The organism is Saccharomonospora sp. NPDC046836 (assembly GCF_040645195.1).
Classification (GTDB): domain Bacteria; phylum Actinomycetota; class Actinomycetes; order Mycobacteriales; family Pseudonocardiaceae; genus Prauserella_A.
On sequence record NZ_JBEYXW010000041.1, the window covers coordinates 1 to 51,401 of the forward strand.

The 51,401-nt window shown below is 66.8% G+C and carries 48 protein-coding genes and 7 pseudogenes; 26 read left to right on the forward strand and 29 right to left on the reverse strand.

All coding sequences use genetic code 11. From position 1 onward, the window contains the following. Positions 1–91: 91 nt before the first annotated feature. Positions 92–1,660, reverse strand: a complete 1,569-nt coding sequence (locus ABZ863_RS30315; RefSeq protein WP_358542619.1) for a tripartite tricarboxylate transporter permease — start codon at positions 1,658–1,660, stop codon at positions 92–94. 1,653 nt (positions 1,661–3,313) lie between these two features. Between ABZ863_RS30315 and ABZ863_RS30320 the strand changes: the two genes are divergently transcribed. Further along, positions 3,314–4,033, forward strand: coding sequence for a GntR family transcriptional regulator (locus ABZ863_RS30320; RefSeq protein ID WP_358542622.1), 720 nt, complete (start codon positions 3,314–3,316; stop codon positions 4,031–4,033). A 636-nt stretch (positions 4,034–4,669) separates the two neighbouring features. Here the strand turns inward: ABZ863_RS30320 and ABZ863_RS30325 are convergent. The 9 genes from ABZ863_RS30325 to ABZ863_RS30365 all read right to left on the reverse strand — a co-directional run bounded on the left by ABZ863_RS30325 (position 4,670) and on the right by ABZ863_RS30365 (position 12,671). Next, the gene (locus tag ABZ863_RS30325) at positions 4,670–5,779 is read right to left on the reverse strand and encodes an NDMA-dependent alcohol dehydrogenase (protein ID WP_358542625.1); all 1,110 of its coding nucleotides are present in this window, start codon (positions 5,777–5,779) and stop codon (positions 4,670–4,672) included. 1 nt (position 5,780) lies between these two features. Beyond that, positions 5,781–6,056: a hypothetical protein gene (locus ABZ863_RS30330; protein ID WP_358542729.1), complete on the reverse strand. Its 276-nt coding sequence runs from the start codon at positions 6,054–6,056 to the stop codon at positions 5,781–5,783. Further along, positions 5,950–6,363 (reverse strand): hypothetical protein, encoded by a 414-nt coding sequence (locus tag ABZ863_RS30335; RefSeq protein ID WP_358542725.1) that lies wholly within the window; start codon positions 6,361–6,363, stop codon positions 5,950–5,952. Before ABZ863_RS30335 ends, ABZ863_RS30330 begins: the two co-directional genes overlap by 107 nt. A 92-nt stretch (positions 6,364–6,455) precedes the next feature. Further along, positions 6,456–7,832, reverse strand: a complete 1,377-nt coding sequence (locus tag ABZ863_RS30340; RefSeq protein WP_358542628.1) for an MmgE/PrpD family protein — start codon at positions 7,830–7,832, stop codon at positions 6,456–6,458. A 3-nt stretch (positions 7,833–7,835) separates the two neighbouring features. After that, entirely contained in the window at positions 7,836–8,591 is a 756-nt protein-coding gene (locus tag ABZ863_RS30345; RefSeq protein WP_358542630.1) for an SDR family NAD(P)-dependent oxidoreductase, read from the reverse strand. A gap of 14 nt (positions 8,592–8,605) precedes the next feature. Continuing rightward, a complete protein-coding gene (locus ABZ863_RS30350; protein ID WP_358542632.1) occupies positions 8,606–10,027 on the reverse strand; it encodes an MmgE/PrpD family protein in 1,422 nt (473 codons plus the stop codon). Between the two features lie 80 nt (positions 10,028–10,107). Beyond that, entirely contained in the window at positions 10,108–10,911 is an 804-nt protein-coding gene (locus ABZ863_RS30355) for an SDR family oxidoreductase (protein ID WP_358542634.1), read from the reverse strand. A gap of 99 nt (positions 10,912–11,010) precedes the next feature. Further along, entirely contained in the window at positions 11,011–11,178 is a 168-nt protein-coding gene (locus tag ABZ863_RS30360; protein ID WP_358542636.1) for a hypothetical protein, read from the reverse strand. Next, entirely contained in the window at positions 11,175–12,671 is a 1,497-nt protein-coding gene (locus ABZ863_RS30365) for an aldehyde dehydrogenase (protein WP_358542638.1), read from the reverse strand. Before ABZ863_RS30365 ends, ABZ863_RS30360 begins: the two co-directional genes overlap by 4 nt. A 136-nt stretch (positions 12,672–12,807) precedes the next feature. Between ABZ863_RS30365 and ABZ863_RS30370 the strand changes: the two genes are divergently transcribed. Next, positions 12,808–13,431, forward strand: coding sequence for a hypothetical protein (locus ABZ863_RS30370; protein WP_358542640.1), 624 nt, complete (start codon positions 12,808–12,810; stop codon positions 13,429–13,431). Positions 13,432–13,623: 192 nt separating this feature from the next. Here the strand turns inward: ABZ863_RS30370 and ABZ863_RS30375 are convergent. Next, positions 13,624–13,890: pseudogene (locus ABZ863_RS30375) on the reverse strand (aldehyde dehydrogenase family protein); the annotation flags it as partial. Between the two features lie 134 nt (positions 13,891–14,024). Further along, positions 14,025–14,336: pseudogene (locus ABZ863_RS30380) on the reverse strand (aldehyde dehydrogenase family protein); the annotation flags it as partial. 291 nt (positions 14,337–14,627) lie between these two features. Between ABZ863_RS30380 and ABZ863_RS30385 the strand changes: the two are divergent. Together ABZ863_RS30385 and ABZ863_RS30390 are read left to right on the forward strand one after the other, a co-directional pair. Further along, positions 14,628–15,398, forward strand: a complete 771-nt coding sequence (locus ABZ863_RS30385) for an SDR family NAD(P)-dependent oxidoreductase (protein ID WP_358542643.1) — start codon at positions 14,628–14,630, stop codon at positions 15,396–15,398. After that, entirely contained in the window at positions 15,395–16,210 is an 816-nt protein-coding gene (locus ABZ863_RS30390) for an acyl-CoA thioesterase domain-containing protein (RefSeq protein WP_358542645.1), read from the forward strand. The genes ABZ863_RS30385 and ABZ863_RS30390 overlap by 4 nt, the downstream gene beginning before the upstream one ends. Positions 16,211–16,234: 24 nt before the next feature. Here ABZ863_RS30390 and ABZ863_RS30395 read toward each other — a convergent pair whose 3' ends face one another. Continuing rightward, positions 16,235–17,137, reverse strand: coding sequence for a TIGR03619 family F420-dependent LLM class oxidoreductase (locus ABZ863_RS30395; protein ID WP_358542647.1), 903 nt, complete (start codon positions 17,135–17,137; stop codon positions 16,235–16,237). A gap of 112 nt (positions 17,138–17,249) precedes the next feature. Between ABZ863_RS30395 and ABZ863_RS30400 the strand changes: the two genes are divergently transcribed. From ABZ863_RS30400 to ABZ863_RS30410, 3 genes are all read left to right on the forward strand, one after another. After that, positions 17,250–18,251, forward strand: a complete 1,002-nt coding sequence (locus tag ABZ863_RS30400) for an MFS transporter (RefSeq protein ID WP_358542649.1) — start codon at positions 17,250–17,252, stop codon at positions 18,249–18,251. A 32-nt stretch (positions 18,252–18,283) separates the two neighbouring features. Further along, positions 18,284–19,408, forward strand: a complete 1,125-nt coding sequence (locus ABZ863_RS30405; protein ID WP_358542651.1) for an NDMA-dependent alcohol dehydrogenase — start codon at positions 18,284–18,286, stop codon at positions 19,406–19,408. 98 nt (positions 19,409–19,506) lie between these two features. Then, a complete protein-coding gene (locus ABZ863_RS30410) occupies positions 19,507–19,821 on the forward strand; it encodes a hypothetical protein (protein WP_358542653.1) in 315 nt (104 codons plus the stop codon). Positions 19,822–20,370: 549 nt separating this feature from the next. Here the strand turns inward: ABZ863_RS30410 and ABZ863_RS30415 are convergent. From ABZ863_RS30415 to ABZ863_RS30450, 8 genes and pseudogenes are all read right to left on the reverse strand, one after another. Beyond that, positions 20,371–20,737, reverse strand: a pseudogene (locus ABZ863_RS30415) (transposase); the annotation flags it as partial. 292 nt (positions 20,738–21,029) lie between these two features. Next, a complete protein-coding gene (locus ABZ863_RS30420; protein ID WP_358542655.1) occupies positions 21,030–22,052 on the reverse strand; it encodes an ABC transporter substrate-binding protein in 1,023 nt (340 codons plus the stop codon). 134 nt (positions 22,053–22,186) lie between these two features. After that, positions 22,187–23,032, reverse strand: a complete 846-nt coding sequence (locus tag ABZ863_RS30425) for an ABC transporter permease (RefSeq protein ID WP_358542658.1) — start codon at positions 23,030–23,032, stop codon at positions 22,187–22,189. Then, positions 23,029–23,856: an ABC transporter ATP-binding protein gene (locus tag ABZ863_RS30430; protein ID WP_358542660.1), complete on the reverse strand. Its 828-nt coding sequence runs from the start codon at positions 23,854–23,856 to the stop codon at positions 23,029–23,031. The genes ABZ863_RS30425 and ABZ863_RS30430 overlap by 4 nt, the downstream gene beginning before the upstream one ends. 170 nt (positions 23,857–24,026) lie before the next feature. Continuing rightward, positions 24,027–24,152 (reverse strand): hypothetical protein, encoded by a 126-nt coding sequence (locus tag ABZ863_RS30435; RefSeq protein WP_358542662.1) that lies wholly within the window; start codon positions 24,150–24,152, stop codon positions 24,027–24,029. A gap of 166 nt (positions 24,153–24,318) precedes the next feature. Beyond that, positions 24,319–25,575: an MFS transporter gene (locus tag ABZ863_RS30440; RefSeq protein WP_358542664.1), complete on the reverse strand. Its 1,257-nt coding sequence runs from the start codon at positions 25,573–25,575 to the stop codon at positions 24,319–24,321. Between the two features lie 149 nt (positions 25,576–25,724). Next, positions 25,725–26,207, reverse strand: a complete 483-nt coding sequence (locus ABZ863_RS30445; RefSeq protein ID WP_358542666.1) for a hypothetical protein — start codon at positions 26,205–26,207, stop codon at positions 25,725–25,727. A gap of 5 nt (positions 26,208–26,212) precedes the next feature. Continuing rightward, positions 26,213–26,872, reverse strand: a complete 660-nt coding sequence (locus ABZ863_RS30450; RefSeq protein WP_358542669.1) for a DUF6152 family protein — start codon at positions 26,870–26,872, stop codon at positions 26,213–26,215. A gap of 246 nt (positions 26,873–27,118) precedes the next feature. Between ABZ863_RS30450 and ABZ863_RS30455 the strand changes: the two genes are divergently transcribed. The 7 genes and pseudogenes from ABZ863_RS30455 to ABZ863_RS30485 all read left to right on the forward strand — a co-directional run bounded on the left by ABZ863_RS30455 (position 27,119) and on the right by ABZ863_RS30485 (position 31,364). Beyond that, positions 27,119–28,078: a helix-turn-helix transcriptional regulator gene (locus ABZ863_RS30455; RefSeq protein ID WP_358542672.1), complete on the forward strand. Its 960-nt coding sequence runs from the start codon at positions 27,119–27,121 to the stop codon at positions 28,076–28,078. Between the two features lie 280 nt (positions 28,079–28,358). Then, complete coding sequence (locus ABZ863_RS30460; protein ID WP_358542674.1) at positions 28,359–28,718, forward strand: cyclophilin-like fold protein; 360 nt, start codon at positions 28,359–28,361, stop codon at positions 28,716–28,718. A 227-nt stretch (positions 28,719–28,945) separates the two neighbouring features. Then, positions 28,946–29,275, forward strand: coding sequence for a carboxymuconolactone decarboxylase family protein (locus ABZ863_RS30465; protein ID WP_358542677.1), 330 nt, complete (start codon positions 28,946–28,948; stop codon positions 29,273–29,275). Next, on the forward strand, positions 29,272–29,871 hold the full coding sequence (locus ABZ863_RS30470) for an aldo/keto reductase (RefSeq protein ID WP_358542679.1): 600 nt from the start codon (positions 29,272–29,274) through the stop codon (positions 29,869–29,871). Before ABZ863_RS30465 ends, ABZ863_RS30470 begins: the two co-directional genes overlap by 4 nt. After that, positions 29,868–30,386 carry an aldo/keto reductase gene (locus tag ABZ863_RS30475; protein ID WP_358542682.1) on the forward strand — a complete coding sequence of 173 codons (519 nt, stop codon included), beginning with the start codon at positions 29,868–29,870 and terminating at the stop codon, positions 30,384–30,386. Before ABZ863_RS30470 ends, ABZ863_RS30475 begins: the two co-directional genes overlap by 4 nt. Then, positions 30,277–31,204, forward strand: a pseudogene (locus ABZ863_RS30480) (zinc-dependent alcohol dehydrogenase family protein). Before ABZ863_RS30475 ends, ABZ863_RS30480 begins: the two are co-directional and overlap by 110 nt. A gap of 10 nt (positions 31,205–31,214) precedes the next feature. Further along, positions 31,215–31,364: a DUF2255 family protein gene (locus ABZ863_RS30485; protein ID WP_358542684.1), complete on the forward strand. Its 150-nt coding sequence runs from the start codon at positions 31,215–31,217 to the stop codon at positions 31,362–31,364. Here ABZ863_RS30485 and ABZ863_RS30490 read toward each other — a convergent pair. Continuing rightward, the gene (locus tag ABZ863_RS30490) at positions 31,361–31,684 is read right to left on the reverse strand and encodes a cupin domain-containing protein (RefSeq protein ID WP_358542686.1); all 324 of its coding nucleotides are present in this window, start codon (positions 31,682–31,684) and stop codon (positions 31,361–31,363) included. The two genes, ABZ863_RS30485 and ABZ863_RS30490, sit on opposite strands and share 4 nt — an antisense overlap. A 344-nt stretch (positions 31,685–32,028) precedes the next feature. Between ABZ863_RS30490 and ABZ863_RS30495 the strand changes: the two genes are divergently transcribed. The 12 genes and pseudogenes from ABZ863_RS30495 (at position 32,029) to ABZ863_RS30550 (ending at position 42,033) form a co-directional block, all read left to right on the forward strand. Then, positions 32,029–32,889, forward strand: coding sequence for a helix-turn-helix transcriptional regulator (locus ABZ863_RS30495; RefSeq protein ID WP_358542689.1), 861 nt, complete (start codon positions 32,029–32,031; stop codon positions 32,887–32,889). Positions 32,890–32,900: 11 nt separating this feature from the next. Then, positions 32,901–33,509: a (2Fe-2S)-binding protein gene (locus tag ABZ863_RS30500; RefSeq protein ID WP_358542691.1), complete on the forward strand. Its 609-nt coding sequence runs from the start codon at positions 32,901–32,903 to the stop codon at positions 33,507–33,509. Positions 33,510–33,519: 10 nt separating this feature from the next. After that, a complete protein-coding gene (locus ABZ863_RS30505; RefSeq protein WP_358542694.1) occupies positions 33,520–34,500 on the forward strand; it encodes a xanthine dehydrogenase family protein subunit M in 981 nt (326 codons plus the stop codon). After that, positions 34,497–36,701 (forward strand): xanthine dehydrogenase family protein molybdopterin-binding subunit, encoded by a 2,205-nt coding sequence (locus ABZ863_RS30510; RefSeq protein WP_358542697.1) that lies wholly within the window; start codon positions 34,497–34,499, stop codon positions 36,699–36,701. Before ABZ863_RS30505 ends, ABZ863_RS30510 begins: the two co-directional genes overlap by 4 nt. 421 nt (positions 36,702–37,122) lie before the next feature. Next, positions 37,123–37,356, forward strand: coding sequence for a transposase (locus ABZ863_RS30515; protein WP_358542701.1), 234 nt, complete (start codon positions 37,123–37,125; stop codon positions 37,354–37,356). 446 nt (positions 37,357–37,802) lie between these two features. Beyond that, positions 37,803–38,255, forward strand: coding sequence for a substrate-binding domain-containing protein (locus ABZ863_RS30520; RefSeq protein WP_358542704.1), 453 nt, complete (start codon positions 37,803–37,805; stop codon positions 38,253–38,255). Positions 38,256–38,286: 31 nt separating this feature from the next. After that, a complete protein-coding gene (locus ABZ863_RS30525) occupies positions 38,287–39,042 on the forward strand; it encodes an SDR family NAD(P)-dependent oxidoreductase (protein WP_358542707.1) in 756 nt (251 codons plus the stop codon). A gap of 1 nt (position 39,043) precedes the next feature. Then, positions 39,044–40,786 (forward strand): hypothetical protein, encoded by a 1,743-nt coding sequence (locus ABZ863_RS30530; protein ID WP_358542710.1) that lies wholly within the window; start codon positions 39,044–39,046, stop codon positions 40,784–40,786. Positions 40,787–41,151: 365 nt separating this feature from the next. After that, positions 41,152–41,244, forward strand: a pseudogene (locus ABZ863_RS30535) (hypothetical protein); the annotation flags it as partial. A gap of 35 nt (positions 41,245–41,279) precedes the next feature. After that, positions 41,280–41,654 carry a hypothetical protein gene (locus ABZ863_RS30540; RefSeq protein WP_358542731.1) on the forward strand — a complete coding sequence of 125 codons (375 nt, stop codon included), beginning with the start codon at positions 41,280–41,282 and terminating at the stop codon, positions 41,652–41,654. After that, a pseudogene (locus tag ABZ863_RS30545) lies at positions 41,558–41,773 on the forward strand (IS630 family transposase); the annotation flags it as partial. The gene ABZ863_RS30540 and the pseudogene ABZ863_RS30545, both read left to right, overlap by 97 nt. Positions 41,774–41,802: 29 nt before the next feature. Then, complete coding sequence (locus tag ABZ863_RS30550) at positions 41,803–42,033, forward strand: hypothetical protein (protein WP_358542733.1); 231 nt, start codon at positions 41,803–41,805, stop codon at positions 42,031–42,033. A gap of 68 nt (positions 42,034–42,101) precedes the next feature. Here ABZ863_RS30550 and ABZ863_RS30555 read toward each other — a convergent pair whose 3' ends face one another. From ABZ863_RS30555 to ABZ863_RS30585, 7 genes and pseudogenes are all read right to left on the reverse strand, one after another. Beyond that, positions 42,102–43,862: a DUF5605 domain-containing protein gene (locus tag ABZ863_RS30555; protein ID WP_358542713.1), complete on the reverse strand. Its 1,761-nt coding sequence runs from the start codon at positions 43,860–43,862 to the stop codon at positions 42,102–42,104. A 1-nt stretch (position 43,863) separates the two neighbouring features. Next, positions 43,864–44,721, reverse strand: a complete 858-nt coding sequence (locus tag ABZ863_RS30560; RefSeq protein ID WP_358542715.1) for a carbohydrate ABC transporter permease — start codon at positions 44,719–44,721, stop codon at positions 43,864–43,866. Further along, positions 44,718–45,491, reverse strand: coding sequence for a sugar ABC transporter permease (locus tag ABZ863_RS30565; protein ID WP_358542718.1), 774 nt, complete (start codon positions 45,489–45,491; stop codon positions 44,718–44,720). Before ABZ863_RS30565 ends, ABZ863_RS30560 begins: the two co-directional genes overlap by 4 nt. Positions 45,492–45,709: 218 nt before the next feature. Then, entirely contained in the window at positions 45,710–46,966 is a 1,257-nt protein-coding gene (locus ABZ863_RS30570; RefSeq protein WP_358542721.1) for an ABC transporter substrate-binding protein, read from the reverse strand. 214 nt (positions 46,967–47,180) lie between these two features. Beyond that, the gene (locus ABZ863_RS30575; protein ID WP_358542727.1) at positions 47,181–49,067 is read right to left on the reverse strand and encodes a family 78 glycoside hydrolase catalytic domain; all 1,887 of its coding nucleotides are present in this window, start codon (positions 49,065–49,067) and stop codon (positions 47,181–47,183) included. A gap of 6 nt (positions 49,068–49,073) precedes the next feature. Beyond that, a pseudogene (locus tag ABZ863_RS30580) lies at positions 49,074–50,000 on the reverse strand (alpha-L-rhamnosidase N-terminal domain-containing protein); the annotation flags it as partial. A gap of 174 nt (positions 50,001–50,174) precedes the next feature. After that, on the reverse strand, positions 50,175–51,197 hold the full coding sequence (locus tag ABZ863_RS30585) for a LacI family DNA-binding transcriptional regulator (RefSeq protein WP_358542723.1): 1,023 nt from the start codon (positions 51,195–51,197) through the stop codon (positions 50,175–50,177). Positions 51,198–51,401: the final 204 nt, after the last annotated feature.

Genomic DNA, 51,401 nt, shown 5'->3' on the forward strand with positions numbered 1-51,401 from the left:
TTCCGGAATCGCACACCTGCACAACATCCTCCTCACGGACTGACCCACAACACCAGTCCCATCAACCACAAGATCAGTTACGAGACAGCCCTTAGCGCGAGCCAGAGTTGTCAGGGGTGGTTGTTTCGCTGTGGCTCAGCACCGCATCCACCGCGCTCTTCCTGGAACGCCGAAACGAACCAACGACGCCCAGGACCACGACCGCTGCGGTGAGGCCAAGCACGGCCACTGCGATACCGTCGCTGAAGAACGCGCTCAACGTGCCGTCGCCGAGGAGTAGGCTGCGTCGAACGTTCTGCTCAAGAATCGCGCCGAGGACGAATCCCAGCACCAAGGGCGCGCAGTCGAGGCCACACTTCTCAAGAACGTATCCCACAACGCCGAAGGCAATGAGCAATCCGACCTCGAAAAGGCTGTAACTGATGGAGTAGGCGCTGACCAAAACGACGGCAAACGCGATCGGCGCGAGATAGCTGATCGGTACCAGCACCATCCGTACCCAAAAGCGAATCATATAGATGTTGACCAGCACCAGGACGACGTTGCCCACGAGCATGGAAGCGACGACGCCCCAGAAAAGGTCTGCGTGATTGCTCACCAAGCTCGGACCCGGCGTGATCCCGTGAACGAGGAGCGCGCCGAACACGATGGCGAGGACAGGATTGGAGGGCAGCCCCAGTGTGAGCAACGGAACGAAGCCGGACTGCGCCGCGGCATTATTCGCCGTCTCTGGACCCGCAACGCCCTCGATAGCGCCATTGCCGAACCGCTTGGGGTCCTTCGCCCGACGGCGCTCCACGGCGTATGAAGCGAGCGAACTCATGATGCCGCCCCCACCAGGTGCCAAACCGAGCAGAAATCCGATCACCGAGCCGCGAGCGATCGGCCCTGCGCACTGCTTAATCTCCGGCGAACTGGGCAGGGCCTTGCCCCCGCGGAGTGTTGCCATGTCCTCCTTCGACGCGGCTCGCCGCTGGGCTAGCTGCCCGATCAGCGCAGGCATCCCGAGCAGGCCGACCGTCAGAACCACGATGTCGACCCCCGAGCGAAGGTCGATGAGACCGAAGGTCGCCCGATTCGAGCCATCGAACTGGTCAGTACCGATTGTGGCAAGTAGCAGACCCACGCATGCCATGGCGAAGCCGGTCACCATCGACTTCGAACCGACAAATGAGACGAGTACCAGCCCCATCAGCGCAAGGGCTGCCAGGGCTGGCGGCCCGAAGCTCAGCGCAAACCTGGCCATCTGCGGCGCGAGCGAAGCGATTCCCACGACCGCGACGAGACCGCCGATTAGCGACCCGATCGCCGCGATCCCTAACGCGGCCCCCCCACGACCCTGCTGCGCCATGGGATAGCCATCCAAGGTCGTTACCACCGAGGCAGACTCCCCCGGGACGCGGAGCATCACCGACGTGATCGTTCCGCCATACATGGAGCCGTAGTAGACGCCCGCCAGCATGATGATCGCCGTGGACGGCTCGAGGTCGAGCGTGAACGGCAGCAGCAATGCCATGGTGGCGGCCGGCCCTAGACCAGGCAGGACGCCGATGATCATGCCGATCATGACGCCGATGAGGACGAAAAGGAGGTTGGTCGGCGCCAGGGCGGTTTCAAGGCCCAAACCAATGTTTGAGAGCACTTCCATTACTGGTTTCACGTCCTTGGGTTACCAATGTGGCTCTGGATCTATGGACGCAATCGGAACTCAACCGCATTCCGGCCATACGTTGCCGCGTCACATCTGGACCCGGCAACGGTCGCCGTCGCGGAGGTACTGGCGACCACGATGAGGTACGATCACATATATTTTCTATTTAGTCAACTATCGCATCGACGCTGGTCGGCGACCTTCGCCCGGCATGCGGCAGCGGGCCTGCGGCAGGTTCGACGATGCACCGGATATGTTGCGGAAGACGGCCCTCGGCCTGGTCGCCTGACGGCGCATCCCAGCACTCGGTGGCACTCGCTCGACCGGCGACGCGGCAAGCAGACCCGTGCTGCGGCTCGTGATCATCGCTGGCGCGGGAGTCGCTTGGGCGCAGGGTCATGGCCACCGGCTCCGATCAAGCTGTCGCGTGTCGCTAGAAGGAGTCAGCCGCTCGTTCGGCAGTCATAAGGGACACGACTGCTCCGGGTAGGCCCTGTCGTTACGTGGGTGTCGGCCGTCGATGCCTGACTGGCGACTACCCGAAAACGGAGGACAGACACTACGCATGGCCAGCATCGCGGCATCTCCCAGATCGAGGTGGCCGCTCACGCATTGCACCGGGTCGGTGGCCAGCCTTGAGAAACTCACACAGCTGAGCACAGCGCCTTCACCCCCCGACGGCTGCCCCTCCATCGGCGCACCGCACCCGCCAGCTTCAGCCGTAACCTCGATGTCCGCATTCAGATCGCCGACGCGCGCCGAAGAAGCCGCTGCCGCGACGACCGCGCCAGGGATCGCTCCACGCCTCGCCGGTGGCGGCAAAGCCTCGTAACGCTCCCGGACGTCGACGGTGACCTCCAGGTCGTGCGCCATCGCCGCCCGCGCGGTAGTCGGCGCGATTCCGCGGACAGTCACGTTGTTGCGATGCACCACGTCCCAGAACCGGTGCGGACGAGGGAATCCGTACGCGAAGTCAGTCTCGAACTTGATCGCGAAGCCGGCTGTGAGTGCGCAATGCCCTTGGAGATGCCGATGCTGCTGGAGGTGAAAAGAGCGTGATCGGGTCGGCGGCCTTCATCCACCGGGTCTCGACCGGCGTGGGATGAAGGTCGAGCTCGTCCCAGCCAGCAACCATGGTGTTCTCGCCGTCTGCGAGATGCCGGACCACGATTCACCCGCCGCACGCTCGGGTGCCGCGACCGCCTGGTCTGCAGTGTCGCAGCGTCGGAGTCGCAGGTGAGTGGCCAGCACCTCCGCGCCGCAGCCAGTGAACGCAAGCACCGAAACCGCGCCGATCACGGCGCATGCGAAGTCGGCGACGACAGCCTCCAGCACCACGGCCAGGTACAGCACGACCTGGTCCCCCGCTCGTTACGCCCAGCGGCGGTGAGGTTGCCGGCGCACGCACAGCGCGGCGCAACCTCACTTTGCTGTCGCCACCAGCGGATCGGTGCGCTCGAGTTCGGCCCCGTCGGCCGCCAGATCGACTCGACGGTGCGTCCGACAGTACCGGGCCGACGCATCGTCACGCGCGTTCAGAACACATTTCAAGCGCTATATATAATATGTCTTACGTCTTCTACTTTCGACATTCGGGGCCTCCAGCTCCCTGAAGGGATGCTTTTGGTATATTTTGCGTGATACATAGGGAGGAGCCACTCGATGCCCCAGGACGGGTTGGTGCGGTCGGCACGCAACTCCCGTAGGCAGCAGCTACCAGAGGAAGTGGCGGCCTACGTCCGAGAGTTAATCGTGTCCGGCGAGGTCAAACCGGGTGAGTTCCTCCGGATGGAGCCGATCGCGGAAGCCGTCGGCGTAAGCAATACACCAGTCCGCGAAGGCCTGCTGTTGTTGCGCAGCGAGGGGTTTGTCAAGCTCGTCCCCCGCCGAGGGTTTCAGGTCGCCTCCTTCACGCCGCAAGACGTGCGGGACATCTTCTGGGTACAGGCACAGCTGGCCGGTGAGCTCGCCGCACGTGCCGCCAAGAAAATCACCCGGGCCCAGATCAAAGAGCTCGAGGAGAACATAGCCCAGTACGACGAAGCGCTCCGCAAACACGACGAAGATCGCGTTGCCTACCTGGGGCACGCGTTCCACCGCGCTGTCAACCTCGCCGCTGATTCCAACCGACTCGCACTGGTTCTCGGCTCCGTGGTGACCCAACTCCCGAACAGCTTTTACACGACCATCGAGCTGTATGCAACGGACGAGGGCATGGTCGCGAGCGCAGAAAGCACGCACCCCGCGATCCTGGAGGCACTGCGCAGGCGACAGTCGCGGAAGGCGCGGTCGATCATGGAGCATCACATCCTGGAACGCGCCGAGCAGCTCGCCAGCATGCTCGACGAGCGGCAAAGCGGCGCGGCCGCCTCCGGTTCATGAATGGAAGAGGCGGGGCCGCCACTGCGGCACCGCCTCTTCTGGCCGCCATAGCCCGACCGGGTCCGGGTAGGTGGGCATCCTGGCGGCGACCAACTCTCGCGCCGGCGGCCCCGCTACCGGCGGTCCACGACACGACGGACCGGCTTCGTGATGGCCGTGTCGCCTTCCCAGAGCGCCCCGACCAGCGCTGGCCCAGCCTTGTCCAAATGCCGAGGATCACCAGGATCTCCTCGGTGTCCCCCGCGGTACCGACTGGCCCTCGCACGCCCGCTGCAGCATGGTCTGGATGTTGATCAGCGCCCACCCTCCCAATCGATCGGAAGGGGTGGAACCGAAGCGTGGCAACGTCTCCGACATCACCGCCCGATCCGTGTCCGTCGAAGGTTCCCCCACGAGAGCGGCTACCAGGCCGTTTACCGGCCTTTCCCGCGGGGCTCTCCGCGTCGCGAGCAGATGTAGACGAGCGCACCGTGCCACAGAAAGCTCTCCGCGAATACTCGCCTCGATGCGCGCCGGCCCGCCGGTGACCACCGCCGCCTTGCCTACCACGCCGAACAGGTCGTCCTCACCGGACGGTTCAGATCGTCGTCCTTCAGCCCCTTTCGTCTCGATGCAGCGAGTCACGAAGCGGATACATCAGTCGAAAACGATGACGCCGCGGATGTTTTTGCCCGCCTCGAGATCGGCGTAGCCCTGGTTGACCTCGTCGAGGTTGTAGCGGGTGGTGATCAGCTCGTCGAGCTTGAGCGCGCCGGAGTCGTACATCCGCAACAGCTTGACGATGTCGTACTGGGGGTTGCAGGAGCCGAACTGGCAGCCCTTCACGGTCTTCTCGTAGAGCGTGAGCATCCGGGAGGACAGGTGCAACGCCCGCCCCTCGGTATCCGAGATGCTGACGATCACCATCGTGCCTCCTTTGCCGATGGCGTCGAACGCCTCGCCGAGCACCTGCTCCTCGGCGAGTCCCACGGTCACCAGTGCCTGGTCGGCCATCTGCCCCCAGGTCAGCTCGCGCACCTTGTCGATCGCCTCGCCGGCCCGAGCGAAGGCGTGCGTGGCGCCGAACCGCAGCGCGGTCTCGCGCTTGAACTCGACCGGGTCGACGACCACCACGAATTTGGCGCCCGCCCGCACGGCCCCTTGCACGGCGTTCATACCGATCCCGCCGGCGCCGAAGATCACGGTGGTGTCGCCTGGTCGCACGCCCGCGGTGTTCACCGCCGCGCCCCAGCCCGTCGGGACCCCGCAGCCGACCAGCGCCGCGGTCTCCAGCGGCAGCCACTCGTCGACCTTGACCACGGAGTGCTGGGACACGGTCGCCCGCTCGGAGAACGTCCCGAGCATGCACATCCCGCCGACGTCCGCGCCGTTGTCGGAGAAGCCGAACGACCCGTCCGGCAGGCAGCCCTGCAGGATGGACTTGCCCTCGTCGCACAACTGCTGCCGGCCAGTGGAGCAGTAGCGGCAAGTGCCACAGCTCGGGATGAACGAACACACCACGTGATCGCCGGCCTTGACCTTGCCGACGCCGACGCCGACCTCCTCGACGATCCCGGCGCCCTCGTGCCCGCCCACCAACGGGTAGCGCGGTTTGGTCAGCCCGCTGAGAAGGTGCAGGTCCGAGTGGCACAGACCGGCGGCGCTGAAGCGCACCAGCACCTGCCCCTCGCCCGGTTTCCTCAGGTCCAACTCGGTGATCTCAAACGGGCGGCCGGGACCGTAAACTACGGCTGCTCTGGTCTTCACGTCACTCTCCTCGTCCGTTGTCCGAGCGAACCTTGGTGCCGGCGGCCTCATCCGGGAGTGCGAAGACCATCCAGGAGTCCCGCTCGTCCCAGCCGCCAGCGGTTGCCTCCTCGGCAAGATGCCGACCCACGGTTTCGATCGGCATCGGAACGTCGAGTTCCCCAGCCAGCTCAGCGGCCAGGCACATGGCCTTGACGCTCAACGCGTGCAACTGGACATGCCGCCCGAACGAGCCCATCGGGACGAACTCGTGGACCGGCTCGGCACTCCCGCTCACACTCAAAGTGAGGCTCCCCTCGGCCGCCCCGGTTCCCCGCGGCTGACGGGCAAATCGACCAGGTCAATCCCCTGCGCCGCAGCCCCTCCGCGGCGCGGCGGATCGTACTGCGCCCAGTACGACGGTCTCGAATTCCGCCGGACCGGGGAGGCTGAGGAACACAAGCATGCAACCCGCGAGAATCGGCCAGGCAGGTGGTGAGGCGCGCGCCGTCGGCCGCAAACGTGTCGACCGTCCCCGCGCGGACGTCGTACACGGTGAGGTCGACGCCGTTGCACAGCAGGTGTCGGGCCATGCCAGCGCCCATCGGCCCGAACCCGACGAAGGCGACGGTCGCGGTGCGCTGGGCGTCCTCCGCGGCTGGCGAGCAGGTGTCGGTCACGTCATCTCCTCGGGACGTCAGCGGACGGTGATCGGGGTGCCAGCGGCACAGGCTCCAAGGAACGGTTCGATCGAGGGGGCCTGGTCCAGCTCTCGCACCACCGGGACCAGCCGGTCCACCAGGTCCAGCAGCGCCGGGGAGTCCCGGAGGGCGGCCCGTAGCAGCGCCGCGTCGCCCGCCAGCCCGGTCTTGAGCTCGTCCCCGCTCAGCTCGTCGGCGATCACCGTGCCGTCCGTGGTGGTGATCGTGATCCGCGGCGCGTAGTACGGCCGGGTTTGGGACGGCGTAACCGCGACCGGGGCCGCGAGGGATCCGCTGCCCGCGGACAGATACTCCACCGGCCCGCCGTGGGCCAGCACCCCCTCGACGATCGCGTGCACCAGCGTGCGGCCGGTACGAGGACGAGCCGGGGTTGGGTAAAGCGCCTCGAACCAGTTCAGCTCAACATCGACGGCGGCGACATCGCCGGGGGCGACGGGCCTGCGGGCGAGCATCCGATCGAGCAGTACGGCCAGCGCATTGCCGTAGCCGGGCAGGGCGTAAGGTTTGTAGGCGACTTGCGCGGTCTCCCAGTGCCGGCCGAGCCCGGCGGTGACGGCGGCCAGGTCGGCCCGTCCACCCTCGCCATCGAACCGGTAGGTGAGTCTGCCCTCCGGGCTACCGGTGACTGCGTTGAGGAAGCCGAGCGGCCCCTCCAGCGCGGTGTCCGCGCCCCGGTCGATCACCGCCGCGGACAGCGCCGCAGTGACCCCGTTTTGCGCCGCGATGGGCTCGTGCAGCTTGAGCTCGCCACTCCCGGCCAGCGCTGGCTCGAGGGTGCCGGACGCCCACGTCGCGGACAGAGCAAGCGCGGTGTGCAGCTTGTCTGGGCCCAGACGGAGCAGCCGGCCTGCCGCCACCGCCGCACCGAGCACCCCGAACACCGGCGACGATCGGAATCCATGAGCATGGGCGGTGCCGATGAGCTCGCGCCCCACGCGGCACTGGACCTCGTAGCCGGCGACCACGGCCGCGAGCAGCTCCGAGCCGGACGCGCCGGCCGTGTCCGCTACCGCAAGCGCCGCCGGTAGCACGCACGGGCCGGGATGGAGCAGCAGTCGGTAGGAGTCGCACTGGTTGGTCAGGTTCATCAGCACAGCGTTGGTGAACGCGGCGGTGCGGCGGTCGTGCCCGCGTCCGTGCTTGCCGCCGAGCAACCGGGTCCCGCCGAGCACGACGTCCTCGCTCGCGGCCGCGACCGCGCGCTCTCCGGCCGCGGTGGCCCGACCCTGCGCCGCGGCGACCGCGTTGTGCAGCAGCGACGCCTTCGCCTTGTCGACGATCTGCTCGGGGACGTCGGCTAGGTCCAACCCGGCGGCGAACTCCGCCAACTCCCGCGAGATGCTCGGTTCCACGCGTCAGGCCTGGCGGATGCGCGTGGTGACGAGCTGGCCGGTGATGAACCGCGCTGCCGGAGAGACCAGGTACAGCACCAGTCCCGCGACGTTCTCCGGCGTGCTGAGCTTGCCCTGCGGGTCCGCTTCACGGCGCCGGCGGATGAACTCCTCGCTCGCTTCCGCCTCGAGTCGCGGGGTCATCGTGGTGCCGGGGTTCACAGCATTCACGGTGACCCCGGATGGGGCGAGTTCCAGCGCGAGGGACTTCATGAATGCGATCATCCCGCCCTTGGACGCCGCGTAGTTGCTGTTGCCGACACCGCCGTAGAGTCCCCGGTCCGACGCCATCATCAGGATGGTGCCGCTCCCTCGCGCCTGCATGTGTGCGCCTGCGGCCTTGCCCACCAGGAACGTGCCGGTGAGGTTGACGTTTAGGACCCTGTGCCAGTCCTCGAGCGGCATGTCGAGTATTTTGTGCCGGGCAAAGATCGCGGCACAATGGACGAGGATCTCGATGCCGCCGTCCGCGCTCGCGGTCTCCACGGCCGCCTCGACCGAAGCAGGGTCGGACACATCGCAGTACAGCGGCTTGGCGCGGTGGCCGGACTGAGCGATCTCGGCGGCGGTGGATTCGGCGGCGGCGCCGTCCAGGTCGCACACGTACACCGTGGCGCCGTTCTCGGCTAGCGTGAAGCAGATAGCGCGGCCGATGCCATTGCCACCGCCGGTGACCATCGCGGTCTGTCCGCCGATGGTCAATGAGGTCCTGTCGGGCACGTCGTTTCCTCTCGTCAGGCGGCCAGCAAGCGCATCAGCGGAGCGAGATCGTCGACGCGCTCGAGGTTCAGCACCTTGTCCACGATCTCCGAACGCCGTTCCACGGGAAGTGCGGCGGCGTTGACGTGGAACTTGGCCACGATCTCGTCCGTGGTCATGTAGGTGGCGGGATCCGGCGAGGGCGAGCCTTTCGGGAAATCCCGCTCGGCGGTGAACGTCGTGCCGCGCGCGGTCACCGCAACCCGGGAGGGCCGGCTCGACGGATGCCGCTCCAGCGCCGCGACGTAGTCCGGGTGCGGAGCAAAGGTCGTCCGCTCCATGAGCGCCAGCACGGCCGGGTCGAACACGACCTCGGGGTCCTGCCAGGCGCGGCTCGGCGGGATCCGCTGCGCACCGATCGCCAGCCCGTGGGCCATGCTGAACTGCGCGTCCTGCACGTGCTCGATCCGGTTGTTCAGCCAGACCGGCTGCTCGACCCAGGCTTCACCCCAGGCTGCGATGTGCTCGATCTCGTCCGGCTTGATGTCGTGGGTCTCGACGATGTCGGCCAGCCCGTCGAGCAGGCCGTGCAATACCCGGCAATGCGGATAGGGCTTGTACGAGCTTTCAGCCGGGAAGCGCCAGTCGGTGCCGAGGCCGTCTGTCAGGGCGGCGGGCTCCCAGCGGGTGGTGCCGATGAACCGGGCGTAACCGAGCTCCCGATCGTCGAGCAGGGCACGATCGCCGCGGTGGCCGAGGGCAGCCATCGCGGCCGCGGTGAACGCGGCCTGGATCAACGCCCCGGCCAGGGTGTACTTGATCGTGGTGCTGGGCGCGTGGGCCATCCATGTGCGGTGAGAGTTGACCGGCGAGATGCACCCGGCGATGCCGAGGGCATTCGCGACGACATCACCGCCCGCGCCCTGCAGCTTGCCCAGCGCGGCGGTGGCGCCGAAGATCGTTGACGCGTAGCCGACGACCGGCGACAGCCGCATCGTGCCGTCCGCGGTGTAGTCACGGACATAGTCCATGGAACGGCCGAAGCGGTAGGAGATCTCATGGCTGAGCGCGATCGCCTCGATCAGGGCGCGGCCGTCGCAATGAGCAGTCTCGGCCACCGCCAGCGCCCCGGGCAATACGTAGGGCGTCACGTGCCCGGGCGGCAGAATCGGGTCGAAGTCCAGCGCGGACATCAGCTCACCGTTGGCGAACGCGGCGCCACTCGGGGCGGCCCGGTGTTCGGTACCGACGATCGTGGCCTCGCCCGGTCCGAGCGTCCGCCCGTAATCGACGCCGATTCGCCCCTTGGGCTCGTCCGTTCCGGCCAGCATGCAGCCGAGCGAGTCGAGGACGAGGCGCTTGGACTCCTCCACCACCGCCCTCGGCAGCTGCCGGTACTCGGTCGTCGCGGTGAACTCCGCTAGCTGGTCAACGAGCGCAGTGGATCCTGGTGTCATCGGTGCGACCCTTCCCGACATCGTCGTCAGTCCATGCATCATATATTGTTTGCCCGAAAGGGCAAGCCACTTCGCGGCCTTCAGTAGTGCACCGAGCCACGGTTGCCGCCCCCAACTCCCACCGCGTCACCAGTCACGGCAGCCGCCATCGGCGAGGCAAGGAACACCACCACATTGGCCACTTCGTCCGCCGTCACCAGGCGGCCGAGGCTTGTCGCGGCGTCGATGTCGGCCCGCTCTGCCGCCTCGCTCCTCCCGTTCGCCGCAGCGCGGCTGGCGACGAGGTGGGGTATCCGCTCATTTTCGACGAGTCCGGGATGGACCACGACGACCCCAATGCCGTGCGGCCCGAGTTCGTCTGCCAGGTTCGCCGTGAGGGCGGCGACGCCCGCGTTGCGGATGGCGCCTGAGGTGACGCCGGTCCGCCGGACGTTGAGGCCCGAGATGTTGACGATCCGGCCTCCCCCCTGTGCGATCATGTACGGCGCGACGGCCCGGGCGCACCGGAGGTAACCGAGCACCTTCGTGTCGAAGTCCCGCAGTACGTCCGCGTCGTCGATCTCGGCGAGCGGAGGGACGGGCCGCGAACTCGCGGGCCGTGCGGCCCCGTTGACCAGCACGTCCACCCCATCCCACTCCTGCCCCACCCGATCCACGGAGGCACGCACCGCCGCGTCGTCGGTCGTGTCGGTGGGCAGGTCGAGCACGGCCGCTTCCGGATGCCGCCCGCGCAGCTCCGCGGCCGACTTGGCGAGGCGTTCGGGATCGCGCCCTGCGAGCGCGACTCGCGCCCCCTCGGCGAGTAGGCCCCGGGCAATGGCCAGGCCGATCCCCCCGGTCCCGCCGGTCACGATCGCCCGCTTGCCCGCGAGTCTCAGGTCCATGGTTCTCCACTCAGGAGCGGCCGTCGGTGAGACACGCTGAAAGTCCTAGGCAATCCGGCGCCGTCGGGCCGCAACGACACGGGCTTTCCGGAGGAACAGTCAGGATGCCAGGCACAGAACGCCCTCGGACACCAGATCGTCGATCTGGCTCTGGTCGCGGATCTCCGCGGCGATCTCCTCGTACGGGCCGGAGATGTAGCGATCGAGCTCGAGCACGCGAATCCCGGCGAGCGGAAGCCGCGCCCTCTGACCAGTTTGGGCTCTCACCGGTACTCCTGGGGCACGGCGTCGAGGATGACGGTCTTGACCTCGAGGTACGGCAGCAGCCCCTCCTTGCCGCCCTCGCGCCCGAGCCCGGATTGCTTGAATCCGCCGAAGGCGATCCCGAAGTCACTGCGGAAGCTGTTGTGCCCCACCGTGCCCGAGCGCAGCCTCCGGGCCACCGCGCGGGCCCGGTCGACGTTGTCGGTGAACACCGAGGCGTTCAGGCCGTAGATCGTGTCGTTGGCGATTCGGACAGCATCCTCCTCGTCCTCGGCCGGAATCACGGTGAGCACCGGCCCGAAGATCTCCTCGCGGGCGAGCGTCGAGGAGTTGCTCACGTTGCCGAACACCGTGGGCTCGACGAACCAGCCACGGTCCAGGTGTGCCGGCCGCCCACCGCCGGTCGCCAGCGTGGCGCCCTCCACCTTGCCCTTCTCGATGAAGTCCAGCACCCGGTCCCGCTGCCGCTCGGCCGCGAGCGGGCCCATCTGGCTGGCCGGGTCGAAGGGGTCGCCGACCTGGACGGTGGAGAACGCGGAGGCCAGCGCCTCCAGCAGCGCGTCATGCCGGTGCTTGCTGACGACCACTCTCGTCAGCGAGGAGCAAACCTGTCCGGTGAGGAAACACTCGGCGGCGGACAGGTTCGCCGCGACCTTGCCGAGGTCGTAGTCATCGAGGACCACCGCGGCGGACTTGCCACCCAGCTCCAGGGTCACCCGGGCGATCCGTTCGCCGCACAGAGACGCGATCCGCCGGCCGGCAGCGGTGGATCCGGTGAAGGCGATCTTGTCCACGCGCGGATCCCGCACCAGCAGTTCGGAGGCCTCGCGGTCCGCAGTCAGCACGTTCAGCACGCCCGGCGGCAAACCGATCGACTCGGCGATCTCGGCCATCAGGTATGCGTTGCCGGGCGCCTCCGGCGAGGCCTTGAGCACGACCGTGCAGCCAGCCAGCAGCGCGGGCGCGATCTTGTGCGCGATCAGGGACATCGGCGAATTCCACGGGATGATCGCCGCGACGACGCCGACCGGCTCACGCACCAGCAGTCCGAACTCGCCCCCCGCAGTGGGGGTAGCCCGTTCCTCGAAGGAATACGTGTCCGCCAGACCGGCGTAGAAGTCGTAAACACGCGGAATTCCCTCGAGGCGGGCCCGGGCAGCGCTGTGCAGGACGCCGGATTCACGCGGCCAGATCGAGCTCGCATCTTCGATCCGGGCACGGACGCCATCAGCTAGAGCGCGCAGGTACGCGGCTCGCTCGGCGTGGCTGAGCAACGGCCACGGGCCCTCGTCGAACGCATGACGGGCCGCTGCCGCGGCCCGCTCCACGTCCGGCCCACGGGCCTCGGCGACGCGGAAATACAGCTCCTCCGTCGAGGAGTCGGTGACCGCGATCGTCGCGTCCGAGGAGGGGGCGACCCACTTTCCACCAATGTAGAAGCGATCGAGGCGGGCCAGGGGTGGGGTCGACCGGAGTGCATCGTTGCTCGTCGTCATTCCCTCTCCATCTTCGATGAGTCGATCATCAGCGATCTTGCAGCGCGGCTGGAGACTTATGGAGACACTACCGAGCCGAAGGCTTCATATCAAGCATGATATATGTTCTAGTCTGTCAACCGACGGGAGAACGACGATGACCGACCAGGGGCAGCCCGCTTGCTCGGCCCTTTTCGGCTGTGGGGATATCCCCGCGGAGATCGAGGACGCCTACAACGAGTGGTACAACACCGAGCACACCCCCGACATGCTGACCGTCCCGGGCGTTCTGAACGGACGACGGTTCCGGGCGATCGCCGGGGCGCCGCGCTACGCCGCCCTCTACGACCTCCGCTCCCTCAACGTCATGACGTCCCCGGAGTGGCAGGCGATCGTGGCTCGCCGCCGGGACAATCCGAGCGAGGCGCATAAGTCGATCCGGCCGCGCTTCCAGAACTTCACCCGCTACCACATGGACAAGGCCTATCCTGACCACGACAAGCCACTCGCCCTCGCAGAGCGGCGCTTGGGAGCACTGCACGGCACCGGGTTCGACGTGACCGCCTTCGCCGCGTGGTCCGCCGAACGCCGGGACGGGCTGCTGGACACCACGCTGTTCGTGAGCGACAGGGGACAGTGGGTGGCGATGATGGATCTGCGCGCCTCGGTCACCCCACGGTGGTTCGCCACCTTGGCCGGCTCGCTGGCGGAGGCCCAGAAGGCCGCGGGCGGGGTGCCTGCCCAAACCACACTGTACGAGCAGATTTTCCCGACGGAGTGACGGAACGAGGACTCGGCGGGGCGCCGAGCCCTCGTCGCGCGACTGACCCATGGCGGTCAACACGACCGCACCGCGCCCGATGGAGCGGACATCCCGGGAAGGCGTCGATCGACTCTGGGCCCAGTTCACGACCGATCTCAGTGTCCGAAATCCAGCCCGTGTTGCCGCGAAGCCCGGGAATGCGCCGTTTACATCCACCCCACTGGAGCGCAGACGCCCGCAACCTCCAGCGCTTGCGCTGTCGGCGGAATACAGTGCGGTGGCCAGCCCGCATGGCGAGTCGTTGGCCAGCTCAACGACGTGATCCACGCTGTCGCACGAGTGCACGCACAGCACCGGGCCGAAGATCTCCTCGCGGGCGATCCAAATGTCTGCGCTCGTTGGCGGACAAGGTGGGCCGCACGTACAGGTCCCCGCCGCGGATCGAGGCCATTCGTCAACCGGCCACCGTGGGCCCACTGAACGACATCTTGTCGACACCGGGGTGCGACAGCACGTACGCGCTCACCTTCCTGTCCGCTGTCACGATGTTCAGCGCGCCTGCGGGTAGGCGGCCTTCTCAGCGATCCGGACGAGCAGGTACCCGTCGAGCGGGTCTCCGCCGCAGGTTTGGGCACCACGGTGCATCCCGCGACCAGCGCCGGGACAAGCTTCGCCATGGCCGACGACAGTCGCGCGTTCCACGGCACCACTGCGGCGACCACGCCGATCCGCTCGCGACCCAACAGCGCCGAGTCACCAGCGTGGCGGCGCAGCTCACGGAAGGGATAGGCGCGAGCGTGCTCGATCGTGGTGCCCAGAATGTTGAGGCCGGCGCGCGGCGGTGACCGACCGCACCATCTGCATCGCGCGACTGATCGGGCCATCGGGCCAGGATATCCACTCTCCGCCGACCAAGAACTCATGCTTTACCTGCACGTTCAGGCATCCATCGACCGAATAAAGAGAACATAGAGCCTGATATACTATGTTCGATCTGTTCGGACCGGGTGTGGACGGCGTGGCGGTGGTCGACGACCCGGCAGGGGCCGTCGACCAGTTTCGCCGGTACGTCGAGGTGGGCTTCGCTGAGTTCATTCGCCCAGCTCGAGGCGCCGGGCACCCGAGCACACGCGGGAGGCGCTCGAGCTCCTCGGTACCGAGGTGCTCCCCGCACTGAGCAGTTGCCCCCTGTTCCAGACAAGAGGAGAACGACCATGACCGACCGAGTCTCGATCGTCACCGGCGGGGCCGGTGTCTTCGGGAAGGCCATCGGCGAGCGACTGGCTCGACGCGGGGACACCGTGGTGCTGGTGGACCGGGACGGCACCCAGGCCGAAGCGGTGGCGAAGGAGCTCACCGCGCTGGAACTGCCGGGGACGGTGCTCGGCGCCGAGGTGGACGTCGCCTCGGACGCGGCCAACCGACAGCTGGTCGCCGACGTCCGCGAGCGCCACGGCCGGCTGGACTGCCTGATCAACAATGCCGGAGTGAGCCAGAAGGCCAGGTTCGGCTCGCTCACCTACGAGGAGTGGCGGATGGTGCTCGACGTCAACCTCTGGGGTCCGACGTCGCTCAGCCAGGCCGCCGCAGCCGTGTGGCGAGAGGAGCCGGGTGGCGCCATCGTCAACATGGCTTCCCGGACCTGGTCTGCCGGCGGACCGCTGTCCTACGCCTCGTCCAAGGCTGGGGTAGTCGGACTCACCCGAGCATTAGCAGCCGAGCTGGGCCGCTATGACGTGCGGGTCAACGCGCTGGCGCCGAGCTTCGTACCGGCGCCCCGGATCGCCTCGATGTTCACGCCTGAGGGCTACCAGGAGCACATCGCGCGGGCGGCCGACCTGCCGTTGCTCAACCGCACCGCCACCGCGGACGACGTCGCGGGCACGGTCGCCTACCTCACTTCGCCGGACTCAGCTTTCGTGAGCGGCGAGGTCATCCACGTGACGGGCGGCTCACAGCTCCCGCGGCCGGCGTTCAAAAAGTGAGGGACGCACTCTTTCGGGAGACCGCCGGTCCAGAGCTGCAACCGTTGGCCCGGTCGCGGGCGCTCTGGGGCCAGGGCCGCGACCAGATGCGTGGCATGGCCGTGAGCGCCGTACTCGCCCGCGTGGTCGAGCGCTCCGGGGCAGGTGAGGGGCTCCGGCTCGTGCGCTGGTCGCTCGACATGTTCCGCCCCGCGTCCCTGGCACCGGTGACCACCAAGACCGAAGTGGTGCGCTCCGGCAAGCGGCTGAGTCTGGTCGACGCCACGCTGCACCAGGCGGGCCATTGCGTGGCCCGGGCATCGGCGCTGTTCCTGGCCGAGGGCGCCGAGCCGCCCGGCACCGTGTGGGCGTCGGACGCCTGGCACGAGCCCCCACCCAACGATCTGAAGCCGACCGGCCCCGAGCCGCGGCTCTACTACAGCGAGGGCATCGGCTGGACCGGCGAGCCCCAGCTGCACCAGAACGCCTGTCGTAAGCAGACCTGGCTGCCCTCGATCCCGGTGATTGCGGGCGAACGGCTGACGCCGTTCCAGCACGCTGCGATGGCGACCGACCTCGTCAACGTCGTGACAAACTGGGGAGACGCCGGACTCTCCTTCATCAACGCGGACTGTGCGCTGACGCTTGGGCGGCTGCCGACAGGCGACGGGATCGGGCTGGCCGCACAACACCGCTTCGAGCATGCGGGGATCGCCGTGGGCGCCGCGCTGGTGTTCGACGCGACCGGCCCGCTGGGAATGGCCACCGCCACGGCCCTGACCAGCGGCCAGCCCCCGATCGACCCCCGGCGTATCGGGACGACGGCCCCCTGACCCGGCAGAACCCCGGTGCCGTGGTCAGGCGTCGGCGCGATCGCGGACCGCGGCTAGGGCGTGGAGGCGGTCAAGGTACTCCCCCATGTCACGGGCTGTGGTGTGCAGATCCACCAACAGCTCGTCGACGCCCGCGGCGCGGTAGGTGTCCAGCACCTCGCCGTCGACCTTCGTTCCGACGGGCAGCCGCGCGAAGACCTCCGGCATGTCGGGGCGGCCGATCCCCGCTGCCAGCTCGGCTAGCTCCGCACACCCCCGGCGGATCTCGTCCGGGCCGAGCTGAGAAGCCACCCAGCCGTCGGCCAGCTCGGCGGTGCGCCGCAACGCGCTTCGGCTGTGCCCGCCCACGAGCAACGGTACCCGCGAGCCCTGCGCCGGCTTGGGCTGCATGATCGCGTCCGCAATCTCGGTCGTCGGCCCAGAGAAGGTGATCGGATCGGAGTCCCAGCAGGCCCGTAGCAGCCGCATCCCCTCGCTGAGCCGCTTGCCGCGCGACGGGAAGTCCATACCGAGGTAGTCGAACTCCTCGCGCAGCCAGCCCGCGCCCACCCCGAGCAGCACCCGGCCGCCGCAGAGGTGGTCGAGTGAGGCGACCTGTTTGGCGGTGTGCACCACGGAACGGATTGGCAGCACGAGGACCGCGGTGCCGAGCCTCACCCGCGTCGTCCGAGCGGCGGCCCAGGTCAGCGCCACGATTGCCTCCAGCCACGACGCCTGGTGGTCCCAGTTGGGGGTGCTGTTCGCCGTGTAGGGATAGCTACTGCCGAGGTTGGCCGGGAAAACGATGTGGTCAGTTGCCCAGACCGTCGTCATGCCTGTGGCCTCGGCGGCCTCGGCGGCCTCCGCCACTGCGGGTCCCGTCGCGAGCGAGCCCCGAGCGGGCAACACGAGTCCCACCCGTAGCGGCCGTGTTTCGTCGTTGATCATGCGAGCCTCCCTATACTACCGCTCATATTTTATATATAGTGGTTCACCGTCCTGTCCAGAAACTACTCGACGACGAGCGCGGATGCCCAGCGCAGCCGGAACAGGAACGAAGATGAATACACAACGACGTGTCGGCGGCGCGGAGGCATCGCCGGCCCCCTCCCGACGCAGGGTCCTCGGGGCTGCGATCGCAGCGTCCTCCATCGAGTGGTATGACTTCCTGATCTACGGCGTGGCCGCGACACTGGTCATCCATTCACACTTCTTCCCTGAGGTCAGCTCAACGGCCGGTGTGCTCGCCGCCTTCGCGACGTTCGCGGTGGGCTTCGCCGGCCGGCCGATCGGTGCGGCACTGTTCGGTCACATCGGGGACCGGCTCGGCCGCAAGCCGGCATTGCTCACTGCGATGTTCCTGATGGCCACGTGCTCCACGCTGATCGGCCTGCTGCCCACATACGCGACGATCGGCGTGGCGGCCCCAATCATCCTGGTCATCCTGCGCATCGCGCAGGGCATGGCCGTGGGCGGGCACTGGGGCGGAGCCACGCTGCTGGCCGTGGAGTACGCGCCGCCGGAGCGCCGCGCGTTCTACGGCGCACTCCCCCAGCTCGGCCTGCCTACCGGCATGATCACCGGGACTCTGCTGTTCCTGCTACTCGAGGAGATCCTCACACCAGGGCAGCTTTCGCTGTGGGGCTGGCGAATCCCCTTCCTGCTGTCCGTGGTGATGTTCCCGGTCGCCTACTTCGTCCACCGCTTCATCGAGGACACTCCACGGTTCCGGCAGGTCGGCGCGCTACTCGTCGCGCAGGTCGGAGTCGGCGCGATGTTCGGGCCGGCACAGACCATGCTCGCCCAGATGTTTCCGCCGGAAGTGCGCTACTCCGGAGCCTCGCTCGGCTACCAGATCGCCAACATCCTTGGCGGAGGGCTGGCGCCACTGATCATGACAGCCCTACTCGCGGCGACCGGAACCACGCTCGCGGTGTCCGGCTATGTCGCCGCCGCCTGCGTGCTCGCCCTGATCCCGCTCTCGCTCGCCACGATCGTCAGGACGCGGCGAAGGTCATCCCGGCAGGACGATCATGCCGCCGTCATTGAGAACGCCCGCTGAAACTATCGCCCCTACGAGGAGGTGCCCTTTCCGTGAAGGTCCAGGCATCAGTGCTGACCGCACCACGACAGGACTGGCAAACCGTCACGCTGGAGTTGGCGGAGCCCCAGGCCGAGGAAGTCCTGATCCGCGTCGAGTACGCCGGACTGTGCCGTTCCGACGAGCACCGCCGCCATGGCGGCACCGGCCTCGGCGGACGGTTCCCGCTGATCGGCGGACACGAGGGGGCCGGCGTCATCGAGGCCGTCGGCCCCGGGGTGACCCGATTCAAGCCCGGCGATCACGTGGTCACCTCCGTCCTGCCCAGCTGCGGGACCTGCCGCTACTGCACGTCCGGACGCAGTCGGCTGTGTGACTACAGCGCGCACGTCCCGACCGGGGAGATGCCGGATGGCACCTTCCGAGCCAGGCTGGACGGCGAACCGATCGGCGGGTTCTGCATGGTTGGGAGCTTCGCCGACCACATCGTCGTCTCCCAGGCTTCATGTCTGAAGGTGGAGAAATGGCTCCCGCTCGACGTAGCCGCGCTGCTCAGCTGTGGGGTCCCAACCGGGTGGGGCTCCGCCGAGCACATCGGCAAGGTGCAGCTGGGCGAGACGGTGATCGTCATCGGCGTTGGCGGCGTCGGCATCAACGCGGTCCAGTCGGCGGCCTTCGCCGGTGCCAGCCACGTCATCGCCGTGGACCCGGTGGCGTTCAAAAGGGACTTCGCCCTGACGGTCGGCGCCACGCACACGGCCGCGACCATCGAGGAAGGCGCCGAACTCGGTAGGCAGCTGTCCCACGGCACCGGCGCGGACGTCGTAATCGTGACGGTCGGGGTGCTGACCAAGGAGATCAGTGCCGCCGCCCTGGAGGCCACTGGCAAGGGCGCCCGGCTAGTCCTCACTGCGACGGCGGACGACGCGTCGGACATCAACGTCTGTCTGCCGGGAAACCGGGTCTCGCTCTACAGCGTCAGCGTTCTTGGCTCCCTGATCGGCGGATGCAACATCCACTACGACATTCCGCGCCTGGCGCGCCTCTACGGCGAGGGAAAACTGAAGCTCGACGAGCTGATCACCCAGCGGTACACAGTGGACCAGATTAGCGCGGCTTACGCGGACGTGCGCGATGGTCGCGTGATCCGCGGACTGCTCGAACACAAGCACTCCTGATTACGCGACGCCACTACTGGCACAGGGAGCCGGCCGCGAGACGATAGACCCGAGGGCGGGAAGATCACGGTGGACCTCCCAAACCCGTCGGCGTAGGGTTGACCTCCTTTCGGAGGCTGTGGGAACCGCAGTTCTCCTGCCGTTCCGAACAGGTTCCCGAACTGACGTCTCGGCTTGCCCGGCGAACTCCGCTGCTGCAGCGGGTCCTGGCCGCGGTCGCGTTGGCGCCGGGTGGCCGCGCCGGCGCTCGGCTGACCCGGCGCCCGGCCGCGTCGGTTAGCCAGATGACGCTGCCGCGAATCCTGCGCGGCCTACCCGACCCTGACCGGTCCACGCCGAGGATTCTGGCGGTGGACGACTTCGCCCTGCGCCGCCAGACGATCTGGATGCCGGGATGGGCGCGCTGCCAGTGAGCCAGGGTCTGGGTGGTGCGATCGGTGAGCACGTCGATCAGGCGGCGGGACTCGATGGCGACCAGCAGCGGCCGCAGCGATGCCGAGCCCGCACCAGCGCCTACGGCGCACCAGCGACGGCGCACCAGACACAGTCCACGTGGCCGATCGCTGGCATATCTGAAGCAAACCTGGCCGACGCGATCGACCGCACAGTGGACCGACACCAGGATTGCCTGACCGCGGCCCTGACCGTCCCGACCGGCAGCGCCGCCAAGGACGAACCGGCTGCAGACGAGGGCAAACCCGAGCCAGACCAGCATCCGCAGCCGGCGATGCCCGCCACACAAACGGATCGGACGGACGGACCGGTGGGCAGCTCGAGCTCGAGAACGGCACGCGGTCGTGCACGCACTACTCGCCAAGGCGTTGCCACCAAGGAAATCTGCCGCCAACTCGGTCCTGCACACGGCACGATCCGCCGCTTCACTCACGCCTCGACTGGCGAGGAGTTGTTGACCCGCAACGGAACCGGACGCCAGACCAGCACCCTGGAGCCGTTCAAGCCCTATACACAGCGACTTGGGAGTTCTCGACCCGGCTGGCGGTTCCCGGTGTATTGGCGTTGCACGCCGACGGTATGAGTGCCTTTATTCAGGTCTCCGGTCTCGTCGACGACCAGGACGGCGTCCTGGCTGCCGAGGTGATCGACCACGTAGCCGCGCAGGTCGTCGCGCTCCGCCTCGGCATCCCACACCGCCCGGGCAAGCAGGTGTTGCAGGCCGTCTGGTGTCACGTCCCCGACATGCTCGGCAATGGTCCAGCAGTTCTTCCGTGGCAGCTCAGACACCAGACCCAGCAACAATTTCTCTGCCCGGCGATAGGGCTCGACCCGACTGAAACGGCCCGCGATCCGTCCCGCGAGCTCATCAAACATCGCCCGCCACCGGACAGGGTCTACGCTGGGGGCTCGCGGCCGCCACGCGATCTTGCGAAGTCCACACAACCGAACATGATCAACTGGCGGGCCGCGCCCATCTCCGGCACCCCCCTCACCAGCTCCGATCACGAAGTCCGGCTGGCGTACCGGCCGCTGGAGCACGTCGGTGCGAGCCCGCTGCCACTTCCGAGAGCGAAGGCCACCGGAAAGACCCCGCGTCGGGAATCTCTCCAGCGGCCTCCCGGCATAGAGCGACGCCAGCCGCTACTCGCCGCACGATGGCTCCCGGTCAGGGCTGGGCGTGGATGTCCACGATCGCGCTCTCGAGCGTCTCGCGATCGACATGGCCGTCGTTGAGCACGTTGGCCGCCTCGGCGGCGAGCTCGGCGGCATGTGGGTCTATCGCGACGCGCTTCGGGTACGACGGCAAGTTGCTTTGCAGACCCTGGTTGAACAGGTCCTGATCGTTACCGACGTAGTCCTGCAGCTCCTTCGCCAGGGATGGCACCCGCGCCGGGTCGTTGTGAATGATGTCCAGCGCCTCCTGAATTGCATCGGTGAAGCAGCCGAGCGCGGCCCGCTTTTCGTCGAGCCGTTGTTCCGCCGCCTGCAGGGTGATGTGCTGCATGCCCGCCAGACGCGGATACTCACCCTGCGCGAGATTGAACAGATAGGCGCCGTCGCCACGGGTGATGCCGATGTCGGCACCCGGGGATGACAGAGCGAAGACGTCGAATCGGTCGGAGATGAATCCGGAGACGGCGTTCTGTCCGCTGCCGGCCGAGGTCAGTTGCACGTCGGTGTCCGGGTTCATCCCACCCTGCTGGAGTAGATAGCGGACGACTAGATCGGACCCTGACCCGGGCCCGGTGATGGCGATGCGGAGGCCGCGCAACGCCTCCACCTTCTCCTCCGGTGTCGAGGCTTCGGTGATGCCTCGCTGTTCCATGACGCTGCGCTTCATCACGAGGTTGCTCGCCCACTCGGTCTGCAGGCTGCCGATTCCGACGACCGGCGCCCCCTCGGCCCGGGAGTTGAGCAGCTCCGGCATGGGAGTGAAAGTGAGGTCCGCGCTGCCCCCGAGCAAGGCAGCGAGGTTGCTTGCGCCGGTGGCGACCTCGACCATCTGGACGTTGAGGCCGCGCTGGGAGAACAGGCCTGCACCGTTGGCGACGTAGTACGGCAGGAAGTTGAAGCTCGGGGTGGTGGCGGTGACCGCCACGGTAGCGCCCTTGCAGGTATCTGCGCCCGGGCCGCCCGACCCTCCGCGTCCCGCGCATGCAGTGGCCAACGCGGACAGGGAGACCAGCACGGCACAGATCCGCGCCCGTCGACCGATCGTGAACACTGGATGATCCTCCGATCGCATGCCCCAATGCATGCGTATGACAACCGGGGTAGCCCGTGGCGGCTGATTACACCGGGCCGCCACGAGGCCGGGACAGGTCAGAGCTGGCGCCAGCGAGAGGTCTTCCCCTCCGTCAGGTCGACCACCGTGTTGAGCAACGCGCCGATGACCATGAGTACGAACAGAGCGGCGAAGGTCTGAGAGGTTTGGAAGGTCCCTGCGGCGCGGGCAAGCAGGTGCCCAATGCCCTCGTTCGACGCGACGATCTCGCCGACCACCGCACCGATCAACGAGTATGGAACCGCGATGCGAAGACCGGTGTAGATCCAGATGGCCGAGCTCGGCAAAACCACACGACGCAGGATGTCCGCCTGTTTGCCGCCCATCAGCCTGACGACATCGACCAGGTCTCGCTCGACGGATCGAACACCAGACAGAGTGTTGTAGAAGACGAGGAAGAAGACGATCACTGCGGTCAGCAGGGTCTTGGATGCGAGCCCGATTCCGAACCACAGGATGAACAAAGGTGCCAGCGCCACCTTCGGTAGGGCGTAAACCGCGGTGATGAAGGGGTCGAGTAGCTTGCAGACGCGCGGAAGCAGCCCCAGGACGATCCCGATAATGATGCCGGCACCGGCGCCGAGCAGCAGACCCGAAGCCATCGCCACCAGAGTAGCGAGCAGGTTGCTCCCAAGTGTGCCGTCGACGATCCAGGTCCATAACGCCCCGGCGACCGCAGACGGACTGGAGATCCAAAATTCGTCGACCAGGCTTCCGGAGACGAACTCCCAGAGACCCACGAGCACCGCGACGATGCCCAGGCGCAGGACCAGTATGCCCTGCCATGTCGAGGACCACGGGACCGACTCGAGGCTGTCCTCGGCATCACCGCTCGAAGCGCGGAGTGCGGTGGAGACCGAACGCCCGGTCATGCTGCTGCTCATACGCTCTCGCCCTCCCGAATGTCATCGCCGAGGACGTCCCAAAGCTCCTGGTAGATGTCGCCGAACGCCTTGGTGAAGCGGAGGTTGGCGACGTCGCGGGGACGCGGGAGATCTATCTTTCGGTCAATTTTCATCCGGGTCGGCCGCTTCGAGAGCACGATCACCCGGCCTGACAGTGCGACCGCTTCGGCGATGTCGTGGGTGATGAAGATGACGGTCATACCCTCTCGGGCCCAGATGTCCAGAAGCTCCTGCTGCATGATCAGCTTGAGCTGTGCGTCCAGCGCCCCGAACGGCTCGTCGGCCAAGACGACCTCCGGCTTGTAGACGAGCGTGCGGGCCAGTGTGACCCGCTTGCGCATCCCCCCGGAAAGCTCGGCCGGGTACGCGGACTCGAACCCGGCGAGCCCGACGAGCTCGACGACATCCTTGATCCGTTGCTCACGTTCAGCTTTGCCAACATGCGCGATCTCGAGTGCGAGCCCGACGTTGCCCGCCACGGTCTTCCAGGGCAGCAGGTTGTCGTTCTGGGTTATGTAGCCAACGTTGGTGTTCGGAGTGGGGACCGGAACACCCTGATAAAGCACCTGACCCCGGGTTGGAGACATCAAACCTGCGGTCATGTTGAGGATCGTCGACTTCCCACATCCACTCGGTCCGACGAAGGAGACGAACTCACCTTCGGCGATGGAGAGGTTGAGGTCGTTCATGACCGATACTTCACGACCCTTGCGATGGAACCGCTTCGCCAGGTTACAGAACTGGACTTTTGGACTGCCCTTGCCGCTGGCGCGCGGCACGGCGGCAGCAGTGTCGTTCGTCATGTGCTCTCCATTGAGACTGGGTGGGCGGCTCTCGTCCTCGGCTCCCTAGGTGGGCGCTCAGTGCGGGCAAGTCTCGCAGGGAGCCATAGCCAAGTCAATATCATACATTGTGCTTGATAATTGCGCGGGGTGCCGGTGCAGCAGGTACGGCGGTTCGCGCCTCCACGAGGTCAGCCGCCCGCGCCCAGCGCGCCGGGCGCGGTGCCGCGGCGGGCGTCGGGGCCTGACAGATCCTCGACCAGCCGCTCCAGTGAAGTGTTGAGCAGGGCCAGGCCGTGCCGGGCATAGCCCCACATGGAGGTGCTGGTCGATTGTGCGGGCTGGAGGACGGTCGAGCAGCTCTCATCCCGGGTCACTGTCTGGGCGCAGCAGCCTTCCTCAGGCCGTGGCCGGTGACTAGCTGCGCAGTGCCGCCGTCCGCGTCGGCAGCGATGGCTGCACACGAGTCGTGGCCAGCGGCTTTCAACGCGGCGAGCGGATCCCGCGCTTGGGCTCGTGATCATCGCTCGCGCGGGACTCGCTCGGGCGTGGTCCCGGTTCCCTGGTGGCAATCAGAGTGAAGACGGAACAGATCAGGGTGACAGCGCTCATCGCGAGCGCGGTCTGGAGGAGGGTCAGTGTGTGGGTGAAGGCTCCGGCGAGGAGGCCGGGAATCGCGGCGGAACTGTATGAGATGAGGTAAACGGCGGCGAGTGTGCCAGCACGGTCTTGTGGGTCGGTGCCGTGCAGAAGGGATTGAACGGAGCCGGAGAAAGCGGCACCCCAGCCCGCGCCGGCGATGAGGCTGCCGATGAGGAAGGGAACGGTCGCACCGGTGGCCAGGTTGATGACGACCGCAATGATGGCGGCGAGGAATACGGCCATGCCGAGGCGTTGCTTGCGCGCGGGGCTGAGCAGACCGGTGAGTAAGCCGCCGAGTGGGTTGAGCAACATGATCGAGGCGAAGACGGTGGCGGCGATGAGGGCGTTGGTCGTGCCGAACTGGTCGTCAGCCACGGCGGGGCCGAATGCCTGGTAAAAGCTGCCCATGACCCAGGTGCCGACGATGACAGCGGCTGCGTAGGGCAGGACGCGGCGCGAATTGCGCGGTACGGAGATGTGTGGACGGATGGTGCGGGTCGCCCCGGGAACCCGGCTTACGGTCTCGGGGCTCAATGCGACGAGAACTGCGCACATGACGAGCAGGGCAACGATGACGAGGTAGATCAGGACGCGCGGTGCCGGTCCATACTGGACGAGCGCGCCGGACAACACCGCGCCGGCGGGGAGTCCGAACATGGGGACCGTGCCGGTGACGACGGAGGCCAGCCAGGCGGGTTTGGTCGGTGCGGTGTCGACGATGTAGGCCGTAACGGCGCTGGAGGCCAGTCCGCCGCCGAGTCCTTGCAGCGCGCGTCCGACGACGAGCGGGACCGCGGTGTGTACGTCGAGCATCAGCAGGCATCCCGCAGCCGCGAATCCGAGCGCGGCGAAGGCGACGGGCCTGCGCCCGAGATGGTCGGAGATGCGGCCGAAGAACAGCAACGCGACCGCGACCGCGATGAAGTACGAGGCAGCGACAACCGCGAGCTGGCCGGTGTCGATTCCATCCTGTAGTCGGTAGGTCTCGTAGAGGGAGACCGGTGACCCGGCGGCAGCGAAGACGGTGCCGAGCGACAGCGACGACGACAGGAAGCCGATGTGGCGCCGGCTGTCGGTGCCTGAGTCGTGCGTGGTCAAGGCGAGTTTCTTTCGTCGGTGTGACTTCTGTCGGACCGTGGGATCCTTGCTCGCCCGGTTTTTGCTCGGGGCGAGCAAGGCACGGTTCCACTTCACCTCTGGCCGGACGAACCTGCCAGACCCGGTTGGTAGGGGTACTGACAGAGCCCCTATGCGTAGGCGAGCATGCGGCCAGAGACGATCACGCCGGCCCAGGAGACGGTGGAGATCGCCCCGGCGACCTTGGCGCTGACCGGAGTGCGGGGGCTATGACTCCAAGAGCCCACGCGGCGATAGATACCGGCGTGGAAGATGGCGATGTTGACACCAGCGATGGCCAGAAGCCCGAACTTGAACGGGGCCGCAGAGCTCGCAGCCGCCCAGGGGTTCGCGACGAGCAAGGCAAAGCCGGTGGTTACCGCGAGGATGAAGCCGATCCGTGACAGCGACAGCAGGTACTTGGCTGCGACATCGACGCTCAACAGACGGTGGCCGACGCCGAGCAGGCGCATATCGAATGCCAGGGCCGGGCCGACGAGCACGGCGATACCGATCAGATGTACGCATTCCAGCACCGGGTAGAGCAGTCGAGTCCCACGCATCGCCACCGACAGGTCGGTGGCCGCCAGCCAGGTCAGCAAGCCGGTCAGCACGGTCGCTACCTCGCCCTGCGCCGCAGGTAGACGGCTCCGCCCGCCACGATCGCCACCATCACGACAGCGGCCCCGGTCCAGATAGCGGACGGCGGTAGGCCGCCCGCCGAGTCGTCGGTACCACCCGGTGCCGAGGCGCTGTCCGAGTCGGTGTTCTGTCCGGGTGGCACGGGCTGGTTCGGGAGACTTCCGAGGCGCTGCCGGATGGCCTTTCCATCCTCGAGCCAGAATAACTCAGGACGGAACTCGGTGGGCACGCTCTCGTTGACGAATCCGACCATCTCCAGCCATTCGCCCTCCTGCAGATCACGATCCATGCCCCACCGCGCCAGGTAGTCCGGACCGGACAGCACGAGCTCGAGCTGCTCCTGCCCCTGATCGTAGGGACGTGTGGCGTTTAGCGTGTCGCGAGTTCCGAGTTCTCCGAGTCCTTCGGGCAGTTCCCGTTCAGAGAAACCTTGGGGGATCGGCGAGTTGTCCAGTGTGATCGTGACATGCGAATGCGGATTCCCGAGGTCGATCTTCGAGATCGTCCCCGAGATGTAGTACGCCCGCGTGGTGTCGAACTCCTCCCAGCCGTGATGTGCCCATGCGGGCGTCGCCGTCAGCATGCTGGCGGCGAGCGCACCGCCGCCGGTTGCGAGTGCGGCCAGAGCGGTTCTCATTCGTCGCCGTTTCGGCACGGTGGGGACAGCGGTGGTCGCGTGCGCGGGCGGCTCGTGGGTGATGCCATGTGGCATGGGTCGCTTACCGACTTTCGGCTGGTGGTGTCCGGTAGGACACGGATACGGTCATGGCCGTGCGGCCTCGCGATCCACTAGACCGGAGCTCGTGCCGAGCAACCAGGTTCCACTGATACAGGTAACAGCAGAACCCCCCCTCCTGACATGATGTCGACGTATTCTGAAACCGTGTCCGCACAAGACAACGCCAAAAGTCAGGAAGTCCGCAATTTCCTGGTCACGCGCCGGGCCAAGGTGACCCCGGAACAGACCGCGTTGCAGCACTTCGGTGGGAAACGGCGCGTTCCCGGACTGCGCCGGGAAGAGGTCGCCATACTCGCGGGCGTTTCGGTCGACTATTACACGCGTCTGGAGAAAGGCAACTTAGCAGGAACATCAGAAAGCATCCTGAACGCGATCTCCAACGCGCTTCAGCTTAACGAGGCGGAACGTCTGTATCTGTTCGACCTCGCCCGCGCCGCCAACGCCGCAAGTCCTGACGCTCGGCGGGCCCGGGTCGCGCAACGCCCAACCCGCCTCAAGGTGCGTGACACCGTCCAGCAGATTCTTGCTGGGATGACGCACACGCCAGCATTTGTCCGGAACGGGCGACTCGACATCCTGGCGGCCAACCTACTCGGCCGTGCGCTGTACGCACCGGTGTTCGACAGCCCGACGCGTACCAGCGTCCAGACTCCACCCAACCTCGCGCGGTTCCGCTTCCTCGATCCCGCCGCCCGCGACTTCTATCCGGACTTTGACGCTTCCGCAGGCAACAACGTCCACTTGATGAGGGCAGAGGCCGGGCGCAACCCGCACGACAAGGGATTCACCGACCTCATCGGCGAACTGTGCACCCGCAGCGAGGACTTCCGCGTCCGCTGGGCCTCCCACGACGTGCGCCTCCACCACGGCGGGAGCAAGCAGTTCCACCACCCCGTCGTCGGCGACCTCACGCTCAACTTCGACGCCTTCGAACTCTCCGCCGAACCCGGCCTCGCCCTCACCGTCTTCACCGCCCCTGCGGACTCCCCCTCGGCCGAAAGGCTGACCCTCCTCGCCAGCTGGGCCGTCAGCCAGGCGGCCGAGCGCACCGTCGACGACGCGACAACGGACATCGCCTCCCGCTCCGCGCCCCGTAAAGACTGACCTCGAGCCTGCACGACGTGCTGGTTCACGAATCCGACATCTGAAACTACGACCGTCCACCTCAGACAGGATCATGCGCCTTTGCGTCAGCACCAACGCCCGCTCTCGTCCCGTTCTTTGGGTGACTCTGACCACCGCCGCATTGACGACAACCGCGTGCACCAGCGGTGTCTCAAGCGACACCGGTGAGACCGCCGCCACCACGCCGTCCGCGACGGCGTCCGGACCGCACACTGGCCACTCCATCCCTTCGTCCACCACGTCAACAGAGCCGAGAGATATGTCAACAAAGATCCAGATCGTCATCGGCGACCAGCAGCTCACGGCCACCCTGTATGACAACTCGACCGCCGACGCCTTCATCGACATGCTTCCCATGACCCTGCCCATGCTGGACCGCTACGACCGCGAACTCGTGCACCGCTTCGAGACCCCGCTACCCGCGAACGAAACCGTCACGAGCGGATACGAGGTCGGCGATATCGCCTACTGGACACCGCGCCACAGCTTCGTCATCTTCTATGCCCAGAACGGCGAGGTCATCAGCAACCTGCAACCGGTCGGTCACATCGACGCCGGGGTCGACAGGATCGACGCGGCGGGAGACACCGATGTCGCCTTCCACATCATCGAGGAATAGCCAGGCAGACAACAGGGCCACAGTTCGCATCGGCGTCCTCGACGGACGGCGACATTCACCACGCAGCGCGCGTCAGCCAGCTGATCTGCCGTCCGGGTCAGGCCGAGTTCCTCCAGCGTGGCGCGGGGCTCACGGTCGTGACGCTGCTCGTCGCTCGTTCGAGCATTTCGGGTGCGGCCGGTCTGGCTGGCATTCACTGAATACCTGCGAGAAGGGGATGAGAACACATGACCGAAAGCAGCGAGCCGACGGGCGCGGAGAGGATGTTCGGCGATTTCGCGCCCGCTCTGGTTGCATTCACCGACGACGTCCTGTTCGGCCAGGTATGGCCGCGGCGAGAGTTGTCGCCGCGGGACCGCAGCCTGGTCACGGTCGCGAGCCTGGTTACCAGCGGTAGTGCCGAGCAGCTGGGCCATCACCTTGGTCGCGCCAGGCAGAACGGCGTCACCGAAGAGGAGTTGGTCGAGGCCATCACGCATCTGGCGTTCTACGCGGGCTGGCCCAGGGCCATGTCGGCGATGGCGGTGGCGAAGCGGTTGTTCCGGGAGGACGCGTGAACCACGTGACCGTCGGGTCGACCGGGGTGCGGGTGTCGCCGTTGTGCTTCGGGACCATGTCGTTCGGGGTCGAGGCCGACGAGGGTGAGTCTGCGCTGATGTACCGGCGGGCGCGCGAGGCCGGGATCAATTTCTTCGACACCGCCGACGTCTACGGACGGGGCGTGTCGGAGGAAATCCTTGGCCGGCTCGCCGCCGACCACCGCGACGATGTGGTCCTCACCTCGAAGGTCTTCTATCCGACCGGTTCGAACTTCAACGCCCAAGACCTGTCCCGCCGGCACATCGTGCGTGCGGCGGAGGCGAGCCTGCGCCGGCTGGGCACGGAATGGATCGACTTCTACTTCGTCCACGCCTTCGACGATCACACGTCGATCGAGCAGACCATCACCGCGCTGGACGACCTGTGCCGTCAGGGGAAGATCCTTTATCCGGCGGTGTCCAACTGGGCTGCCTGGCAGGTCGCCACCGCGCTCGGCGTGTCCGCACGGGAGGGACTGGCCCGGTTCGAGTTGGTCCAGCCCATGTACAACCTCGTCAACGCCAAGCGGAGGTTGAGGTCCTGCCGCTCGCGCAGGCGGAGAACCTGGGTGTGATCACCTACAGTCCACTCGACGGCGGGCTGCTCACCGGCAAGTACGGCACCGGCCGCCCCGACAGCGGCCGACTGGTGGACAACCCCCGCGACGCCGGCCGCTACGGCCTGGACAGCGACCATGCCACCGCCGCACCTTTTACGGCCTTCGCCGAGAAGGCCGGCGTGAGGCCTGCGACTCTGGCGGTGGCGTGGGCGATGACACATCCGGCGGTGACCGCACCGACTGTCGGCGCTCTCGCCTGCGCCCGCGCCGGCCACCGACACCCTCAAACCCCACTGGACCTGACCGTCCACAGTAGAAGGAGGACTAGTCACCATGCGTGGAGCCGTCATCCACACACCCGGGGACGTGCGCCTCGAGCCACGCCCGGAGCCGACGATGCTGCTCACGTCCGAGGCGATCATCCGCACCGTCGCTACGTGCGTGTGCGGGTCGGACTTGTGGGACTACCGCGGCATCAACCCCGTCGCCGAGCCCAAACCGATGGGCCACGAGTACGTCGGCATCGTTGAGGAGGTCGGCAAGGACGTCACGACGATCAAGCCGGGCCAGTTCGTCATCGGCTCGTTCTTCGCCTCCGACAACACCTGCGCGAACTGCCTGGCCGGCTACCACTCCTCTTGCCAGAACCGGGTCTTCGTCGGCGGCGCCCAGGCCGAGTACGTCCGCATCCCGCTCGCGGATGGCACCCTGGTGTCCACTCCGGACATACCCGGTGATGACCTCGTGCCAAGCCTGCTCGCGCTGTCCGATGTCATGGGCACCGGGTGGTACGCCGCCAAGGCCGCCGAGGTCAAGCCCGGTTCGACGGTCGCGGTCGTCGGTGACGGTGCGGTCGGCCTGCGGGGTCATCGCAGCACGTGAGCTGGGAGCTGAGCGGATCATCGCCATGAGCCGCCACGAAGCCCGCCAGAAACTGGCCACCGGGTTCGGCGCCACCGATATCGTCACCGAGCGCGGCGACGAGGGCGTGGCAAGGATCAAGGAGCTGACCGGCGGAGTGGGCGCGGACGCCGTGCTGGAGTGCGTCGGCACGCCCGAGGCTATGAGTCAGGCGATGAGGTCCACCCGCCCGGGCGGCAACGTCGGCTTCGTCGGCGTGCCCCACGACGTGACGATCCCAGGAGAGGAGTTGTTCTACTCCCATGTCGCGCTGCGCGGCGGCCCGGCACCGGTGCGCGCGTTCCTTCCCGACCTCATCGACCGCGTCTGGCGTGGCCGCATCAACCCAGGCAAGGTCTTCGACCTCACCCTGCCGCTGGACCAGGTCGGCGATGCGTACCGCGCCATGGACGAACGCCGCGCCATCAAGACACTCCTGCGCCCGTAAAGGACATCGCGTGACCAGCTGGGCCGACGACGAACTGACCAGGATCACCGGCGCCGACGAACTGACCATCCAACCCCGCCGCGGTGACGGCACCCCGCACCGCCCGGTGCCTATCTGGGTCGTGCGCGACGGCGAGGACCTCTACGTCCTGCCGCGCTAGCGGCGGCCGTAGTACTCGTCGTCGGTGACGTGCTCACCCCACTCGGTCTCGTCTCCCTCCCACATCGCGAGATGGGTCATGAAGTGCTCGGGCGCGGCGCCGTGCCAGTGCCATTCACCGGGCGGTGTGTGGATTGTGTCGCCAGGTCGCATGGTGATGATCCGGCCACCGCGGGCCTGGACCAGCCCGATGCCCTCGGTGACGTGCAGGGTCTGGCCGACCGCGTGCCGGTGCCAGGGGTGCGGGCACAGGGGGCGAAGCGCACCGCGCTCACCCGCAGCCGCGAAGGGTTCTCTCCCCTGGCGATGGGGTCGATCCACACGTCGCCGGTGAACCAGTCCGCCGGCCCCTTGCCCGTCGGCGGCTTGGGCACGATCCCGGTGCCCGGCCGAGCCCCGCCGGTCCCGTGGGCCTCGCCGGTCTCGGTGTCTCCGCTGTAGGCGGCGACCAGCGGCAGGGGCAGGGTAAGGCCAGCCGAGGCACGCAGTACTGACCGGCGATTCCAGTTGCTCGACATGGATGGCGTCCTTCTCCGTCTGTGTCCTGAATGGAGGTGCTCATGAAAAACACTCCTCACAAAGGACATTCCCCGCCTGGCAAAAGGACAACCAGGGATAAAACTCTCCCTGTCACGGGTCGTGCGCCCGATGTCAGGGTGGGTCGCGTGACCAGTGCGCACCTCACCGAGCTGGGGTCGTTCCTCAAGGCGCGGCGGGACGAGCTCAGCCCCGACGCGTTCGACCTGCCCGACGACGGCCGGGTGCGGCGGGTGGCCGGGCTGCGGCGTGAGGAGGTCGCTAAGCAGGCAGCGATCAGCACCGACTACTACACGCGGCTGGAGCAAGGCCGGATCCCGCCCTCCGAGTCCGTGCTGGCTGCGCTCGCACCCGTACTGCGGCTGAGCGACGATCAGCGTGATTACCTGTTCGAACTGGCCGGTAAAGAACAAGCCCGCCCACGACACCAGGCCAGACAGCGGGCCCAGCCGCAGCTGCGGCTGCTGCTGGGCGATCTCGCCTCCATACCAGGCGTGGTCCTGGGCCGTCGGATGGACGTCCTCGCATGGAACCCGTTGGCGGCCGCGTTGATCACCGATTTCGCCGCGGTCCCGGCAGGACGGCGAAACTACGTCCGGTTGTTGTTCACCGATCCGGCCATGCGATCGCTATACCAGCGTTGGGAAGCCGTCGCCCGCCAGGCGGTCGCACAACTGCGCAGGAACGCCGCCCGATATCCGGACGATCCACGACTTGCCGCACTCGTCGGCGAGTTGTCCGTGCAGGACAGGCATTTCCGGCAATGGTGGGGCGCTCATTACGTGGCCGCCCACAGTGTGGGCACTAAGACGCTCCGCCACCCGGTCGCCGGCGAACTGACGCTGGAGTCGAACATGTTGACCTGCAGTACCGATCCGGACCAACACCTGGTCATCTGGACGGCGAAACCTGGCACACCGTCTGACGACGGCCTGCGTATTCTCGCGTCCTCGACCGCCACCCGTCCACGCACCCGCTCACTGACCTGAAAGAAGTACCCATGCCACCCGAACCCGCTCCCACCTCCGCCTTGTCCCGGCGCACGTTCATCGCTGCCACCACGGCCGCGGCCGGCGGTGTGGCCGCTGGATCGCTCGTTGGCGCCGTACCGGCCGCCGTCGGCGCCGAGGCAGCCGAGGCAGGGACAAGCAGGCAGATTTCATTGATTGTCAACGGGAAGCGGCACACGCTCACCGTCGATAACCGGACGTCCTTGTTGGATCTGCTGCGCGAGCATCTCGGATTGCTCGGCACGAAGAAGGGGTGCGACGCCGGCGCCTGCGGCGCCTGCACGGTACTGGTGGACGGGCGGCGGATCAATGGTTGCCTGACGCTGGCGGTTCGGCTGGAGGGCGCGGAGGTCATCACGATCGAAGGTCTCGCGGTCGGCGAGAACCTGCATCCGTTGCAGGAGGCCTTCGTCGAGCAGGACGCGTTCCAGTGCGGCTACTGCACACCAGGCCAGATCATGTCCGGCGTCGGCTGCATCCGCGAGGGCCACACCCGCTCGCCTGAAGAGATCCGGGAGTGGATGAGCGGCAACATCTGCCGGTGCGGCTGCTACGTAAAGATCGTCAAAGCGGTCCAGCAGGCCGCGCACGGGGAGTGATGGACGACAGATGTTCCCCTTCACCTACACCAAGGTGTCCAGCACACGCGAAGCCATCACGGCCGCACAGCGCGGCGGCCGTTACGTCGCGGGCGGCACCACTCTCGTCGACCTGATGCGCGAGACCGTCGAACGCCCGGACACGGTGGTCGACATCAGCGCTCTGCCGCTGCGCGAAATCACCACCACATCACGCGGAGAGTTGCGGATCGGTGCGCTGGTGCGGATGGCCGACGCGGCCGCCGACCCAACCGTGCGTGCGAGATACCCGGTTATTGCAGATGCGCTGGAACTGAGCGCGTCCGCGCAGTTGCGCAACATGGCGACCATCGGCGGCAACGTGATGCAACGCACCCGCTGCACCTACTTCCGCGACATGTCCGCCGCCTGCAACAAGCGCCAGCCCGGCACAGGATGCGCTGCGAGGGAGGGGTTCAACCGCTCCCACGCCATCCTCGGCGTCTCAGAGGCGTGCGTGGCGACTCACCCCTCGGACGTGGCCGTCGCGTTCGCCGCACTCGACGCCAGCATCGACCTGATCGGGCCTGACGGGGTACGCCGCATCCCTTTCGCGGAGTTCCTTCTGTTGCCAGGGAGCACGCCCAACCGAGAGCATTCGCTGCGGCCCGCCGAACTGATCACTGCCGTGACCATCCCCGCCCACCCACGCCCGCTGCGGTCGGGCTATCTGAAGGTACGGGACCGGCAGAGCTACGAGTTCGCCCTCACGTCGGCTGCGGTGGCCATGCACGTCCAGGCTGGCGTGATTCGCATTGCGAAGGTGGCCGCCGGCGGTGTGGGCACCGTGCCGTGGAAGCTGCCCGCAGTGGAACGACATCTCGTCGGCCAACGACCGTCCGACCGGTTGTGGGCCACGGCCGCAGCGAAAGCCGTCGATGGGACACAACCCCTGGCACACAACGAGTTCAAGGTCGAACTGCTCAAACGCACCGTCGAACGTCAGCTGCGCATCGTGGGAGGTACCCGGTGACCCAACAGCCACGCACCAACGTCGGTTCCTCCGAGTCTCGCGTGGACGGTCGTTTGAAGGTTACCGGCCGCGCTGCCTACGCCGCGGACCACAGCCCCGAGGATGGCATTGAGGGGATCGTCTACGCGGTCGTCGTAGACAGCGCCGTCGGTCGTGGCCGGGTCACCGGCGTCGACACGCGCGCCGCGCTCGAACAGGCCGGCGTGATCACCGTGATCAGTCATCTCAACGCGCCCCGACTGCCTTACCTCGACAACTCCAGCTCCAACAACCCGCCTGGCACTCGGCTGCGTGTGTTCCAGGACGACCAGGTCCGGTTCTTCGGCCAGCCGGTGGCCGTCGCGATCGCGGAGACGCTCGAGGTCGCGCAGCACGCGGCGAGCCTGGTCGAGGTTCACTACGACGCCGAACCACCCTCGACCGACCTTACTGCGGCCCCGGCGGACGAGCCCGCGACCTACGCTCGCGGCACCGCCGACAGCGCCCTGGCATCCGCACCAGTACGACTGGAGCTGGCCTACCGACTTGCTCGTAACCACCACAACCCCATGGAGCCACACGCCACCATCGCCCGCTGGGACGGCCACAACCTCACAGTGTGGGACAAGACCCAGTGGGTGGTGGGCGGCACACAGCGGGAACTCGCCGCCGTGTTCGGCATCCCGCAGCCATCGGTGCGGGTCATCTCGCCGTTCGTCGGCGGTGGATTCGGCAGTGCGCTGCGCGCATGGCCGCACGTCACCATCGCGGCCCTCGCGGCACGCGAGACCGGCCGTCCGGTCAAGCTGGTGCTCAACCGGCGGCAGCTGTACTTCGGCACCGGTTTCCGACCCGCCTACCAATATGGCGTGCGCGTCGGCAGCGACAAGAGCGGCAGGCTCACCGCCATGGTGCACGACATTCGAGCCGAAACCTCCAGCTACGAGAAGTTCACCGAAGCAGCGATGTCGCCCGGCCAGATGCTCTACAGCATGCCCCACGTCCGCCAGGCGTACGCCACAGTGCCGCTGGACGTGAACACCCCGCTTTACATGCGCGGTCCCGGTTACGCCAGCGCGGCCTTCGTTATCGAGTCCGCCATGGACGAACTTGCCCACGAACTCGGCATCGACCCGATCCACCTGCGGCGCCGCAACGAACCCTCCACCGACGAGTCCAACGGGCTGCCGTTCTCCACCCGTCGGCTACGCGAGTGCTACACCGTTGGCGCGCGCGAGTTCAGCTGGAACCCCCGCAACCCTAAACCACGCTCCACACGCGACGGTGACTGGCTGATCGGCACCGGCATGGCCACCGCCGTCTACGACACACTGCGCAACACCGCCCAGGCCCACGTCCGTCTGAGTGCCGATGGCACCGCGATGGTCCAAGCCGCGGCAAGCGACATGGGACCCGGCACCTACACCTCCATGACCCAGGTCGCCGCGGACACCCTCGGCCTCACCATGGACACGGTCGAATTCCGCCTCGGCGACTCCCTCATGCCCCCCACCCCACCGCACGGCGGCTCGCAGACCATGGCCAGCGTCGGCTCCGCCGTCAACGACGCCAGCGACAAGGTCCGCCGCCAGGCCATCACCCTCGCCGTCAACGACCCGAACTCTCCACTCCACGGCGTCAACCCCAACGACATCATCGTCCGGCGTGGACGGATAACGGCGAAAGACGACCCCACGCGGGGCGAGACCTACCAGCAACTGCTCACCCGCAACAATCGCGAGCACATCGAACTGATCGGCTCCTTCGCCCCAGGGCAGGACCGCTTCTCGATGTACGCCTACGGCGCGGTGTTCGCCGAAGTCGCCGTCGACGCCCGCCTCGGCCTAGTCCGGGTCCGGCGCATGCTCGGCGTCTACGACGCCGGCCGGATCGTCAACCCGAAACTCGCCGACAGCCAAGCACTGGGCGGCATGGTAGGTGGCATCGGCACGGCCTTGCTCGAACACACCGTCACCGACCCCCGCGACGGCCGCATCGTCAACGCCAACTTCGCCGACTATCTCGTCCCTGTCAACGCCGACATACCCGACCTCCGCGCCGTCTACCTGAACGGCAACGACCCCGAAGCCAGCCCTATCGGCGTCAAGGGCCTCGGCGAGGTCGTCATCGTCGGCGTGGCACCCGCAATCGCCAACGCCGTCTTCCATGCCACCGGACGCCGCATCCGCGAACTCCCCATCACCGCCGAAGCATTGCTCTGAACGATCCCGACAACACGTGCGTAGTTCCCTGCTCGCCGATGGTCCGGCGGGGATCCCGGTCCGGGCGCGAGCAGCCGCCATCGTTCATCAGGGCCAGCTTGGTCATCGCCGGTCGGCTACTCGCCGTATACCAAGACTCCCAGGTAGACAGAGAACACCAATGTCCCCGCTTCGCCACCGCCAACACGGGGATCGATCCAGCCTGCTGGAATTCCTGACGCCAGGGAACCGAGGCATGCTGCTCACCGCTCGCTCGGACAAGCGGGCGGGAATGTCGACGGCGCGTGAAATCTGGTTCTGGCACGCTTTTGGTGATGGACCCCGGTGACCTGCGAGTCTTGGCGTGGTTGATCATGAACCGAGTGTGTTGATCTTGACCTGGTCCGGGTCCTCTGGCCGCCCAGCGCCGAGGATTCTGGGGGTGGACGACTTCGCCCTGCGCCGCGGCCATCGCTACGGCACGCTGCCGGTCGACATCGAGTCCCGCCGCCCGGTCGACGTGCTCACCGATCGCGCCGCCCAGACCCTGGCTGACTGGCTGCGCGCCCATCCCGGCGTCCAGATCGTCTGCCGAGCCCGCGCCATCGCCTACGCCGACGGCGCCCGCGACGGCGCACCAGACACAGTCCACGTGGCCGATCGCTGGCATATCTAGAGCAACCTGGCCGACGCGGTCGACCGCACTGTGGACCGACACCAGGATTGCCTGACCGTCGCGACCGGGAGCGCCCCCAAGGACGAACCGGCTTCAGACGAGGGCCAACCCGAGCCAGACCAGCATCCGCAGCCGGCGATGCCCGCCACACAAACGGATCGGACGGACGGACCGGCGGGCAGCTCGAGCTCGAGAACGGCACGCGGTCGTGCACGCACTACTCGCCAAGGCGTTGCCACCAAGGAAATCTGCCACCAACTCGGTCTTGCACACGGCACGGTCCGCCGCTTCGATCACGCCTCGACTGGCGAGGAGTTGTTGACCCGCAACGGAACCGGACGCCAGACCAGCACCCTGGAGCCGTTCAAGCCCTCCTTGCACTAACGCCAGAACGACGGCTGCGGACCGGCTCAACGGTGCGCTCTCCGTCGTCGGGCCCGAACCCGATGCCACACTGGAAATCATCCCCGTTCCGGAACGTTCAGTGGAGGCAGGCATCGCCTGCGCCAAGGAGATCGCCCGTCGCGCACCGGAGCACCGTCCCGACGCGCTGTTCTGCGTCAACGAACCTGCTGGCGATTGGCGTCATCCAGGCGTTCGCGGCCTCCCAGGAGGTGCGGGTGCCTGACGACATCGCCGTCATCGGATATGACGACATCGAGTTCGCGCAGTCCACGATCGTGCCGCTGAGCACCATCCGCACCCCGCACGCTCAGTTGGGTACCGCCCTCGCGGACTTGCTCTTCGACGCGATCGCGCGCCTGGCCCCCGACGCCGGGCCCGGCGGGAATCCGCAGCGCCCACCAGATCGAGTTCTCACCCGAACTCGTCGTCCGGGCCTCCACGGACCGCGGCCGAACCACTCGTTTCGTTCCTCGATACTTGCCTGTATTGATTGAATCGTTTTACCCTCGTTTGAGGAGGACAGGCATGTGCAGGCTGGAAGGTAAGACCGCTCTCGTCACGGGAGCGGGGACGGGGATCGGCTACGCCATTGCCGCGCGGTTCGCGCGGGAGGGCGCCCGCGTCGTGATCGCTGATCGCAACGGGGATACCGCCGCGGAGGCCGCCCGGCAAATCGGCGGCTTCGCCCGAGTCGCGGTGATGGACATCTCCGACGAGGCGTCGGTCGCCGGTGCTTTCGCCGAGCTCACCGAAGTTGACTGGATCCCCGACGTCGTTGTCGCGAACGCTGGCGTGCAGCTGTTCGGTCAGGACGCTCCTGCGGCCGACCTCGACGTCGATGTCTGGCGCAGGACGATCGACATCAACCTCACCGGGACGTTCCTCACGGTGAAGTACGCGATCCGCGGGATGCTGGAGAAGGACGGCGGGTCGATCATCCTGACCGGCAGCCCCACGGGCGTCAACGGCGAGGGGAAGGACTTCACCGCGTACAGTGCATCGAAGGCGGGTATCCACGGCCTCGGCCGCACGGTGGCTGCAGCGTATGCCGACCGCGGCATCCGGGCGAACACGGTCGTGCCTGCCTACACCGAGACCGGCCTCGTGACGACGATCACGTCCGATCCCGAGTCGCGGGCCGCGATCATCGGGCGCATCCCGATGGGCCGGGCAGGCGCCCCGGAGGACGTGGAGGGAATCATGGTGTTCCTCGCCAGCGATGACGCCGCTTTCGCCACCGGCGCGCTCTTCGCGATCGACGGCGGGATGTCGACGCTCTGACATGTCGCAGGCCTGGCGCTCCTCGCACGGACCGAGCCGCTACTGGCGCTCCGGCGCGTGGTCGCTGGAGCTGCGCCACGACGAGATCGCCGACATCGCATTCGACGGGCGGTCTGTCCTGCGCAGCGTCCGGGCTGTCGTACGCGACCGCGACTGGAATACCGCCGCGTGGGTGAGCGAGGGTGCTCGCGAAAGTGCAGACGCCCTCCACCTCGCGCTGCGCTCAGACGGTCACGGCTCGGCCATCTCCGGAATGCTGCATGTCACAGCATCCGGGGACACGCTCAGCGTGACGTTCGACGCGGTCTCGCACACCGAGTTCGCGACCAACCGCACCGGTCTGGTCGTGCTGCATCCCCCACAGCTCACCGGGCATGACCTCACCGTCACACACACCGCTGGGCCGGAGGAGACGACCAGGTTCCCTGTTGCGATCAGTCCACATCAGCCGGTGTTCGATATCGCCGGCCTCGCATGGCACGCCGGCGGGCTCGCCGTCGACGTGTGCTTCTCAGGCGACGTGTTCGAGATGGAGGACCAGCGCAACTGGACCGACGCGTCGTACAAGACCTACAGCCGGCCGCTCGCTCTGCCGTTCCCGTACGTCCTCGAGGCCGGCGAACGAGTCGTGCAGTCGGTCGTCGTAACCGCGCAGTCGGTCGGCACCGAGCCCGCAGCCGGTCCAGTCGATCGCATCGTACTGGAGCGCACGGGCGTCTTCCCGGCCGTGACCGTCGGAGCCTCCACCGCTCCAGATCCCGCTCCGTCGGTCGCTCCCGTCGGTTCCTCGCTCCTCGTAGAACTGGACCTGGCCTCATCCAACTGGAGTGCGGCGTTGAGGCGTGCCGCCGCATCCGGCCTTCCGCTCGACGTGCGCTTCGTGCTGGACGACGAGGACCACGGCGGCATCCGGTCGGGAGTAAAGGCGCTCGCCCCGCATCGCATCGCACGGGTGTCAGCCTTCTGGCCGACAGGACCTGCGCGGCACGTTTCCGATGTCGCAGCCACCCGGCTGCTGCGCGAGGCGCTCGCCATTGCGGGCATCGACATCCCGGTGATCGGGGGTGCAGGCTCGCACTTCACCGAGCTGAACCGCGAGTACCATCGTCTCCCTGACGATCTCGACGGGGTCGTCTTCAGTGTCACTCCGCTGTTCCACAGCCTGACGACGGAGCAGCTGACGGAGTCGCTTGCAATGCAGCGCTTGGTCGCCGCCCAGGCTGTCAAGATAGCCGGGGGCGCTCCCGTCCATATCGGACCGATCAGCCTGCGCCCGCACTTCAACAACGTGGCCACGACGCCCGCGCCGGTGTCGCCCTCCACCGACCTCCGCAGCGGCTACGGCCCCCAGCTCATCGACGCCGATGACGACCGGCAATCCTCGCCGGAGCTCGCCGCGTGGACGATCGCGAGCGCCGCCGCGCTGGCCGTGCCGGGTGTCGACAGCCTGTCGTACTTCGAGGAATGGGGACCGCGCGGCATCCGCACTTCCGAGGGCGAAGAACTCGCAGTCGCAGTCGCCGTAAAGGCGCTGTCCGTACTCTCGGGTTCTCTGTTGCTGAGCGGCGAGAGTCCTGACGGCCTGCTCTGGGCCATCGGGGGCGAGACGAGCGAGGGCATGACGGTCATCATCGCCAATCTCGATCGGGTGAGCCGGTCATTTTCGCTTCAGTTCGCCGGGACTCCGCCTCGGGTGGACGTCCTGGCCGGAGAGTGGTTGCGGATCGATCTACCGCAGAGTTGAGCCCAGCGAGCGCGAGCTGCTCACCCGATGCACGGCGACCAGGTCCGCTCTCGTCGTTGGACAGCATGGGCCCCGCGATGCGTTTGCGTGTGCGTCATCCAAGCGGGCCATCCACCCGCGCCCTCTTCTTTAGTTGAAATTTACCCGCCCGCCTGCCGCGCTAGTGCTGTGTCATAGCGGGTGATCGTTGCGGGGCCAGGCTGGGTGGATGGCAGATCCAGTTCGAGTGCGCAGGCTGACCGAACAGAGGGCCGGCGGTTGCAGCGGATCGTGCGAAGAGGAACCTGCTTGGCTGTGCGGCTGCGCCGTGGCTGGTTCAGGGCGACGAGGACGCGATCCGCGGTGTGATCCATCGGTTCAATGAGATGGGCCTGGCCAGCCTGGCCCCTCGGTGGGCGGGTGGCCGTCCCCGCCTGACCAGCCTTGACGACGAAACCGTCATCGTCGCGACGGCCACCACCCGACCGGAGACGCTCGAGCAGCCGTCCACCCGGTGGAGCCTGCGCAAACTCGCCGCGTCGGGATCGGCCGGGAACGGTTGCGGCAGTTCCTGCGCAAGCACGAGATCACTTTCCAGCACACCAAGACCTGGAAGGAATCCAACGATCCCGACCGGGACGCCAAGCTGGCCCGCATCGAACACGTCACCAGCAAGCTCCCCGACCGGGTATTCGCCTTCGACGAGTTCGGCCCACTCACCATCCGGCCGCACCTCGGCGCCCGGCTGGCCAGAAAAGGACGTCCCGACCGGCTGCCGCGAACTATCACAAGCTGCACGGGGTCCGGCAGTTCCACGGCTGCCACGCCGTCGGCGACGACACCCTCTGGGTCATGGCCCGCAGGAAGAAATCTGCCGCGAACACCCTGACCGCGCTTACATCAATCCGTGCCGCACGCCCGGACGGGGCACCGATCTACATCGTCGTGGACAACCTCTCCGCCCATCGCGGCGCCGCGATCCACGCGCGGGCGGCTCGCCACAAAGTCGAACTGTGTTTCACTCCAACGTATTCATCGTGGCCAACCCGATCGAGGCGCATTTGGGGCCGTTGCGGACCTTCGTGGTTGCCGACTCGAACCACCCCAACCACACCATGCTCGCCCACCAGCTTCACGCCCATCTGCGGTGGCGCAACGCAAACGCCCGACACCCAGACATTCTCGCCGCTCAACGCCGCGAACTCGCCCGCATCCGCAGCGAAAAAGGGATCCGCTGGGGCGGCCAGCCCATCACCCAAGCCGCATGACCACCCCGGCAAACCTATCTGGACACGGCACTAGCTGTTGCGGGTCAAAGCAGTCCCGTCCGATGTTGTCACGGCGCAGCTCGCCCTGGTGCACCATCGGTCGCCGCGCTCATGCGGACCGCGATGTAGGGAACGCCGGGAAGGTCGATTTGGAACCTGCCCCGGAACGTGCCCGGCAGCTCAGTGATCGTCATGTTCCAGGTGTCGATGACATCTACCTGGTAGGCGGTTGCAGGGTCGAGGACGAACCGGCGGAATGTCGGCCGGGTGGCGCCGAAGTAGTAGAGAAAGTACTCGCCTTCTGTCCCCGCCCGAGGCACGTCCCAGTTGATCGGCGCCGGCTCCAGTACGGGGGCCTGTTCGAGGATTTCGCGGAGGAAGGCAATGCGCGCCGGGCTACTGCCCACGAGCTCGCCGCCCTTGGACCACCACAGGTCTTCGGCGGGGTTGAGGTAGGTCTCGCCGTGGCCGATGTACCCGCCACGGATGGCGCCCTCCCAGAACCGGCGGGTCATTTCTTCGCCGGAGATGTTGCCCCACCCCTGGTCCAGGTCGCCCTCGTAGCCGCACTCGTCTACGACGACCGGCTTGCCCCATTGGCGCCAGACCTCAACGTCCTCGGCCGTGCGATAGACATCGATCCGCTGCATGCTGACGTGCGTGATCCACTCTCGTGACTGGTCGAACGGTGCACGGCAGTTGTGGATGGAGGTTAGGTGGCCATAGGGATCGTTCTCGCGGATCGCAGCCGCGATCGCATCCCAGTCCGGTACCGACTTTGTGAAGACGATGTCCCACTCGTTTGCCAGTGACCACCAGACGGTGGGGAAGGCGGCGAGGCGGGCGACCACGTACCGGACGTAGCGCACGTCCTCGGCGCGGCTCATCGCCGAGAAGCCCCAGCGATCGTAGGGATGAAACAGGATAAGGTCGGCCTCGATGCCGAGGGCCGCGAGTTCGTCAATGCGCCGCTCCAGCTGACCGAAGTAGACGGTGTCGAAGCGCGCAGGGTCCCAGCCGTCGTCCGTCTTCACGAACGGATACCGCTCCGGCTCGTTCTGGTTGTACATGTAGGACTTCGGGAAGAGGCACATGCGCATCTTGTTGAACGGCGAGCGGGCCAGCGTCTTCACCGTGCTGTCCTGCAGCTCCTCGGGCTGATGCGTCCACGCGTAGGCCGTGGTCCCGATGGGCAGGTAGCGTTCGCCGTTGTCGTAACGGAAGTGGAACCCATCCGGCCGGACCAGTCCGCGCGCGTCGTGGTCGTCATCGACCGCAATCGTCCCGGCGATGCCGTCGATGCTGCGCGCGTTGCTGCGCAGCTCGAAACGAAGGGTGCCCGGGCGCTGCGCCAGCACGCGCACTCGGTAGATCCCGTCGCCGTCGTAGAAGCCGGGGACCACGAACTGATCGGTGCCGTCGTCTACGAACGCGTCGAGCACGACGTCGATAAACGGGTTTCCTCCGGACGGCCCTTGGAGGCTGATCTCCACGCGCCCGCCGACGCGTGCGGGGCCGGCCACCGAGAACGAGGCGGATGCCCGTGGTGTGGCGGGATCCTCCACGTCGCCGCGCGGGAAGTCGATGCGGCTGGGCTCGCGGGCCGGCGGCTCCGCGGGGGGGAGCGCCTCGATCTCACGGATCGCCTCGGTCCACACCTCTGGTCTGTCCATGAGCGACGCCTCGGTGCGTAGCACGAGCTCGACGGGGTACTGGTGCAGGATATGCAGCACGCGGGACGCTATGAGCTCGGGTGCCACCCGGGTGAGGATCGCGCGAGCCCGGTCGTCGTGGAGGACCTCTTGCAGCGGAGTTCTGGCAGAGAACATGTCAACCTTTCACGGCGCCGGCGAGGGCCCCTCGGACGAAATAGCGTTGGAACAGCAGGTAGATGATGACGACGGGCAGAACGGACATGATCGTGAAGGCGTTGAGCGGACCGAAAGCGCTCGTCATCTCGCTCTGGAACGCCTGGACCGCCAGCGGAACCGTCCACGACTCACGGTCCTGCAGGAGCACCAGCGCCATCCCATACTCGTTCCACGTCGAGACGAAATCGAGAATGAACAGCGCCGCGAGAGCGGGCTTGGCCAGCGGCAGCACGATCGAGAAGAACAGCCGCATGTTGCCGGCGCCGTCCAGGCGCGCGCTCTCGTCGAGCTCGCGGGGGATCGCGCTGAAGAACCCGTAGAGGATAAACACCTGGTATGGCATGCCGAAGGCGATGTACGGCAGGATCACGCCGAGGTGGGTGTTCAGCAGGCCGAGGTTAAGTATCGTCTGGAACAGAGGGGCGATCGCCACCTGCACCGGCACCATGGCTCCGAGCGCGATAACGGCCAGGAGCGTGCCCTGGAAGCGGAATCGCAACCGGGACAGCGCGAACGCGGCCATCGCGGAGAAGACCAGGCCCAGTGGCACCTTGATGAGCGCGATGATGAGGCTGTTCGATCCGGCCTGTAGCATCCCGCCGCGTTCGAAGGCTGAGGCGAAGTTCTCCCACTGCGGATCCAGGGGCGGGAGGAAGGTGGGGGTCGTGTAGATCTCCGCCTCGGTCTTCAGGGAGGTGAAGACCATGAACAGAATGGGGGCCGTCCAAACCAGGAGCGAGATGGCCAGGGCGATCCACAGCCCCACCCTGCGATAGTCGACCCGGGATGCGCGCTTTCGGCGCTCGACGACGGTCATGACTGCCGCAACTGACGTGCGTTCCAGAGGATGTACGGAACCACTACCACGAGGGTTAACACGAGCAGCACGGTGGAGATCGCGTTGCCCGCACCGTAGTCGCCGTTGACCAGCGACTGCGTGTACGACCAAAGCGCGAGCACCTGGGTGCGCTGGGCGGGACCGCCGCCGGTCATGCCGACGACGAGGTCGAACAGTTTGATGGAGTGGATGACAGTGGTCACCACGACCACGACTAGCGCGGGTCGCAGGGCCGGCAACGTGACGTTCCGGAACACCTGGAACCTGTTCGCGCCGTCCACCTGGGCCGCTTCGATGTGGTCTTGGCTCACCCCCTGCAGGCCGGCGAGGAACAGCACCATATTCGTGCCCACGATCTGCCAGACGAAGGCTGCGAAGATGGAGTACAGCGCCAAGTCGGGATTGCCCAACCACGCGATGTCGTTCAGCCAGGGGATGCCCAGCATGTCGCCCAGGCTCGCCGTCACGCCCAGCGTCGGGTTGTACATCCAACGCCACACGTTCGCCACCGCGATCGACGCGATGACGCCGGGGATGTAGAAGACCGACCGGAAGACATTGCGACCGAACAATGGCCGGTTGAGCGCGAGCGCCAACAGCAGACCGACGCCGACCGGCACGATCATCGAGAGGAACACCCAGATCAAGGTGTTGCCGAATGCGCGCCAGAAGACCGTGTCCGCCGTGAACAGGCGGACGTAGTTGTCAGTCCCACGAACGTCAGCGGCGCCCCGCGATAGCCGCTCCATTCGAAAAAGCTCAGGAAGACCGCGCCGACCATCGGGTACACGACGAACGCGCCGTAGAACAAGAGAACGGGCACGAGGAACGGCACGGCTGCCAGGAACCCGGTCCCGCTTCCGAACCTTCGGCGCCGCGTAGGCGTCGAAGCGTTCGAGGATGTCACCATCGTCACCACCATCCAGGGAGTCGGGGCGTCACCGCGATGGCGCCCCGACCGGACCCGTCAGAGACCGTCAATGAACCGCTGCATCTCGGCTCCCGCCTGGGAGGGCTGCAGCTCGCCCGTGATCACCGCGTTCTGGACGCGCCACAGCTCGGTGGTGATGTTCAGGGGCAGCGCCTGGTCACTGTTGATGAAGATCCCGGTGGCCTCGTCGATGATCGTATCCCACGACTTGTCGAGGTCGCTGCGATCGCCTTCGGGCAGGGCGTCGAGGTTCACCGACCGGCTACCGAGCACCTCGGTGATCCGGCGCTGCGGATCCTCGGAGGCGAGGAACTCCAGGAATCGCATCGCCTCGTCGGGGTGCTCGCTCGTCGCGCTGATGTAGTTGGCCGTGGTGAAGCCGTACAGCCTGTCGACACCCGGGAAGGATACGACCCGCCAGTCGTCCTCGTTCTGGCCATTGTCGCGCAGCAGCTGGTTAAATGGATCGCCCTCGATGCCCATCGCTGCGTTGCCCGCGAACAGTTCACCGAATGCCTCGGTGTTGCTGATGCTGATGAAGCCCTTGTTGAGGTAGTTGCCGGCGAACTCGGTAAGGAGGTCAAAGGACTCGGTCACGCACGCCTCGGCAGACCAGTTCGCCTCGAGCTGCCGGAGCGCGTCGAAGGTCTCCGGCCCGCACGTGGCCTCCATGATGTTGTCGAGCAGGCGCATCACGTGCCAGTTCACCGTCCCGCCAAACGCGAAAGGTGTGATCCCTGCGTCCAGGAGGGCCTTCGAGTCCTCGATGAGCTCATCGAAGGTCTCCGGAGGCGAGTCGATCCCGGCCTGCTTGAACAGCATGTTGTTGTAGAACAAACCTTGCGCCCGAGCCTGCCACGGGACGCCGTGATGGCCACCGTATTGGGTGATGGTGTCGAGGGTGCTGTCGCTGAACATCCCCTCGTCCCACCCCAGCTCCTTGTAGTACGACGTGAGGTCAAGGCTGGCGCCGGCGTCGACAATGTCGCCGACCTGCCCGAGGCCCGTCCACATGAAGAAGATGTCAGGGGCGCCGTCGGTGCCCGCCACTGTGCGCAGCGCGTCCTGGTGCGGGTCGCCGGAACGTTGCTCGACGCTCACTCGGATGTCGGGGTTTTCCGCCTCGAACTTCTCCACGAGATCGGCGATCACCTCGTTCGCGGTCTCGGAGTTTTCCGCGAGCTTCCACCAGACGATCTCGGTGGTATCGCTGGATTGCCCCTCACCGCCGCACCCGGCGAGCGCAGCGGCGATCAGCACCACGGCCGATGTAGTGGCAATTCTGTGCTTCATCGGTCTTCCTTTTTCAGCTTCGTTGCTTTCGTCGGAATGCGAATCGCGGCGACTGGAGCAGATGTGGGTTCCGCGTCGAACGTCGGTGGAACGTTCCACCGGGCGCATACATTGTCATTTCTCACAGCGGGAGTCAAGTTTCTACAGAAGGTCGGCCGATGACCAACGCGACGCCCTCGCAGAGGTCATCGCGCAACCCTGCTGTGGTGCTGCATCAGTTGGCGGACGGTAGGTTCGCGAGTCTCCTCGCAATTCGGTCCATGACCTCGACCGGCACCTTGTCGAGCGGGTCGCGGAGGGTGCGGCCCTCCGTCCAGACGAGTGAACGCCGTAAGGCAGCACCCCGATCGGGGTCCCATGCCTCCAGCTCACTTATCACGGCGGCGTAGGCCTCTCGCGAAGCGAGCACGTCGGTCATCGGACCGTCGAGACTCGGGACGGGTAGAGCGGACGGCGGGGAGGGAAGCGGGACCACCCACGAGTGCGTCCCGGCACCGACAACCTCCCGCACGTCGGGCAGGCGCACCTCGATCTCCACTCCCGGCGGAACGCTCAGCGTCGCTTCGAGGCGCCCCCTGGTGCGACGCCAGCTCGCGGCGATTCGACCGTAGGGACTGTCGTGCCACACCGCGGCGTCATCGACACGGTCGATCGGCACGGGAGCGAACAAGGCCCGACGGAAACCCGGTGCGCGTCGGCTGAGACCTCCAAGGGCTCTATGCATCCAGTCGGCCACCGCCCCGAGCGCGAAATGATTGAACGAGGTCATCTGGCCCGGATTGAGCGCGCCGTCCTCGAGCAGGGAATCCCATCGCTCCCAGATCGTGGTCGCGCCCATCGTCACGGGATACAGCCATGACGGGTTCTCGGTCTGGAGCAGGAGACGGCCGGCGACGTCCGCGTGACCGGTCGCGGTCAGCGCGTCGCACACCACCGGCGTGCCGAGGAAGCCCGTGCTGATGCGGTACGCGTGCCGACGAACGAGTTCGGCGAGCCGGTCACCGAGCTGGCCGCGCCTCTCGTCCTCGACAAGATCGAACGCGAGGGCCAGCGCATACGCGGTCGCGGCGTCCGACATCATCCGACCGCGGGGCGTGATGTAGGTGTCGCGGAACGCCTGACGGATCTCCGTCGCGAGGGCCGCATAGCGTTGCGCCTCCTCGTGGCGACCGACGAGCTTCGCGGCATCGGCCGTCAATTGGGCGGAGCGGGCATAGTAGGCCGTGGCCACGATGTCCGGATCCGCCTTGGCCTTGCCCGGTTGATCTGGCGGGGCACCGGGGTCCAGCCAGTCGGCGAACTGCCGGCCGTCCTCCCACAGCGGCGCACCGCCGGTCCGATGCCGCACCGCCTCGACCCAGGCGATCATGGCGTCGAGATTCTCGCTGAGCACCTCGTCATCGACGAACGCGTCACGCAGGACCCAGGGCACGAGGGTGATCGCATCGCCCCACCCCGCGATCGGCTCGAACAAGCCGGGAACTTGAGGGATCACGGCGGGTACGACCATGGGAACGACGCCATCGGCAGCGTTCTGCTCAGTGCGTACGTCCCGCAGCCACGATCGGAGGAAGGCGTCGCAGTCGAAGAGAAAGGCGGCAGCCGGAGCGAAGACTTGCACGTCACCGGTCCAGCCCAGCCGCTCGTCACGTTGCGGGCAGTCGGTCGGTACCGAGAGGAAATTGCCCCTCGCCCCCCATACGACGTTGTCATGCAGCCGTTGGAGGAGGGGGTGGGACGTATGGAATCCTCCGATCCGACGCAGGTCGGTCCCGAGCACGTGAGCGACCACGTCGCCGGGACGCAGTTCTCCAGGCCAGCCGGAGATCTCCGCGAAGCGGAATCCGTGGAAGGTCCCTGCCGGTTCCCATTGTTCGGGTTCTCCGCTTCCGATGAACAGGTCGGTGGCGGCTGCGTTCCGCAGCGGTCTCACCGCGAGTTCTCCGCCCTGCAGGATTTCGGCGTGGCGGAGTGTGATGCGCGTTCCCGCTGGCGCGTGCACCCGAAGACGGAGCCGACCGACGATGTTCTGACCGAAGTCGAGGATTATGACTCCCCCGGGGCCCGGGAGTACGGCGATCGGCTTGAGCTCCTGGGTCACGCGCACAGGAGGAGAGATGCGCGGAGTCGGCGCGATCGGCGAGCGCCATGTCGTGACGGGAGACCAGCCCGTCGTATCGAAGCCGACGGTATCCCAGTCGCGTGGTTTTCGGCGGGCGTCGAAGAATTCACCCTGGTAAATGCTCTACGAGTGTGCCCCGCCGCGCGCCCACCTCCAGCTTCCGTCGCTCACAACGGTCTGGAGCGCCCCGTCTCGATACTCGAGAACCAGCATGGCGCTGGCCGTCGGCGCTCCCTGGTAGAACCTCGCCGCGGCGTCGCGAAAGCCGAAGCGCTCCGTAAACCAGGCACCGTAAAGCTCGAGGCCCAGCACATTCGTCCCGGCGCGTATCACACCGGTGACATCGTAAGTGTCGTAGTCCACGCGCGATTGATAGCTGGTCCAACCCGGCGCGAGTTCGCGATCGCCCACGCGCTCGCCGTTGAGGCGAGGACGAACAGCGCCAAACGCGCTTACATACAGCGTCGCGCGCACCGGCGCAGCGCAAGCCTGAAACTCACCTCGGAGGAGAGCAGGGTTCTCGTCGCCGGATCCGATAAAGAGCGCCGGCCAGGAGTTGACCGTGCCGCCGAGGATGGCTGCGGGCTCGCTCCATTCGCTCACCCACCCCGCCGTATCGCGCACTCGCACCCGCACGCTCACCCGCTCTCGCGGCGTCAGAGGCGCGAAAGGCCACGGCCGCAGAACCGAGTCCGATCCAGCAACCTTGGTGCATTCGACATTGTCGCCCCGCCGGATCTCGATGTCGGCCGATTCCTGCCTCCATCCAGAGGGAGCAGTCTCGACCCGCCAGGATAGGCGCGGCCGTTCGGTCGGACTGAACCCGTCGATGACGTCTGGGACGCTCAAGAGGACACGGGCGCTCGCGCGAGGCGCGAGTTCGTCGCGCCGACATTCCCGCTCCGTCGTCACGTGGCAGGACCGATCGCGCGAGCGACTATAGCGATCGATGCGGCTCCGCGCGTCGATCGCACCAAAGTCGCGTCTAGAGCCACGGGATCTATCACTCTCATGCTCGAAGCCTCCTCACTGGTGGAACGTTCCACCAGATCAAGAGGATGCCACTTTCGCGCGGTGGAGGCAAAATCAGGGCGCTACGGTGGACGCCCGCACGACGAGCCACGGCGCGAACTCGCGTTGCCTCGGCATCGACGACGACGTAATTCCCGTTTCGGCAAGAATCAGGTCGGCAGCTGCCTCCCCGAGCTCGGACTGGGGGGTACCGACCGATGTAAGTGGGACGGCGGGGGTCTGCGCGAACTCGATGTCGTCATACCCCACGACCGCCACATCTTGTGGCACGCGGACGGTCCCCGCCAGCCCGTGGACGACCCCGATGGCCACGAGATCGTTGACGCAGAACAGCGCGTCCGGGCGCTCATGGGCGGGCAGATCGGCGATGGCGCGGCCTGTGGCGATGCCGCTCATGACGCTGCGCTCGGCAGTTGCGACGACCTCGATTGACGCCCCCGCCGCGGATGCGACTGCGCGGGCTCCTTCGAATCGCAGAGTGATTTGCTCCACGGCGAGGGTGTCGGTGATAAAGCCAACCCGCCGCCGGCCTAGCTCGAGTAGATGTTCGAGCGCGAGCCGCCCACCCTTGGCATGATCGATTGAGACGGCGGGTTGATCCAAAGCTCGGGGATGCCGTGTCATCAGGACACTCGGGATTCCCATGTCGCGCAGCCGCCGCAGATCGTCCTCAAGGTCCCCCAGCGGCGATACGATCAGCCCGCTGACGCGCTGACGCTCAAACAGGCTCAGGTAGCGTCGTTCACGGCTGCCGTCTCCTTGGTTGGTCGCGATCAGCAGATCGATGTCGTGCTCAGCCAGACGCGCTGCCACCGCGTTGGCGATGACTGGGGTACGCGCCGCGGCGAGTTCGAAAGCGACATATCCGACTACCGGGCTGCGACCCGTGCGGAGGGTTCGTGCGGCGTCGTTAAGCGAGAACCCGACAGCATCCATCGCATCCGCAATCCGGCGGCGTGTTGCCTCGGACAGCTTTCCCGGATGGTGGAAGTAGTTCGACACCGACGACTTCGACACGCCAGCAAGATCGGCGACCTCCAGGATAGTGGGTCTCAATCGCCGCCTCGGTGCCGTCATTGGTCCTATCTTAGGGCTCGGTAGACGCTCCGATGCCCCTGAGGGCGGGCCACTGTGGCAACGGCACTCGAAATTTGTTTCTGGCACGCTTTCCGTGATCTGGCCCGTCTGTCGGCGGTCAGTGAAAAATCCCCGTAGGCGGCCAGTTGCCGCCCCATAGGTGGCCAGTGATTTCCCCGCTGGTGGCCAGATATCTCCCCGGTG

Bases quoted from the DNA above. Each gene is read 5' to 3' on its own strand.
- ABZ863_RS30450 (WP_358542669.1), bottom strand. From the start codon at position 26,872: ATGAGAACCGCTCTGGCCGCACTCGCAACCGGCGGCGGTGCGCTCGCC.
- ABZ863_RS30505 (WP_358542694.1), top strand. From the start codon at position 33,520: ATGTTCCCCTTCACCTACACCAAGGTGTCCAGCACACGCGAAGCCATC.
- ABZ863_RS30460 (WP_358542674.1), top strand. From the start codon at position 28,359: ATGTCAACAAAGATCCAGATCGTCATCGGCGACCAGCAGCTCACGGCC.
- ABZ863_RS30350 (WP_358542632.1), bottom strand. From the start codon at position 10,027: ATGACACCAGGATCCACTGCGCTCGTTGACCAGCTAGCGGAGTTCACC.
- ABZ863_RS30500 (WP_358542691.1), top strand. From the start codon at position 32,901: ATGCCACCCGAACCCGCTCCCACCTCCGCCTTGTCCCGGCGCACGTTC.
- ABZ863_RS30520 (WP_358542704.1), top strand. From the start codon at position 37,803: ATGCCACACTGGAAATCATCCCCGTTCCGGAACGTTCAGTGGAGGCAG.
- ABZ863_RS30365 (WP_358542638.1), bottom strand. From the start codon at position 12,671: ATGACGACGAGCAACGATGCACTCCGGTCGACCCCACCCCTGGCCCGC.
- ABZ863_RS30465 (WP_358542677.1), top strand. From the start codon at position 28,946: ATGACCGAAAGCAGCGAGCCGACGGGCGCGGAGAGGATGTTCGGCGAT.
- ABZ863_RS30430 (WP_358542660.1), bottom strand. From the start codon at position 23,856: ATGACGAACGACACTGCTGCCGCCGTGCCGCGCGCCAGCGGCAAGGGC.
- ABZ863_RS30525 (WP_358542707.1), top strand. From the start codon at position 38,287: ATGTGCAGGCTGGAAGGTAAGACCGCTCTCGTCACGGGAGCGGGGACG.
- ABZ863_RS30585 (WP_358542723.1), bottom strand. From the start codon at position 51,197: ATGACGGCACCGAGGCGGCGATTGAGACCCACTATCCTGGAGGTCGCC.
- ABZ863_RS30370 (WP_358542640.1), top strand. From the start codon at position 12,808: ATGACCGACCAGGGGCAGCCCGCTTGCTCGGCCCTTTTCGGCTGTGGG.
- ABZ863_RS30560 (WP_358542715.1), bottom strand. From the start codon at position 44,721: ATGACCGTCGTCGAGCGCCGAAAGCGCGCATCCCGGGTCGACTATCGC.
- ABZ863_RS30570 (WP_358542721.1), bottom strand. From the start codon at position 46,966: ATGAAGCACAGAATTGCCACTACATCGGCCGTGGTGCTGATCGCCGCT.
- ABZ863_RS30425 (WP_358542658.1), bottom strand. From the start codon at position 23,032: ATGAGCAGCAGCATGACCGGGCGTTCGGTCTCCACCGCACTCCGCGCT.
- ABZ863_RS30565 (WP_358542718.1), bottom strand. From the start codon at position 45,491: ATGGAGCGGCTATCGCGGGGCGCCGCTGACGTTCGTGGGACTGACAAC.
- ABZ863_RS30335 (WP_358542725.1), bottom strand. From the start codon at position 6,363: ATGGGCGCTGGCATGGCCCGACACCTGCTGTGCAACGGCGTCGACCTC.
- ABZ863_RS30435 (WP_358542662.1), bottom strand. From the start codon at position 24,152: ATGTGGGGCTATGCCCGGCACGGCCTGGCCCTGCTCAACACTTCACTG.
- ABZ863_RS30385 (WP_358542643.1), top strand. From the start codon at position 14,628: ATGACCGACCGAGTCTCGATCGTCACCGGCGGGGCCGGTGTCTTCGGG.
- ABZ863_RS30555 (WP_358542713.1), bottom strand. From the start codon at position 43,862: ATGTTCTCTGCCAGAACTCCGCTGCAAGAGGTCCTCCACGACGACCGG.
- ABZ863_RS30400 (WP_358542649.1), top strand. From the start codon at position 17,250: ATGAATACACAACGACGTGTCGGCGGCGCGGAGGCATCGCCGGCCCCC.
- ABZ863_RS30355 (WP_358542634.1), bottom strand. From the start codon at position 10,911: ATGGACCTGAGACTCGCGGGCAAGCGGGCGATCGTGACCGGCGGGACC.
- ABZ863_RS30395 (WP_358542647.1), bottom strand. From the start codon at position 17,137: ATGATCAACGACGAAACACGGCCGCTACGGGTGGGACTCGTGTTGCCC.
- ABZ863_RS30320 (WP_358542622.1), top strand. From the start codon at position 3,314: ATGCCCCAGGACGGGTTGGTGCGGTCGGCACGCAACTCCCGTAGGCAG.
- ABZ863_RS30530 (WP_358542710.1), top strand. From the start codon at position 39,044: ATGTCGCAGGCCTGGCGCTCCTCGCACGGACCGAGCCGCTACTGGCGC.